General features: G+C 61.0%; 55 protein-coding genes and 2 tRNA genes (1 of these 57 cut by a window edge). 30 read left to right on the forward strand and 27 right to left on the reverse strand.

All coding sequences use genetic code 11. The features are described 5' to 3' along the window. From ABD653_RS11380 to ABD653_RS11390, 3 genes are all read left to right on the forward strand, one after another. Positions 1–217 carry the end of an isopenicillin N synthase family dioxygenase gene (locus tag ABD653_RS11380; protein ID WP_160778788.1) on the forward strand. The gene continues 713 nt to the left of window position 1, outside the view, so the window shows 217 of its 930 coding nt (coding positions 714–930); the start codon falls outside the window, past its left edge; the stop codon is at positions 215–217. Positions 218–477: 260 nt separating this feature from the next. Then, entirely contained in the window at positions 478–3909 is a 3432-nt protein-coding gene (locus ABD653_RS11385) for a TonB-dependent receptor (protein WP_160778789.1), read from the forward strand. 125 nt (positions 3910–4034) lie between these two features. Continuing rightward, positions 4035–4757, forward strand: a complete 723-nt coding sequence (locus tag ABD653_RS11390) for a TonB family protein (RefSeq protein WP_160778790.1) — start codon at positions 4035–4037, stop codon at positions 4755–4757. A gap of 15 nt (positions 4758–4772) precedes the next feature. Here ABD653_RS11390 and ABD653_RS11395 read toward each other — a convergent pair whose 3' ends face one another. The 4 genes from ABD653_RS11395 to ABD653_RS11410 form a co-directional block, all read right to left on the reverse strand. Next, a complete protein-coding gene (locus tag ABD653_RS11395) occupies positions 4773–5075 on the reverse strand; it encodes a polyhydroxyalkanoic acid system family protein (protein WP_160778791.1) in 303 nt (100 codons plus the stop codon). Then, positions 5075–5881 (reverse strand): hypothetical protein, encoded by an 807-nt coding sequence (locus ABD653_RS11400; protein ID WP_160778792.1) that lies wholly within the window; start codon positions 5879–5881, stop codon positions 5075–5077. Before ABD653_RS11400 ends, ABD653_RS11395 begins: the two co-directional genes overlap by 1 nt. Continuing rightward, on the reverse strand, positions 5881–7095 hold the full coding sequence (locus ABD653_RS11405) for a toxic anion resistance protein (protein ID WP_160778793.1): 1215 nt from the start codon (positions 7093–7095) through the stop codon (positions 5881–5883). The genes ABD653_RS11400 and ABD653_RS11405 overlap by 1 nt, the downstream gene beginning before the upstream one ends. Positions 7096–7270: 175 nt before the next feature. After that, the gene (locus ABD653_RS11410; protein ID WP_160778794.1) at positions 7271–9004 is read right to left on the reverse strand and encodes a fatty acyl-AMP ligase; all 1734 of its coding nucleotides are present in this window, start codon (positions 9002–9004) and stop codon (positions 7271–7273) included. 207 nt (positions 9005–9211) lie between these two features. Between ABD653_RS11410 and ABD653_RS11415 the strand changes: the two genes are divergently transcribed. From ABD653_RS11415 to ABD653_RS11430, 4 genes are read left to right on the forward strand one after another with little or no spacing between them, the layout of a single operon-like run. Then, on the forward strand, positions 9212–9718 hold the full coding sequence (locus ABD653_RS11415; RefSeq protein ID WP_234032144.1) for a regulatory protein RecX: 507 nt from the start codon (positions 9212–9214) through the stop codon (positions 9716–9718). Then, positions 9694–10203 (forward strand): DUF192 domain-containing protein, encoded by a 510-nt coding sequence (locus tag ABD653_RS11420; protein ID WP_160778796.1) that lies wholly within the window; start codon positions 9694–9696, stop codon positions 10201–10203. Before ABD653_RS11415 ends, ABD653_RS11420 begins: the two co-directional genes overlap by 25 nt. 49 nt (positions 10204–10252) lie before the next feature. Next, the gene (locus ABD653_RS11425) at positions 10253–10648 is read left to right on the forward strand and encodes an NADH:ubiquinone oxidoreductase subunit NDUFA12 (RefSeq protein ID WP_160778797.1); all 396 of its coding nucleotides are present in this window, start codon (positions 10253–10255) and stop codon (positions 10646–10648) included. Positions 10649–10650: 2 nt separating this feature from the next. Continuing rightward, complete coding sequence (locus tag ABD653_RS11430) at positions 10651–11187, forward strand: DUF2155 domain-containing protein (protein WP_160778798.1); 537 nt, start codon at positions 10651–10653, stop codon at positions 11185–11187. Here ABD653_RS11430 and aat read toward each other — a convergent pair. Then, positions 11097–11813, reverse strand: a complete 717-nt coding sequence (gene aat, locus ABD653_RS11435) for a leucyl/phenylalanyl-tRNA--protein transferase (RefSeq protein WP_160778799.1) — start codon at positions 11811–11813, stop codon at positions 11097–11099. The two genes, ABD653_RS11430 and aat, sit on opposite strands and share 91 nt — an antisense overlap. 102 nt (positions 11814–11915) lie before the next feature. Here aat and ABD653_RS11440 point away from each other — a divergent pair. Further along, a tRNA-Trp gene (locus ABD653_RS11440) sits at positions 11916–11991 on the forward strand. A 131-nt stretch (positions 11992–12122) separates the two neighbouring features. Beyond that, positions 12123–12272, forward strand: a complete 150-nt coding sequence (locus ABD653_RS11445; RefSeq protein ID WP_160778800.1) for a hypothetical protein — start codon at positions 12123–12125, stop codon at positions 12270–12272. Positions 12273–12368: 96 nt separating this feature from the next. Here the strand turns inward: ABD653_RS11445 and ABD653_RS11450 are convergent, their stop codons facing one another. Then, positions 12369–13907: an alanine/glycine:cation symporter family protein gene (locus ABD653_RS11450; RefSeq protein WP_160778801.1), complete on the reverse strand. Its 1539-nt coding sequence runs from the start codon at positions 13905–13907 to the stop codon at positions 12369–12371. 262 nt (positions 13908–14169) lie between these two features. Between ABD653_RS11450 and secE the strand changes: the two genes are divergently transcribed. Both secE and nusG read left to right on the forward strand, forming a co-directional pair. Then, positions 14170–14403, forward strand: a complete 234-nt coding sequence (secE, locus tag ABD653_RS11455; RefSeq protein ID WP_234032145.1) for a preprotein translocase subunit SecE — start codon at positions 14170–14172, stop codon at positions 14401–14403. A gap of 44 nt (positions 14404–14447) precedes the next feature. Further along, positions 14448–14984 (forward strand): transcription termination/antitermination protein NusG, encoded by a 537-nt coding sequence (gene nusG, locus ABD653_RS11460; protein ID WP_160778802.1) that lies wholly within the window; start codon positions 14448–14450, stop codon positions 14982–14984. Between the two features lie 99 nt (positions 14985–15083). On the opposite strand, the gene ABD653_RS11465 is transcribed toward nusG, so the two are convergent. From ABD653_RS11465 to ABD653_RS11475, 3 genes are all read right to left on the reverse strand, one after another. Beyond that, a complete protein-coding gene (locus tag ABD653_RS11465) occupies positions 15084–15785 on the reverse strand; it encodes a hypothetical protein (protein ID WP_160778803.1) in 702 nt (233 codons plus the stop codon). A gap of 104 nt (positions 15786–15889) precedes the next feature. Next, the gene (locus ABD653_RS11470; RefSeq protein WP_160778804.1) at positions 15890–16714 is read right to left on the reverse strand and encodes a hypothetical protein; all 825 of its coding nucleotides are present in this window, start codon (positions 16712–16714) and stop codon (positions 15890–15892) included. Then, positions 16711–17148, reverse strand: coding sequence for an ABA4-like family protein (locus ABD653_RS11475; RefSeq protein WP_160778805.1), 438 nt, complete (start codon positions 17146–17148; stop codon positions 16711–16713). Before ABD653_RS11475 ends, ABD653_RS11470 begins: the two co-directional genes overlap by 4 nt. 907 nt (positions 17149–18055) lie before the next feature. On the opposite strand from ABD653_RS11475, the gene rplK reads away from it, so the two are divergent. Beyond that, complete coding sequence (gene rplK / locus ABD653_RS11480; protein WP_160778806.1) at positions 18056–18487, forward strand: 50S ribosomal protein L11; 432 nt, start codon at positions 18056–18058, stop codon at positions 18485–18487. A 4-nt stretch (positions 18488–18491) separates the two neighbouring features. Continuing rightward, positions 18492–19187 carry a 50S ribosomal protein L1 gene (gene rplA, locus ABD653_RS11485; RefSeq protein WP_160778807.1) on the forward strand — a complete coding sequence of 232 codons (696 nt, stop codon included), beginning with the start codon at positions 18492–18494 and terminating at the stop codon, positions 19185–19187. An 83-nt stretch (positions 19188–19270) separates the two neighbouring features. Here rplA and ABD653_RS11490 read toward each other — a convergent pair whose 3' ends face one another. The 4 genes from ABD653_RS11490 to ABD653_RS11505 form a co-directional block, all read right to left on the reverse strand. Further along, the gene (locus ABD653_RS11490; protein WP_160778808.1) at positions 19271–20194 is read right to left on the reverse strand and encodes a GNAT family N-acetyltransferase; all 924 of its coding nucleotides are present in this window, start codon (positions 20192–20194) and stop codon (positions 19271–19273) included. A gap of 1 nt (position 20195) precedes the next feature. Next, positions 20196–21170, reverse strand: coding sequence for a polysaccharide deacetylase family protein (locus tag ABD653_RS11495; RefSeq protein ID WP_160778809.1), 975 nt, complete (start codon positions 21168–21170; stop codon positions 20196–20198). Positions 21171–21272: 102 nt separating this feature from the next. After that, on the reverse strand, positions 21273–22040 hold the full coding sequence (locus tag ABD653_RS11500; RefSeq protein WP_160778810.1) for a competence/damage-inducible protein A: 768 nt from the start codon (positions 22038–22040) through the stop codon (positions 21273–21275). A gap of 33 nt (positions 22041–22073) precedes the next feature. Next, positions 22074–23594 (reverse strand): flavin-containing monooxygenase, encoded by a 1521-nt coding sequence (locus ABD653_RS11505; RefSeq protein WP_160778811.1) that lies wholly within the window; start codon positions 23592–23594, stop codon positions 22074–22076. Between the two features lie 162 nt (positions 23595–23756). Here ABD653_RS11505 and ABD653_RS11510 point away from each other — a divergent pair, with 162 nt between their 5' ends. Further along, positions 23757–25715 (forward strand): TonB-dependent receptor, encoded by a 1959-nt coding sequence (locus ABD653_RS11510; RefSeq protein ID WP_344705460.1) that lies wholly within the window; start codon positions 23757–23759, stop codon positions 25713–25715. Between the two features lie 98 nt (positions 25716–25813). Next, positions 25814–26587 carry an SDR family NAD(P)-dependent oxidoreductase gene (locus tag ABD653_RS11515; protein ID WP_199801096.1) on the forward strand — a complete coding sequence of 258 codons (774 nt, stop codon included), beginning with the start codon at positions 25814–25816 and terminating at the stop codon, positions 26585–26587. Between the two features lie 79 nt (positions 26588–26666). Here the strand turns inward: ABD653_RS11515 and ABD653_RS11520 are convergent. Continuing rightward, positions 26667–26756: transfer RNA gene (locus ABD653_RS11520), tRNA-Ser, on the reverse strand. A 224-nt stretch (positions 26757–26980) separates the two neighbouring features. On the opposite strand from ABD653_RS11520, the gene ABD653_RS11525 reads away from it, so the two are divergent. The 4 genes from ABD653_RS11525 to ABD653_RS11540 all read left to right on the forward strand — a co-directional run bounded on the left by ABD653_RS11525 (position 26981) and on the right by ABD653_RS11540 (position 30050). Continuing rightward, positions 26981–27805 carry a DUF1134 domain-containing protein gene (locus ABD653_RS11525; RefSeq protein ID WP_160778813.1) on the forward strand — a complete coding sequence of 275 codons (825 nt, stop codon included), beginning with the start codon at positions 26981–26983 and terminating at the stop codon, positions 27803–27805. Between the two features lie 102 nt (positions 27806–27907). Continuing rightward, positions 27908–29086, forward strand: a complete 1179-nt coding sequence (locus ABD653_RS11530) for an amino acid aminotransferase (protein ID WP_160778814.1) — start codon at positions 27908–27910, stop codon at positions 29084–29086. Next, positions 29073–29636 (forward strand): GNAT family N-acetyltransferase, encoded by a 564-nt coding sequence (locus tag ABD653_RS11535; protein WP_160778815.1) that lies wholly within the window; start codon positions 29073–29075, stop codon positions 29634–29636. Before ABD653_RS11530 ends, ABD653_RS11535 begins: the two co-directional genes overlap by 14 nt. Before the next feature lie 249 nt (positions 29637–29885). Next, positions 29886–30050, forward strand: coding sequence for a Flp family type IVb pilin (locus ABD653_RS11540; protein ID WP_160778816.1), 165 nt, complete (start codon positions 29886–29888; stop codon positions 30048–30050). A gap of 33 nt (positions 30051–30083) precedes the next feature. On the opposite strand, the gene ABD653_RS11545 is transcribed toward ABD653_RS11540, so the two are convergent. The 7 genes from ABD653_RS11545 to ABD653_RS11575 all read right to left on the reverse strand — a co-directional run bounded on the left by ABD653_RS11545 (position 30084) and on the right by ABD653_RS11575 (position 34708). Beyond that, positions 30084–30701 (reverse strand): riboflavin synthase, encoded by a 618-nt coding sequence (locus ABD653_RS11545; RefSeq protein WP_160778817.1) that lies wholly within the window; start codon positions 30699–30701, stop codon positions 30084–30086. 34 nt (positions 30702–30735) lie between these two features. Next, a complete protein-coding gene (ribD, locus tag ABD653_RS11550) occupies positions 30736–31713 on the reverse strand; it encodes a bifunctional diaminohydroxyphosphoribosylaminopyrimidine deaminase/5-amino-6-(5-phosphoribosylamino)uracil reductase RibD (RefSeq protein ID WP_160778818.1) in 978 nt (325 codons plus the stop codon). After that, positions 31713–32162, reverse strand: coding sequence for a hypothetical protein (locus tag ABD653_RS11555; RefSeq protein ID WP_160778819.1), 450 nt, complete (start codon positions 32160–32162; stop codon positions 31713–31715). Before ABD653_RS11555 ends, ribD begins: the two co-directional genes overlap by 1 nt. A gap of 74 nt (positions 32163–32236) precedes the next feature. Next, entirely contained in the window at positions 32237–32908 is a 672-nt protein-coding gene (locus ABD653_RS11560; RefSeq protein WP_160778820.1) for a DUF4402 domain-containing protein, read from the reverse strand. A 50-nt stretch (positions 32909–32958) separates the two neighbouring features. Continuing rightward, entirely contained in the window at positions 32959–33681 is a 723-nt protein-coding gene (locus tag ABD653_RS11565; protein ID WP_160778821.1) for a M48 family metallopeptidase, read from the reverse strand. After that, positions 33678–34124 carry a YcgN family cysteine cluster protein gene (locus tag ABD653_RS11570; RefSeq protein WP_160778822.1) on the reverse strand — a complete coding sequence of 149 codons (447 nt, stop codon included), beginning with the start codon at positions 34122–34124 and terminating at the stop codon, positions 33678–33680. The genes ABD653_RS11565 and ABD653_RS11570 overlap by 4 nt, the downstream gene beginning before the upstream one ends. Then, the gene (locus tag ABD653_RS11575; protein WP_160778823.1) at positions 34112–34708 is read right to left on the reverse strand and encodes an SCO family protein; all 597 of its coding nucleotides are present in this window, start codon (positions 34706–34708) and stop codon (positions 34112–34114) included. Before ABD653_RS11575 ends, ABD653_RS11570 begins: the two co-directional genes overlap by 13 nt. Positions 34709–34793: 85 nt before the next feature. Between ABD653_RS11575 and ABD653_RS11580 the strand changes: the two genes are divergently transcribed. The 5 genes from ABD653_RS11580 to ssb all read left to right on the forward strand — a co-directional run bounded on the left by ABD653_RS11580 (position 34794) and on the right by ssb (position 38879). Next, positions 34794–35411: an ankyrin repeat domain-containing protein gene (locus tag ABD653_RS11580; RefSeq protein ID WP_325065380.1), complete on the forward strand. Its 618-nt coding sequence runs from the start codon at positions 34794–34796 to the stop codon at positions 35409–35411. 4 nt (positions 35412–35415) lie between these two features. Further along, positions 35416–36078, forward strand: coding sequence for a COQ9 family protein (locus tag ABD653_RS11585; RefSeq protein ID WP_160778824.1), 663 nt, complete (start codon positions 35416–35418; stop codon positions 36076–36078). A gap of 67 nt (positions 36079–36145) precedes the next feature. Next, the gene (locus tag ABD653_RS11590; RefSeq protein ID WP_160778825.1) at positions 36146–36385 is read left to right on the forward strand and encodes a FeoA family protein; all 240 of its coding nucleotides are present in this window, start codon (positions 36146–36148) and stop codon (positions 36383–36385) included. A gap of 10 nt (positions 36386–36395) precedes the next feature. After that, positions 36396–38240, forward strand: coding sequence for a ferrous iron transporter B (feoB, locus tag ABD653_RS11595; protein ID WP_160778826.1), 1845 nt, complete (start codon positions 36396–36398; stop codon positions 38238–38240). A gap of 102 nt (positions 38241–38342) precedes the next feature. Further along, complete coding sequence (ssb, locus tag ABD653_RS11600) at positions 38343–38879, forward strand: single-stranded DNA-binding protein (protein ID WP_160778827.1); 537 nt, start codon at positions 38343–38345, stop codon at positions 38877–38879. 22 nt (positions 38880–38901) lie between these two features. Here the strand turns inward: ssb and ABD653_RS11605 are convergent, their stop codons facing one another. Together ABD653_RS11605 and ABD653_RS11610 are read right to left on the reverse strand one after the other, a co-directional pair. After that, entirely contained in the window at positions 38902–39429 is a 528-nt protein-coding gene (locus ABD653_RS11605) for a YceD family protein (protein WP_160778828.1), read from the reverse strand. Further along, positions 39426–39944: a ubiquinol-cytochrome C chaperone family protein gene (locus tag ABD653_RS11610; RefSeq protein WP_160778829.1), complete on the reverse strand. Its 519-nt coding sequence runs from the start codon at positions 39942–39944 to the stop codon at positions 39426–39428. The genes ABD653_RS11605 and ABD653_RS11610 overlap by 4 nt, the downstream gene beginning before the upstream one ends. 259 nt (positions 39945–40203) lie before the next feature. Here ABD653_RS11610 and ABD653_RS11615 point away from each other — a divergent pair, with 259 nt between their 5' ends. Genes ABD653_RS11615 through ABD653_RS11630 form a run of 4 tightly spaced genes read left to right on the forward strand, consistent with a single transcriptional unit; the run spans position 40204 to position 43017 of the window. Beyond that, the gene (locus ABD653_RS11615; RefSeq protein ID WP_407672753.1) at positions 40204–40689 is read left to right on the forward strand and encodes an outer membrane protein assembly factor BamE; all 486 of its coding nucleotides are present in this window, start codon (positions 40204–40206) and stop codon (positions 40687–40689) included. A 57-nt stretch (positions 40690–40746) separates the two neighbouring features. Next, the gene (gene hslV, locus ABD653_RS11620; protein WP_160778830.1) at positions 40747–41304 is read left to right on the forward strand and encodes an ATP-dependent protease subunit HslV; all 558 of its coding nucleotides are present in this window, start codon (positions 40747–40749) and stop codon (positions 41302–41304) included. 22 nt (positions 41305–41326) lie between these two features. After that, positions 41327–42628: an ATP-dependent protease ATPase subunit HslU gene (gene hslU, locus ABD653_RS11625; RefSeq protein ID WP_160778831.1), complete on the forward strand. Its 1302-nt coding sequence runs from the start codon at positions 41327–41329 to the stop codon at positions 42626–42628. Beyond that, positions 42625–43017, forward strand: a complete 393-nt coding sequence (locus ABD653_RS11630; protein WP_325065381.1) for an ACT domain-containing protein — start codon at positions 42625–42627, stop codon at positions 43015–43017. The genes hslU and ABD653_RS11630 overlap by 4 nt, the downstream gene beginning before the upstream one ends. Positions 43018–43020: 3 nt before the next feature. Here the strand turns inward: ABD653_RS11630 and ABD653_RS11635 are convergent, their stop codons facing one another. Further along, entirely contained in the window at positions 43021–44526 is a 1506-nt protein-coding gene (locus ABD653_RS11635) for a SulP family inorganic anion transporter (RefSeq protein ID WP_160778832.1), read from the reverse strand. 232 nt (positions 44527–44758) lie between these two features. On the opposite strand from ABD653_RS11635, the gene ABD653_RS11640 reads away from it, so the two are divergent. Further along, positions 44759–47635, forward strand: coding sequence for a M16 family metallopeptidase (locus ABD653_RS11640; RefSeq protein ID WP_160778833.1), 2877 nt, complete (start codon positions 44759–44761; stop codon positions 47633–47635). Positions 47636–47638: 3 nt separating this feature from the next. On the opposite strand, the gene ABD653_RS11645 is transcribed toward ABD653_RS11640, so the two are convergent. Beyond that, the gene (locus ABD653_RS11645) at positions 47639–49459 is read right to left on the reverse strand and encodes an ABCB family ABC transporter ATP-binding protein/permease (RefSeq protein WP_160778834.1); all 1821 of its coding nucleotides are present in this window, start codon (positions 49457–49459) and stop codon (positions 47639–47641) included. A gap of 45 nt (positions 49460–49504) precedes the next feature. Then, on the reverse strand, positions 49505–50476 hold the full coding sequence (locus tag ABD653_RS11650; RefSeq protein ID WP_160778835.1) for an aspartyl protease family protein: 972 nt from the start codon (positions 50474–50476) through the stop codon (positions 49505–49507). A 151-nt stretch (positions 50477–50627) separates the two neighbouring features. On the opposite strand from ABD653_RS11650, the gene ABD653_RS11655 reads away from it, so the two are divergent. Further along, positions 50628–51521, forward strand: a complete 894-nt coding sequence (locus tag ABD653_RS11655; protein WP_160778836.1) for a glycosyltransferase — start codon at positions 50628–50630, stop codon at positions 51519–51521. On the opposite strand, the gene ABD653_RS11660 is transcribed toward ABD653_RS11655, so the two are convergent. Continuing rightward, complete coding sequence (locus tag ABD653_RS11660) at positions 51430–52971, reverse strand: lipopolysaccharide biosynthesis protein (RefSeq protein ID WP_325065382.1); 1542 nt, start codon at positions 52969–52971, stop codon at positions 51430–51432. The two genes, ABD653_RS11655 and ABD653_RS11660, sit on opposite strands and share 92 nt — an antisense overlap. Positions 52972–53259 lie beyond the last annotated feature (288 nt).

A 53259-nucleotide genomic window follows, 5' to 3' on the forward strand; every position in this document is an offset into this window, starting at 1 on the left:
GAAGCTGCGCTCGACCACCCACCGCGTCGTCAATCCGCGCGGGGATGCGGCCAAACGCTCGCGCTATTCGATGCCGTTCTTCCTGCACTTCCGGCCCGATTTCATCATCGATCCGCTGCCGTCCTGTGCCGAGTCCGAGACAGGCAATGTGCCGGAACCGGCGATCTCCTCGCACGACTTCCTGTTGCAGCGCCTGCGCGAGATAAATCTGGCCTGATCGGCGCCGATTCTCGTGACCCGATTCCTGCGCCCGAAGGCAGTTCGGCAAAAATTGAATCTGTGTTGCGTTGCAGCAACACACTTACATTGTTGTAAGTAAAAGATTTTTCCCTGAATCGGTGCGCTCCTGCAACCTTTCCACACGGCTGCCATCGCCCTGTAACAAAACGCCTCTTTGGGCCATAGCGACCGGGCCGGGTGGGTTCCGGCCTTTGAATAGATTCGTCCGTCTCCAGAGCTCTCCAAAAGGGGTTGTCCATGAAGCTCAAATATCTCCTCGCCGCGAGTGTTGCCGGCCTGACCACTGCTGTGGTCCTGCCTGCTCCGGTCGCTGCACAGTCCATCACTTCGGGTGTCGAAGGCACCGTTACCGACGACAGCGGCACACCGCTCGCTGGCGCAACCGTGGTCGTCACCGACACGCGTACCGGCCAGTCGCGCACGCTGACGACCGGCGCCGACGGCGCTTTCCGCGCCGACTCGCTCGTCCCGGGTGGCCCCTACACTGTCACGGCCACTGCCGGCGGTTACGAAGGCCAATCGGTTGAAGACCAGTTCATCAACATTTCGGGCAACACCTCTTACGAATTCCAGCTGACTTCGGGTGCCGCATCGGGCGACAACCTGATCGTTGTGACCGCAGAGCGTGTCAGCGCGACGCAGCTCGCCGTTGGTCCGGGTGCAGCATTCGGCGTTGAAACGCTGGAAAGCTTCCCGTCGATCACGCGTGACGTTCGCGATATCATCCGTCTCGATCCGCGTGTCAGCCTCGAGCGTTCGAACGAAGTCGATCGTATCTCGTGCCTTGGCGGTAACGACCGTTCGAACACCTTCACGGTTGACGGTATCGTCCAGGCCGACGTGTTCGGCCTCAACGGCACGCCGTTTGCAGCGCGTAACTCGCTGCCGCTTCCGTTCGACGTGATCCGCGAAACCTCGGTTGAATTCGCACCATTCGATGTCGAATATTCCGACTTCACCGGCTGTCTCGTCAACGTCGTGACCAAGTCGGGTACGAACAAGTTCAGCGGTTCTGCCTTCATCACCTATTTCGACGAAGGCCTTTACGCCAACAGCATTGACGGTCGTCCGCTCAATGCCGGCAGCGAAAAGCGCTGGGGCGCGACCCTTGGTGGCCCGATCGTTCCTGATCGCCTGTTCTTCTACCTCGGCTACGAAGAGACCGATCTCGGCGACGGCAACAATTTCGGCCCGGCCGGCGGCGGCTTCACCAACGAAGCCGACTTTGTCACCCAGGCCCAGTTCGACCAGTTCGCGAATATCGCCAGCACGGTCTACGGCCAGGACATTGGCGGCTACCCGACCAGCCTTGCTGAATCGGCAGTCCGCTATTTCGGCCGGATCGATGCCTACATCACAGATGGCCAGCGTCTTGAGGCTACCTATCAGCGTCTGGAAGAAACCAACATCGAAGCTGACACGGGTGGCCAGAACCTGACCGGTTTCAACTCGTTCGAAGATGAAGGCACCGTGTCTGACATCTACTCGCTGCGTCTGTATTCGGACTGGAACGATTCGATCAGCACCGAAATCCGCCTCAGCCGTGCTGAAGTGGCTGACGTGCAGGGCCCTGTCGGCTTTGGCGAAGCGCAGTCGGACAATCCGACTATCCGTCTCGCCGTGCTGACCCCGCCGGTTCCGGGCCAGACGACCCAGAACGGCATCCTCAGCACGGGCCCGGGCATCTTCCGCTCGGCCAACGCGCTGAACACGACGACCGACCAGGCCCGGTTCCAGATGAACATTGATGCCGGCTCCGGCCACTTCATCAAGATCGGTGCGGAAGTGAATCGTGCTGACGTGTTCAACCTGTTCGCGATCAACGCAACCGGTACGATCTTCTTCAACAGCCTTGCTGATTTCGCCGAGGGCCTTGTTGCTCCTGGCTTCTTCTCGAGCGTGTTCGCGGGCGCGGATGATCTTGCAGGCGGTGCCCTTGGTGGTGCGACCATCAACGTCACTCCTACCGGTGACATCAACGAAGCATCGGCTACGTTCCGCCGCACGATCTACTCGGTCTATGCGCAGGACGAATGGCAAGCCACGCCGCAGCTGAACGTTTCGGCTGGTCTCCGTGTCCAGTGGTATGATGGCTCGGCTCCGCGTCACAACCCGCAGTTCGAAAGCCGTTATGGCTTCACCAACGCCAACCCGTTCAGCCGTATCGATCCGGTCATCCTGCCGCGTCTTTCGGCTACGTATGATTTCGACAATGAAGGCTTCTTCCGCAACTCGCGTGTTTCGGGCGGCCTGGGCGTGTTCAGTGGTGGCGACCCGATCGTCTACTTCTCGAACGCGTTCTCGAACAACGGTTTCTCGACCGGTGGGGGCGACACTTTCGATTGTGCCGCAGCCCAACTGCCGATCGATCCGGTTACCGGCCAGATCGATGTCGTAACCGGCGGTACCTTCACCGGTATCCCGGCCTGCGCGATCGCTGCCGGTTCGGCTTCGGCTGCTGCGGGTCTTTCCGACACGCAGTCGACCGATCCGAATTTCAAGAACCCGACCGTGATGCGTGCCAACATCAGCTTCAGCACCGAATTCGGCGCTGAAACCGGCTTCTTCAGCAACTGGCGCCTGAACCTCGATTACATCTACTCGCGGTTCAACAACACGATCAACTTCGTCGATCTGTCGCAGATCCCTGACCCAAGCCGTGGCCTCAACGGCTTCACGGTCGACGGTCGTCCGATCTATCGTCCGATCGATCCGAACAATGCCGGTTGTAATGCAACCTTGCAGGGTACGGGTGGTACGCCGCCGACATTCACCAATGTCACACCGGCTTGCTTCGGTACGCGTCGTGATGACGAGATCCAGCTGACCAATGGCCCGGATACGGAAAGCCACATCGCTTCGATCTTGCTCGCCAAGAACTTCAGCAGTGGCCTGATCACCGATGGCGGCAGCGTGAACCTGCGCTTCGGCTATGCCTACACCGATTCGAACGATGCCCGTAACAACGGTTCTTCGACTGCAACCTCGTCGTTCGACGTGACCGCAGCCTTTGACCGTCAGGCACCGGCCGTTTCGACTTCGGGCTTCCAGACGAAGCACAACTTCACTGCAGCTGTGAATTTCCGCGAGGAATTCTTCGGTGACTACGGCACCCAGTTGGGCGTGTTCTTCCGTGCACGTTCGGGCCGTCCGTACAGCCTGACCTTCGACGGCGGCGGCGTGTTCAACGACAGTTCGTCGGGTAATGACAACGCATTGCTGTATGTCCCGACCGGCATTGGGGACGCGAATGTCTCGCCATTGTCCGATCCGGCTGCGGTTCAGGCCGTTGTCGACTATGTCAACGCGTCGGGTTGCTCATTCACTGCTGGCCAGACGATCCGTCGCAACACCTGCGAGAACGACTGGCACTATGATCTCGACCTGCGCATCAGCCAGGAACTGCCGTTCCTCGGTAGCCTGACTGGTCTGGTCAACGATCGTGTCGAGCTGTTCGCGGACTTCGACAACTTCCTGAACTTCGTCGACAGCGGCGCCAACATCCTGCGTTCGCGCGGCGGCTTTGCCGGCCTCGTCGATGTGGCTGACGGCGGTGTCGATGCCCAGGGTCGTTACATCATCTCGGGCTTCAACCCGGATGACCAGAACAACATCAGCATCTCCAGCTCGGCGTGGCGGATCCAGATCGGCGCTCGTTACGAGTTCTGATCCCGCCCGGTTCCGACCGGAGACGAAAAGGCGGCGGCTTCCCATAGCGGGAGGCCGCCGCTTTTCTTTTGGCGCCGCGCGGGACTATGGTGCGAGTCTGGAGATCCGGCACGGGAAGGGCAGGCATGGCCAAGGGACAAAATTTCTCGTCAACGCGGCGCCGCCCGAGCGTGCCCGTAATCGTCCTGATCGCGCTGCTGCATGTGGCCTTGTTCTATGGGCTGATGCGGGCACTGGCGCCGGATATCACGGCGCAGGTGCAAGACAGTGTCGTGTCTGCCTTCACGGTCACCGTCACAACGCCCGAAGAAGATCTGCCCGAAGCGCCGCCCGAACCGGACGAAGGGGCACAGGGTGACCCGGGGCGCGATGCCGTACCCCAGCCGACCACTGCGCCGGTACCTCCCGTGCCCGTCAGGCAGGATCGCCCGATGCCGCGCGCAAGTTCGACCGGCACCGAGACGCAGTCAGGTGCGACCGAAAGCGGTGATGGCACCGGCGCGGCCGGATCCGGTCTGGGAACGGGGGCGGGGCGCGGCGGCGGCGGACAAGGCGGCATTGCCGCGACCAAGCCGGTATTGATCCGTTCCATAACCGATGCCAGCGCGTTTCCGATTCCGCCCGGCGGGCGCGAGGCCCGGATCGGCAAGTCGGTAATTGTGCGGCTGATGGTCTCGGCCCAGGGGCGGGTCAGTGCGTGCAGTATCCACCAGCCCAGCCCGTTTCCGGCTACCGATGCGAAGGTGTGCGAACTGGCGCTGGATCAGGTCCGGTTCGAACCGGCGCGCGATCGCGATGGCAATCCCGTTGCCGCTCCGTTCTATTATCGGCAACGTTTCTTCAATTGACGAGGTGCGAGCGCGCTAGTCTTTCGCCAGCAGTTTCTGGCCCTGTTCCTTCATCGCGCCCGAAATTGTCCCTTCCATAAAGGACAGCATCGGGGGCAGGGTCACTTCGACCAGTAACCGGCTGTCTTCGATATCGACGGTGCCGACCAGATCCTGTCCCATCGCCCGGATGGTCATGTGCATCTGGTCATCACTCGGCCAATCCGTGATGACTTCGGCCATCGGGCCGGGAATATGATCCGCCATTTCATGCGCGCGCTCACGCAGGCGCCGGCGTACTTCTTCCTTGGGCAGCTCGTGCGGAATGGGGACCCGCATCAGCCGGGGGCCTTGGACTTGTCGAGATCGAAATCGGGGAGCGGGACACCGCTGTCCTGGTCGCCGTCAATCGCTTCCCCGTATTTGTAATCGAGGTAACGGTGCGTGATGGCCAGATCGTCAATCGACCCCTGCGCCAATTGGCGAGTGATCGAATCGATCTCGTTGCTGATCTTCTGCAGGCCCTGGGTGATTTGCTCGGCAGGTGATGAATTGCCCCGTTTCTCTGTCCGAATGTGGTCGGGGATTTTCTTGTAGGAATCGACCATTTCCGGGAGCGTTTCGCCAACAAGCTTGCGAATGTCGCGTGCGGTCTCGTGCTCGGCGGGGACTTTGGCGAGTTGCTGGCCGAGTGCGTCGAGGCGCCCGCCCAATTCCTGCAGGATCGGTTGTGCAGCACGTGGCAAAGAGTCGCGCTGATGCTCCAGCCACAATTCGGTACGGGCGACCATCTGCCGCTCGTCGCCCTTCAATAGGTCGGGTCGCTGGGGCACTTTCATCTTCGGATATTTGCCGAAGACATAAACGCCCAATGCCGTTGCCAGCCCGGCTGCCATTACGCCCTCAAATCCAATTCCGTCGAGGATCACGCCCAGCACCGAGGCCGCGAGCCAGATAGCTCCGACAGCCATCGCCATGCGGATGCCTTTCTTTTTCAAATGCTTCCACTTGAGCTTTTTGGAGCCTTTGCCGATCGAGCCCTCGCGGCGATGACGGCCGCCGCCCCGGTTGTCGTCGCGCACGCGCCGCGCGTCTTCCATGATACGGTCGCTATGGCGCGAATAGGATTTGTACTCGTCGCTCATCAGCCTTCCAGCTCAAGCAGCGACGGTTCTGACGAAGCCAGTTTCGACTGCGCCTGGGCCTGACCCTCGGCGCGTGCGATGTAGCCTTTCGACTTCTCGACCTCGTCGGTCAGCACGGTGACGGTTTCCTTCATGCTGGACAGCGCCCGCACTTTGAATTCGTCCACTTCATCCATCGTATCGTAGATATTCTGGAACGCACGTTGCAGCGTTTCGAGCGGGATCGTGCTGCTGGCGGCTTGCTCGTGGATCTTGCCGGTCTGCTCGCGCAACATGGTGCTGGTGCCGTCGATAATACCGGCAGTCGTCTCGTTCAGCGCAGTGATCTGTTGCAGCACCAAGCGCTGGTTGGTCATCGCTTCGCTGACGGTCACCGCCGTCCGCAAAGCGCCGACCGTAGTCGTGCTGGCGCGGTCGACACCTTTTACCAGTTCGACATTGTTCTTTTTGACCAGATCGAGCGCGAGATAGCCCTGAACGCTGACCGCCATCTGTGTCAGCAGGTCTTGTGTGCGCTGGCGGACATAGAACAGTGCTGTTTCGCGCACCGCCTTGGCCTTGGCCGGATCGGTCGCATCGAGCTCGTTGGCTTTCTCTTCCAGCCGCTCGTCCAGCGTCTGCGAGATATGGATCATCTGCTCCAGATTGCCCATCGCTTCCCACAGCTTGGTCCGCTCCACATCGATCGCGGCGTTGTCCATCAACAGCTCGTCCTTGCCGTTGGAGAGCTTGCCAAGGATCTGCTGAATGTGGGTTTGCGCGCTCTGATAGCTGCGGAAATAGCTTTTGATCTTGCTTCCGAAGGGGATGATTCCCAGCAGCTTGCGCGGGCCGGTCAGATTACCGCGCCGGGACGGGTCGAGCTCTTCCACCACGGTGCGCAGTTCCGCCAGGTTCGCGCCCACGCCCTCGTCCTGGTCCATTGCGCGGACCGGTCGATCGAGGAAGCGGTTGGAATGCGACGCCGCAGCCATGATTTCCTTGCGGCCCATATTGGTGATCTGGTCGACCTTCTGGCCGAATTCGGGCGAATTGGCATCGATCGCAATCAGGTCGGTTACAAACCCGTCGACTTTGGTGGCCAGTTTCGACTTCTGCTCGTCGGTGACAGGGACCAAGCCTGCAGCCTTTTCGGGCGCGACCTGCGGCACCGGATCGGGCGGGGTCAGATCGAAATCTGTGGCTGTGGCGGTTTGTGTTTCGTTGCTGGCCATATCGGACCCTGAACTCCCTCGTGAAACGCCCCTATGGCGCATACAACTGTATTAAGGGCCTAAAACACGCTTTTCAAGGATTCCCCGTGTGCGTTGGTCGAAGCATATCGGCCGCTGCCAGATGGCGCGGGACGCAAACCATTGTCTGCAAACGGTCTTGGGCAGTGTCAGGCCGTCAGGCTGCCAGATCGAGCGGCTGGATTTCACCCGCCAGATAGAGCTTTTTCGCCTTCGCGCGGCTCAATTTGCCCGAGCTGGTGCGTGGCAAACTACGCGGGGGAACCAGTTCGACCACGCAGCTCATGCCGGTCACAGCCTGGACTTTTTCCTTGATTGTGCTGTGCAGCTTGGCGCGTTCTTCCGGGTCGGAAACCCGGCAATGGACCAACACCGCCGGTGCCTCCTCGCCGTGATCGTCTTCCAGCGCGAAGGCTGCGATATCGCCATGATTGAATCCGGGAAGCTGTTCCACCGCCCATTCGATATCTTGTGGCCAATGGTTCTTGCCATTGATGATGATCATGTCCTTGGCGCGGCCGACAATGAACAGATATCCGTCGGCCATATAGCCCATATCGCCGGTATCGAGCCAGCCATCGACGAGGCATTCTTCGGTCGCTTCCTGGTTGCGGAAATAGGAATGCATCACGCTGGGGCCGCGGCACCAGACCTTGCCGATCTGGTGGTCGCCCCGGATATCGTCGTTCTCGCCCCGGATTTCGACATCCATATCCGGCAGCGGCTTGCCGCAATTGACGATGGCGCGATAGCGGGCCGGGCGCGACAGGTCGCGGCGGGTGCCGGACAGGCGCTCTTCCTCGACCAGCTCGACCTTGATCCCTTCGCCAGGGGGCATCACCGTGACAGCCAGTGTCGCCTCGGCCAGGCCATAGCTTGGGGTAAAGGCACTGGCCTTGAACCCGGCATCAGCAAAGGCATTGACGAAGTTCTGCATGACATCGGGGCGGATCATATCGGCCCCGTTGCCCGCCAGACGCCAGCGCGACAGGTCGAAACGGTCGGCAACATGGCTCTGGCTGGAAATACGGCGCGCGCAAATGTCGTAACCGAAAGTGGGCGAATAGCTCATCGAATTGCCGTCATTGCGGCTGATCAGATCGAGCCATGCCAGCGGACGACGGGCAAAATGTTCGGTCTTGAGGTAGTCCGCGCTGACCTGGTTGCCGACCATCGACAGGAAGCAGCCGACCAGACCCATATCGTGATAGAAGGGCAGCCAGCTAACCCCGCGGTCACCTTCGCCAATGTTCATGGTCGTGGCATGGCCGTAAAGATTGTGCAGCAGCGCCCTGTGAGTCACCGCGACGCCGGTCGGGAAACGGGTCGATCCGCTCGAATATTGCAAATAGCAAATATCGTCGGGCCCGATTTCAGGCAGCACGCAATCGGGTGCCTCACGCTCGGCAAAACTGGCCCAGTCGCTCCCTTCGCACCCTTGCTTGGCAACGGCGACTTCGGCCATTTCGGCGATCTCGGGCGGATAGAGCAGCATCTTGGGGTCGCTGCTTGAAAGCTGAATTCCCAACTGGTCGATATAGCTGTCCTTACCGCCGAAAGTCGTCGGCAGGGGCAGCGGCACAGGCCACGCGCCAACATAAGTGCAGGCGCAGAACAAGGCGGTGAATTCCGGAACGGTTTCGGCGATCAGGGCAATCCGATCACCTTTCCCGATGCCGGAGGCGACCATCCGGCGTGCCATGGCCAGCGCATCGTCGCGCATCTCGGCATACGTATACGCCCGCTCCAGCGTGCCACGCATATCATGAAAATTCATGCCCTTGGCGCTGCGCGCGGCGTAGTCGATCGCCTCGTTAAAAGTCGAAAAATCCGATCTACGACGCGGCAAGGGGCAATCGTTCGGCGTTGGTGTCAGCGATTGATCTGTCATATTATGCGGCGAAACCCGTTTTATTACGCGCAGTTAGGCGCATCCCGTCCCTGAAAGCAGTGCAATTAACCGTCCCTGCACCGTCACAAATTGCTATTTGGCTTTTCCCATTTGAAAAGGAGTGTGGCACGAATATGGCCGATGCACGAGACTTCCCCATCCAATCGTCGCAGGAAAAGACCGCCTAAGCCGTTAGACGAGACGCGGATGAAGGATCTCGCGCTGTCTTACGTGGCCCGCTTTGCGACCAGTTCTGGCAAGCTCGAAACCTATCTCAAGCGCAAGCTGCGCGAGCGTGGATGGGAAGGAGAAGGGGAACCGGATATCCGCACTCTGGTGAGCCGCTATGTCGAGCTCGGCTATGTCGATGACGAAGCCTATGCCCGGGCCCGGTCGGGGGATTTGATGCGGCGCGGCTATGGCCCGAGGCGGGTTAATCAGGCTTTGACACAGGCCGGTATCGACGAAGCTGTGCGCACGGATGTCGAGGCCGGCGAGGGCGCCGCCCGCGAAGCGGCCCTGCAAATGGCACGCAAACGGCGCTTTGGCCCCTATGCGCCCAATCGCGCGACCGGTCCGGTAGATCGGGCTGTCCGTGAAAAGCAGCTTGCAGCGATGATTCGCGCAGGCCATGGTTTTGGCCACGCGCGTGCCGTGCTGGACGCGCAAAACGAAGAAGAGGCCGAAGAATGGGTACGCGAAGCCTTCGATTGAGACATTGCGCCGCGTTGCTTGGTGCGGGGTTACTGCTGGCCTGTTCGCCGCAGGCCGGTGCAGAAGCAGCAGCACAGGCCGAAAGAGAGACCACGGCGGAACGCCACCCTGTCTCGGGCTTGCGCATTGTGCCGCTGACGGTCGAGAGCGGGGATACAGTGCACCGCTTCAAGGCCGAAGTGGCCAATACGCCAGAAGCCCAGGCGCGCGGCCTGATGTTCCGCACCGAACTGGGGCCGGACGAGGCGATGATCTTTCCGCGCGATGGCACCGAGAGCGCCCGGTTCTGGATGAAGAACACCCCGTTGCCGCTAGATATCATCTTCATCGGCCCGAATGGCCGGATCTCCAACATCGCCGCGATGACGACGCCCTATTCGCTCGACGGGGTGGAATCCGAAGGTGTCGTGACAGGCGTGTTGGAGCTGGTTGGTGGCCGTGCTGCGGAGCTGGGAATTAGCCCCGGTGACAAGGTGGAATGGTAATGAATCAGGCTTGGTTATGGCTGCGCAATCGGCTAACCGGCGCAGCACGATGAGTATTCTCGGAAAGATTTTCACCTGGTGGGACGGCGCGACCATCACCACACACTTGTTCACCGCGCGCAATGGTGAGCATGTCGGCACCGATGTGCAGGGCAACAAGTATTATCGCTCCAAGCCCAAGGAAGGCCAGCGAGAGCGGCGCTGGGTGATCTATGACGGCGCCAATGACTCGAGCCGGGTCCCGGCTGAATGGCATGGCTGGCTGCACGGCTCGTTCGAGGATGTTCCAGAGAGCTTCTTGCCGCCCCCCAGGATCTGGGAAGTCGATTACACTCCCAATGCTACCGGCACCGCACAGGCCTATCGTCCCCAAGGTGCGCTGGAACGCGGCGGCAAACGGGCCGCAGCTCTCGGGGATTACGAGGCGTGGAGCCCGGGCGACTGACGATGCGCAAGGCGCCTTTGTCTTTGCCGGTCGCTGGACTGGCGCTTGCCCTGGCCGCCTGCGGCGCGGAGGCGCCTGCGCCGGAAGCTGTCGAGACCGAAGTCCCTGAAGAATTGCAGAGCGCGCCTGCGGAACCGGCCGAGCCGGTGGAAGCCGGAGAGGGCACGCCGATGGAAGACCGGGTCGCGACGATCGGCCTGCTCAACAAGCGCAACAATATCTCGCAAGACCTCGACATGAAGCCGGGCGAATCGCGGCGCATCGGTGATGTCATAGTGCGGATGTCGGCTTGCGAGCGCACTGCGCCATGGGAAATGCCACAGGAGACCGGTGCCTTTGTCCAAGTGCTGGTGGAAGGCAAAGGCGACAGCGAGGGCGAGTGGGAGAAGGTCTTTTCCGGCTGGCTGTTCAAGCGCGCGCCGAGCCTGAATGTGGTCGAACACCCGGTCTATGATGTCTGGGTCAAGGAATGCGCAATGCGCTTTCCCGGCGAACCGTCCGCGCCCGCCAGTGAAACCTCCTCCGACAGCGAGGCATAGGCTTCCGGCAGGCTGAGCGGTTGCGGTCCCGATGCGGCGGCAACCCTGGCAAGATAATCGGATTGGCTCATGGCGACCGCCCCCAGCGAGGCAAGATGGTCAGTCATGAACTGGCAATCGAACAGCTCGCATCCCGCCCGTTCCAGCAGGGCCAGGAGCCAGGCAAGTGCGACTTTGGAAGCATCGCGTCGCCGGCTGAACATGCTTTCCCCGCAGAACACCTTGTCGAAGGACACGCCATAGACCCCGCCGACCAGATTGTTGCCGTCCCAGCATTCGATGGAATGGGCGTGGCCGGCCTTGTGCAGTGCGGCGTAGCTGGCGGCGATGCGCTGGCTGATCCAGCTTTCGGGATGATCGGGACGAGGCTCGGCGCAGCCTTCCACGACTTCGTCAAACGCCCGATCGCAAGTCACCGAGAAACGGTCTTGGCGGATCGTGCGGGCGAGCGAACGGGACATGCGGAAGCCGCCGATCGGAATGGTCGCACGCTCGCGCGGTTCGACCCAGAAAATCTCCTGGTCCTTGCGGCTGTCGGCCATCGGGAAAATACCGTTGCGATAGGCCAACAACAACAGGTCGGCCGGGATCGTGGCTGACGAGGATTGGGGGCGCGGCGCATGCATGACATCGCCCCTATGCCAAGCATTTGCGGCACACGCCATCTTGATCACGTCAATTGGCGCTTGCGCGAAGCTGCCGCTTTGGCCTAAGCGCGTCGCCGCTGCAGGGGCGTAGCTCAGTTGGTAGAGCGTCGGTCTCCAAAACCGAAGGTCCAGAGTTCGAGTCTCTGTGCCCCTGCCATTCTCCAAAATTTTCGACGGTTTCCCGGCCGAATAATTGCTGCGCGTGCGCTCGCGAATAGCAGGGAACCACCCAGCCAGGCTGTGCATTATGAGCGTTGGATGGAGGGAAAACCGATTTGGAGAAGTGCCATGTCCAGCTTGTCTTTCCGTAGCAGTCGCCCGGACCGCTGGGTCAGCCCACGCGCCCATCGTGACGCTTCCTTGCGATTCCTTAACCACGGCCCGATCCAGCCGATGGAAGAGCCAGGCTTCTGGGCCCGCCTGTTTGGCCGCGGCTGATACCACGCGAAGGTCGAAGATAAGAAAAGGGCCCGGAGCGCGTGATGCGTTCCGGGCCCTTCGTCTTGGTGCCCGAAAGCCCCTAGTGCCGAAGTCTTAATATTCCTCCGGCTCTTCGGGCGTATCGGCGGTGTGCGTCGGGCCGGCTGTCTTGTCACCCTGGGCCAGCTTGAACACCACGCCGGAAAGCAGGGCGAGGGCCAGCAAGTTGGGCAAGGCCATGGCCGCGTTCGAAATGTCGCCGAGGCGCCAGACTAGCGTCAGATCCTGCGACGCCCCGATATAGATCACCACGCACCACAGCACGCGCCAGATCATGTGCAACACCTTCTCACCGCCGCGGGTCGATCCCGGCACGCGGTCATAAATGAAGGTGATCGCGCGTTCGCCGTAATAGCTCCAAGTCAGCAGCGTGGTGAACACGAACAGGATCAGCGCGGTCGAGGCGATCAGCGTGCCGATGGGGATAGTGCCGATGGTGACCGGGAAGGCCGCGGCAAAGGCGCCGCTGGTCATGGCGAAGCCTTCCAGATCGGAATTCCAGGCATGCTCCACTGCGACACCGCCCCCGGTGAAGTCACCTTGCACGGTCAGGATCACCAGCGCCGTCATGGTGCAGATCACGATCGTATCGATGAAGGTGCCCAGCATGGCCATGCGGCCCTGCTGCTCCGGATCGTTGGTCTGTGCCACGGCGTGGGCAATCGGAGTCGAGCCCTGGCCTGCTTCGTTGGAGAACAGACCGCGCGCGACACCGGCCCGGATCGCCAGCATGATCGCGGCCCCCAGGAAACCGCCCGTGGCAGCCTGCGCGTTGAACGCACCATGAAAGATCAGGCCGAACGTGGCGGGAATGTCCGAGATGTTCAGGATCAGTGCGATCACCGCCATCACGATATAGGCAGCCGCCATGAACGGAATGATCTTCTCCGCCACGCCGCCGATCGATTTGATCCCGCCGATGATGACGACAAAGACCAGCACGGCGACGATCAGCCCGCCGAGCCATTCTTCGATGCCGAACAGTTCGTTGAGCCCGTCGGCCACCGCATTGGCCTGGATCGAGTTGCCGGTGACAAGCGCGGAAAATAGCGTGCCGAGGCAGAACAGGATGGCAAGCCAGGTGTATTTCCGGCCCAGGCCCATCATGATGTAGCTCATCGGGCCGCCGCGATAGACACCGTCGGAAGTCTTTTCGCGATAGCGGATCGCCAATGAGCCTTCGGCGAAGGCCAGCGCCATGCCGACCAACGCGGTAATCCACATCCAGAAGATCGCGCCCGGGCCGCCCAGCGCGATGGCAGTGGCCACACCCGCTAGGTTACCGGTGCCGACCTGGCCGGAAAGTGCCGTCGAGAGCGCGGCGAAGGGCGAGATTTCGCCGTCGCCTTCGCTCTTGCGCCCTTTGAACAGGCCGGCAAAAGCGCTGCCCAGCTTGCGGATCGGATAGAATTTCAAACCGACCATGATCCACAGGCCGATGCCCAGCAGGATCAGGGTCATGGGTGGGATCGGTTGCCCGGCAATCGAAAGCCATGGCAGCGGCTCCCCGTTCCAGGTGCCCCCCCAGATGAAATCGGAAATATTGGTTACGCGGTCGATCAAACTTGTCGACTCGGCTTCTGCAGCGGCCATTAAAGGCTCCCCCTCATGCGTCCCGGCCCTCATGCGTCCCGGATAATGGCGCGACGCTAGAGCGCGATGCCAAGGGCCGCAATCCCCCTGTGACCCTTTGGCCCCCTTTGGCCGCGCCTTGGGCCCTGCTGCAATCTGCGATCTTGCTTTTGGTTCGATGCGCCCTTAGATGCGACCGGGTCTTCCGACATCGGAGCCTTATCTGCCCATCCCGAACATCGCTCGGGACGGCGATGAGACCTACCCGGAAGGCAAGAGACTGATGAAAGAAGCGAGAGCGGCTATGGCCGAACAGACACCCAAGAAGAAGACATCCCCCGGCGAATTCGTCCGCCAGGTCCGTACCGAGACTTCGAAAGTTGTCTGGCCGACGCGTCAGGAAACGGTGACGACGGCGATCTTCGTGGGCATCATGGTGATCATCCTCTCGCTCTTCTTCCTCGCCATCGATTCGGCCTTCGGCGCAGTGGTGCGCTGGCTGCTGACGCTGGCCTGACCGAACGACACCGAACCACACGATACTGGGAAACAGGGAACACAATGGCACGCTGGTATATCATCCACGCCTATTCCGGATTCGAGAACAAGGTGAAGGAAGCGATCATTTCCGAGGCCGATCGCCTCGGCCTGTCTGACGGTGTGGAAGAGGTGGAAGTTCCCACCGAGACTGTCACCGAAGTCAAGCGCGGCAAGAAGGTCCAGGTCGAGCGCAAGTTCATGCCCGGCTATGTCCTCGCCAAGCTGAAGATGACCGACGATATCTATCACCTGGTCAAGAACACGCCCAAGGTGACCGGTTTCCTCGGCAACAACAACAAGCCGCAGGCGATCAGCGAGAAAGAAGCTGCACGCTATTTCGGCGGAGTCGAGGAAGCGAAAGCTGCACCCAAGAAAGACATCCATGTCGACTACGAAATCGGCGACCAGGTCAAGGTCCTCGACGGTCCCTTCGCCAGCTTCAACGGCGTGGTGGAAGAGCTCGATTTCGACAAGGCCAAGGTCAAGGTTTCGGTCTCGATCTTCGGTCGCGCCACTCCGGTGGAACTGGATTTCGAACAGGTCGAACTGGTCAAGTAACGCCGCCGTCTTCGGCAATGCGTTTCAAGCAGGGCGCCCCGCTTCGGCCAGGCGCCCTTTTTGGTGCGCGCTTCAGAGCCGCACTGGGTTCATCAGGCCCTAGAACCGCTCCAGGTTCATCAGGCAAGGTGCTTCATAGCCGCCATTGTTGATGCACATGGTGTAAGCGCCCAGCTCGGCCTCATCCACGTCGAAGGATTGCGCCCCACCGACCTGGCCGCAGGGCATCGGCCCACCCGGGCAGCAATCGGTGCAATAGGTGCGCACACGGATGATGTTGTTCGGATTGGCGGGCGCCGGCCCATAGGGGTTGGCGATGAAGCCCGGTTGCAATGCTGCCATCTGCTGGACCGGCTGCTGTGGTTGGACAGGGTCCGGTTGGATTACGGGCGCTTGCGATTGCTGCGGCGCAGGCTCGCTGTCCTCATCGTCGGTAATGTCGGGCAGTTCCGATTGCGGGCCCGAGGCCATCGTTTCGGTGGCCTGCGGTGTCGGATTGGGCTGGGGGCCCTTGTCTTCGGTGTAAAACAGGAAGATCAGTGTCGCGACGAAGAAGGCCGCTCCACCCGTCGCCTGGAAGTTGGCGCCCAGGGGTTTGATCTTCTCCCCGCTAATGGTGAGCGTGTTGGGCAATAGTGCAGCTGCAGTAACGCCGATTCCCAGTGCAGTCAGGGCATAGATCAGGGCCTTTGTGCGTGCACTGGTATCCATACCTGCATCGTCCATCAGCAAGGATAGGCCAAGGACGATGATAAACAGGCCGATAACCAATCCGCCAATCCGCGCCGCTGCACTGTGCATAGTCTTTCCCCGTCAGCCTATGGTCTGACAAGTACTTACCACAGTGTTGCGCGATTCTAAAAACATGCGCATCGAGCAATGGCCTTGTTGTGGTCGGCCTTGGCCTAGACTGGCCACATCGGCTGACCCGCCAGAGCTTGCAGGAACAGCGCGATGGCAATTCCGACCTGCACGATCGCAAGGCCCAGCACCACCGGGATGGCCGGCCAATTCATTCGGTCGGCCAGATATCCTGCCAATGGCAATGTCTGCATCAGGTGCAGACTGACAAAATGCGCCGGACGCAAATCGCCGATTTCGCGTGACCAGCCGAAGAACGGGAGGACTGCACCGACGTAATCGGGATCACCGCCGACGTAGCGGCCATGGGCGGACAGGTAGTTTGCAAAAACCAGGCTGGTGGCGAATCCAAGCGAGAGACCAAGGATAGAGCCCCACCGTAGGCCCGGTCTCGATCGATCACCCTTGCGCCAGATCTGGATTGCCAGGACGAAGGCGACTGCAATCAGCAAGAATGCGCCAAGGCCCATCAGGGCATACATCGATGCTTCCATCGGCGTTTCGAAATTGAAGTGAGAGCGCCGCGCGCGCCCGGCCTGAATGCTGATCCAGACAAATTCGAGCATCAACGAGAGAGCCGCGGCATAAGCGAACCCGACCATGATCCAGCCCGAGCGGGTGGCGCGCGGTACCTGTTGGGCCAGGATCGCCAGCGTAAAAAAGTGCAAAGCGAGTGACACATTGAACTTCTGCGGTTTGGTCCAGACATTCGCGCCGTCAAGGATGCGCGGATCAAGCAGCCATGCCGGGATAAACACGACAAAGCTTGCGACCATGAACAGGCCCAGCGCGAGCAGCAGCCGCGTGACAAGGTCGTCATCCAGTTGTGGCAACAGAGGCATGCGTGGCTGGAACATCGTATCGCTCATGATGCGGCCTCCTGCTTGCGAAAATAGCCAGCGCGCATGGCCAGAAACAGGGCCAGGCCAACCGGTCCGAACATGAAGGTTGCTACCAGGATAGGTGCCTGAATGACCCTGCTGAGCCCGACTTTGTCGGCCTCGACAGCGATCCATCCGCCTACGAACAGGTCGAAAGCGAGATAATGAACCCATCCGGCCAGCAGCATCTCCCGATTGCCGAGCAAGGCCGCAACTTCGTCCAGCGAGCCATAGCCACCGCCCTCGATGGTGAAAAAGTGAGCCATCGCGAGGCCGGCATAAAGAAGGCTCAGGCCAAACGGGATGATGAAGCGCGGCAACCACAGCAGCTGTGGCCAACGCCGTGGCAGGAAGATCAGGATGAGCCACCCGATCATGGCCGCCTGCCCAGCCCAACCGAAAATCTGTTCTGGTGAAGTCATCGCCTGCCCCTCTTCGGCCACTTCAAACTGTGTTGTTTTTCTAATACACCTCCGCCTGCCAAGCAACCCGGTTGGAATGTTGGATTTGCTCGCCAGTATTGGCTTACTCCCGAAGGCGGCGGAATCTCACAGTCTTGGCGACAGTGATGGCTGGATATGGCAATCAGGGGCGATGAAGACCCGCCTCTCGATCTGTAAGAAGAAGACACGCTTCCAATCGCGGGAGGAGGCGGAGGAAGCAGCCCGCCGGGCGCCGTTCACAGCACGGACATATCAATGTGACCGATGCAGCCAGTATCATTTGACCAGCAGGACCAAGGGTAAGCGAACGCCGGCGTATGAAGTCGCGGAAGCCCGGAGAGCGGATTGAGCGCAAACATCGACAAGCGGTTTTCCTACTTGTGGAGCGCCCGCTAATTTGGTGGCCGATCTATGGAGCCGATAGCCATCTTCCCGCTGCGTTACTCGGAAAGTCACACTCTGGCTCCGGTCAGGGCTGTTAAGACTCTGATCTCTTTTATCTTTCCCGGAAAGTCACAGTTTTTGGAACCGCCGTTGGTGTTCCTGTTTTCCGCAAGCGCCTCCGCGCTCGCGATGTCCTCGCATTTTAAGGTGCTGCGGGCGGCCGGTTGGCCTTGCGGCTTGCTAGACGCAAGCCGTGCTCCGCCACCAAGCCAGCTGGCCTGGAATGGTCTGGTCCGCGGTCAGCGGACGCGCTCCGCCCGCAGGGACCCAACGAGAACGACACTCCAAAACGGTTGCAAAACCCCCGTGAAACGCTATGTGCCGCGCTTCCCAATTCAGAATCGGGAACACCATGCGGGAGGAGCGCCCTGGCACTCTGCTCGACCGCTTAACATGAAGCGCCTGTGCCAAAGCGCGCTGACAGTGTGAAAGGAGGCCCCTCGTGGCCAAGAAGATTGAAGGCTATATCAAGCTGCAAGTGCCCGCGGGTACTGCAAACCCGTCCCCGCCGATCGGCCCTGCGCTGGGTCAGCGCGGCGTGAACATCATGGAATTCTGCAAGGCGTTCAACGCCGCCACGCAGGACCTGGAAAAGAACGCCCCGATCCCGACAACGATCACCGTTTACGCGGACCGTTCGTTCACGTTCACCTTCAAGAGCCCGCCGGCCTCTTATATGATCAAGAAAGCGGCCAAGCTGAAGTCGGGCTCGAGCGAGCCGGGCAAGGTTGTCGCTGGTTCGATCAAGCAGAGCCAGGTGAAAGAGATCGCCGAAGCCAAGATGGCCGATCTCAACGCAAATGATGTCGATCAGGCCATGAAGATCATCGAAGGCTCCGTGCGTTCGATGGGCCTCGAAGTGGTGGAGGGCTGAACCGATGGCTATTACCAAGAAGCAGAAGGCAGTGGCCGAGAAGGTCGATCGCGAGAAGCTTTACAGCTTTGACGAGGCCCTGGGTGTGCTGCGCGAATTCGCCAGCGGCAAGTTTGACGAAACCGTCGAACTGGCCATGAACCTGGGCGTCGATCCGCGCCACGCCGACCAGATGGTCCGTGGCATGGTGTCGCTGCCGGCAGGTACCGGCAAGAACGTGAAAGTCGCTGTGTTCGCCAAGGGCGACAATGCCGAGAAGGCTACAGCTGCCGGTGCTGACAAGGTTGGCGCTGAAGACCTGATGGAAGACATGCAGGCCGGCAATCTCGATTATGACCGCGTGATCGCCACGCCGGACATGATGGGTGTTGTGGGTCGTCTCGGTAAAGTGCTGGGTCCGAAGGGCCTGATGCCGAACCCGAAGCTGGGCACTGTTACGCCGAATGTGGAGCAGGCCGTAAAGGACGCCAAGGGCGGCCAGGTCGAATACCGTGTCGAGAAGATGGGTATCATCCATACCGGTATCGGCAAGATGAGCTTCAAGGACGCAGATCTGAAAGCCAACTTCACCAAGATGACCGAAGCTGTCGTCAAGGCGAAGCCTTCGGGTGCCAAGGGCAAATATGTGAAGAAGGTCTCGCTGACCTCTTCCATGGGCCCGGGCCTGAAGATCGATGTCAGCGACATCGAGGGCGCATGATATAGCGCTGTCCTACAGCAAGCAAATTTGAAAGGGCCGGGAGAGCGATCTTCCGGCCCTTTTTCTATGCCGGGAAATGCAGGTCAGGCGCGCAGAAATTTGCGGGTAGAACCAAGCGCTCCGCTTTTTGCGGCCAGCGCCTTCGCCCTGGCAATCGTGCCGTCGAAACCGTCCCGGGCCGACAGGAGCAAGCGATTGGACAAAGTGCGTCGTAGCAGCAGGAAGGAAGCGCATTCGACATTGTCGGTACCGAACATCGCCTTGTGTGCGCCTTCACCCTCGGTGAAATCGAAATAGCGGAAACGCTGCTCGGCAAACAGGCGTTCGAGCGCCTCCATCTGGAGTACGGTCCCGACCGAGAGACTGGCATGGTCCGGGTCATAGCCAAGATAGGCATAGACCAGTGTTTCGCCTTCGATCGGCAGGGTCAGATAGGCAACCGGTGCGCCATCATAATGGAGGAGGAAGCAGCGCAGTTCACCCGCCTCGGCCTGGGCAAGAAACTCGGTGCGACTTACGTCATCGCAGGGCAGGCCGGCATCCAGCAATCGCGTCTGGTAGGTCTTCTCGGACAAGGGCAAGGCGGCATCAAGAAACGCCTCGATCTCGGCTGGACTGCGATGCTCAGTAATGGCCAGCTCGCCGCCGCTCAGCTTGGCAAGCTTGCGTTGCTTGCGACGCAGTGTGGAGCGGGTCTTGCCCGAAAACCGCGCGAGGTAGTCTTCATAGCTGCCGTCCATCGCGATGTAATGGCGTCGATAGGCTTCGTAGCCGCCCTTGATGTGGTCGGGGAAGCGTGCCTCGAGTCGGGCAACGAGCGCTTGCGGCGCTGAAAGGATGCGCAGCCCATCGGATTCGTCAGACGCATGCGCCAGGTCGGGCGTTTCGCCCTTCAAAATGTCTTCAAGCGAGAATCGCAGCGGAGTCAGGGTGCGTGGAACGGACAGCAGCCGGCGCGAGCCGAGGGTGAAGTGGATCGGCGTTGGCTGGAGGGCGGGGTCGCTCATGTCACAGAGCTCCGTACAGCGTGTTCGACAAGACCTGTTCCGCCACCCGCATCCCGCTTCGCACAGGATCGGCCGGCAATGGATTGCTGCCTGCAGGTCTTGCAGCAGGGAGCGGCGGATTGTCGCGATAGGTTCCGGTCTGCGCGCCTTGCATGTTCTGCAGGTCACGGCACAGGCCTTCGAATCGGTGCCGCACAATCCGGTTCACTGCCAACTTCCGGCGATTGATCAATTCGAAGCTGTGCGAGACCATGGTGAAACTGTTGGCGTGCGTGTCCCGCGCGTGCTGCACCGCCGCGGTCAGCTCCCGCAAGGAAAGGGCAGTGATCTGCGCATGGCGCAACCCGCCACCCACGGTGGCTATGCAGCCAACCGGCACTTCGATGATCCCTTCGTAAAGCATCGGATGCTGATCATTCGCTCCCAACGATATGTCGCACTCTCCCCCGACCAGGGCCGGGCAGTGACTGGTATCGTAGCGCAGGCCGATTTCTCTCAAGGCCCGCAGCGTGTCGTCATTGGCGCCGTAATTTCCGGCTCGAAAAGCAACTGGAGCAGGAGCACCCGCTGCTATGAGAGTATCCTTCGCCCATGTCAGCAATTCGCATTGATCCTCGAATGCGAAATCCTTGATGTTGCGCCCGGTCTTCTCGCCGAGAGGATTGGCAGCACCGGCAAGGCCAAGCCATTCGGTGTGGCAGTGCAACTGCACGTCGTGACCAGCATCGAGGACGGGCGCGACGATATCCTCGATCGCTGCGACACCCCATTGCAGGGCCGGCATCGGATCAACGAAGAAGACACCTTTTTGACCAAACCGATTAAGCAGATCGAGCTTGTGCGTTATGCCGGCAGGGCCATCGGGGGTGATGCACGCCACGGACCGCGCGAAGTTTTCCGCGCGATCAACTGCACCCGGCCCGTTCGCTAGGCCGGACGAGTATTCCGTGTCGATAGTGATATACACCGTGGTCATGCGCGCAATTCTGCGGTTGGTACAGCTTTGGCTGCCCACCGAACTCCCGATTCATCCAATCGCGACGCTCTATCAGAACGAAGTTAATGCCGGGTTTGGGGGCTATATTCCGCCAGGAGTAAAGTCGTGGCCAGCGGTCGCCAGTGCATCACACAGCGTGTGGACGCAGCTCGCCAATTCCTCCGCATCGGTGGAGCGGACAACGAAGTTGGCCCCGACCTTGCCATCCCGGAAGAATGGATAGCTGCCGATCTGGCACTGTTCATGGGCCTGCTCGGCCTCGCGCAGGATATCGGCAACTTCGCTTTCGGCAGTCCAGCATCCGACTGTCTCGCTCTTGAGTGGCATCCCGCCTTCGAGCGTCCCAGTCAGAGCGTCGAGCATGCCTGCGGTTATGTGCGGTACGCCCGCCATCAAGTGGACATTTCCGATCCGGATGCCGGGCGCGCCGGACATGCGATTGGGGATCAGTTCAGCGCCATCGGGCACCCTGGCCATACGAAGGCGCGCTTCGGTCAGCCCACCCTTGTCGGTATAGTATTTTTCCAGGATTGCGCGCGCCTTGGGGTGGACGACGACACCCACGCCGAGAGCCTGCGCGACGGCATCGACTGTGATGTCATCATGGGTCGGCCCGATGCCGCCGGTGGTGAACAGATAGTCGTTCTCAGCCCGCAGTGTGTTTACCGCCTCCACGATCTTGTCTTGGACATCCGGCACAACCCTTACCTCAGCCAGGCGGATGCCCTGCACCTGCAACCAGCTGGCGACTTGCGCGATATTCTTGTCATGGGTGCGGCCTGAAAGGATCTCGTCGCCTATGACGACAAGCCCTGCGGTATAGACTCGATCTGGATTGGATGCGCTCATGCGACTGTGCCTAGGGCAAGCGCGCCTGCGTTTCTACTCTGCAGGTTCGAGCGTTTCTTCGCTCCCTCGCGCATTGGCACCGGCGCGTTGGAAATCCAGCAAGCCATCGTCAATCGGTTCGTCGACCATCCGCTTGCGATCCAGAATATACTCCTGGTTGAGACGCCAGGGATACTCGACCGCATTCTTGGGCATGATGTGCTTGCCACGCTGGATGTAACCGCTCGAGAAATCGAAAATATCGTCTTCTTCCAGCGTAACTTCCTCCGCCGGGGTCAAGACCGGCTCTGCTATCTGGGTGCCCGTTGCCTTCATGTGATTGAGGACGCGGCAGACATAATCGGAATTGATGTCCGCCCTCAGGGTCCAGCTGGCATTGAGATAACCGAACACGACGGCAAGATTGGGCAGGTTCGAGAACATGCAGCCCTTGTAATAATAGCGCTGGGCGAAATCGACTTTCTCGCCGCCGACAGAAACATCGATCTTCCCGGCGATGGCGAGCTTGAGCCCGGTCGCGGTGATGATGATATCTGCTTCGAGCAGGTCACCATTGTCGAGCTGGATACCGTTTTCGACGAATCGCGCGATCTTCGCTGTTACGACGCTGGCTTTGCCTGCGCGCATAGCGGCGAAGAGATCATCGTCAGGAACGAGACACAGACGCTGGTCCCACGGATCATAGGGCGGCGTGAAATCAGTCTTGTTGTAGTCTTTCCCGAGCGCTTTCTCGATCCGCTTGTACAGGCTCTTCTTGACCTTCTCGGGCCGATTGCGAGCCATCTTGAAGCTGAAATCCTGCATCTTGATGTTCTTGAACCGGGTGATTTTGTAAGCGAGCTCTTCGGGCAGGATCTTCCTCAGGAAATTCGCCAATCCATCCTTTGCCGGGCGGCTGAACATCCATGTCGGCGTCCGCTGCAGCATCGTGACGTGCTCTGCCTTGTCGGACATTGACGGAACGATCGTCACGGCGGTCGCACCAGAACCGATCACCACAACCTTCTTGCCGCTATAGTCCAGGTCCTGCGGCCAGAACTGCGGATGGATCACCTGACCCTTGAATTCGCCAAGTTCGAAACCGGCATCATAGGGCTCGTCATAATCGTAATAGCCCGAGCCGAGATACACAAAATTCGCCGTCAGCCGCTTCTTCTCGCCGTCTTGCAATTCAACAGTGACAGTCCATCGAGCGGTGGAACGATCGAAATCTGCCGAGATGACCCGGTGGCCATAACGGATATGTTCGCGAATGCCGCGCTCGTCGACGATCGTGTTGAGATAGTCGAGAATGGCCGGGGCATCGGCGATGGATTTCTCGTGCTTCCACGGCTCAAATACAAAGCCCAGCGTGTGCATGTCGCTATCGGACCGGATGCCGGGATAGCGGAACAAATCCCATGTGCCGCCCAAATTGTCGCGCATCTCGACAATCCCATAGCTGTGATCAGGGCAGTGCATTTCCATATGTGCAGCCATGCCGATGCCAGAAATGCCGGCGCCTACAATCAGCACGTCAAAGTCGGTCGGGCTTCCAGCGGTTGTGCCGGTCATATTGGTCCTCTCTTGCAACTTATCTCATAGAAGCACATAAAAACGCCCTTTGCGAGTCCCGCGCACTAAGCTGCTGACGACAGCGGAAAGTGTCGCTAGGGCCGCGCGATGCTTTGCCGTTATCCGTTGCCGCTGATCACTCTTGCCATTGCTATGCCCGCTATGGCCCAGGAAACCGACAATTCCGATAGGGAAGAGATCGTCGTGATCGGGCAGGGCCTGCCTGAAACGCCTGCCGCACCTGCATATTCCGAGCGTAAGCTGGAACGGGAGCAGATTCTGTCTGCTCCCTCGGGCCGGATCGAGGAAGCTTTGGGCGCCGTCGCCGGAGTCCAGCAGTTCCGCCGGTCTGATAGCCGTTCGTCCAATCCGTCTGCGCAAGGGGTCACGCTGCGGGCTCTTGGCGGGAACGCAACCAGCCGTGCCCTTGTCCTGCTCGACGGGGTCCCGATGAGCGATCCGTTCTTCGGCTATATTCCGTTTGCTGCGCTGTTGCCTGAACAGCTCCGCGGTGTCACCGTAACCCGCGGTGGGGGATCTGGCCCATTCGGGGCTGGCGCCCTGGCAGGGACTATCGCCCTGACGTCCGCCGACCTCGCCACGATCGGCAGGATCAGCGGCTCCGTTCTGGTAAATGACCGCGGCGGAACGGAAGCCAGCGCGAGCCTGGGGACAGACCTGGGGCAAGGCTTCGTCGTTGCCAGCGGACGCTGGGACCGCGGCGAGGGTTTCTTTACCACGCCGCGCAGCCAGAGAGTGGCAGCGAGCGCTCCAGCCGCATTTGAAAGCGTGTCAGGCCAGATCAGGGCCGTTGCTCCGTTGACCGAGACGCTTGAAATGCAGGCCCGCCTCCTTGCCTTTGATGATCAACGGACTTTGCGGTTCGAGGGCGCAGACAGCTCTGCAAGCGGGCAGGATGCAAGTATCCGGGTTGTTTCGCGGGGCGCTTGGCAAGTCGATGCCTTGGCCTATGTTCAGGCGCGCAATTTTTCCAATATCGTGATCAGTTCGACCCGGTTTGTGAAAGTGCTCGATCAGAGCAACACGCCGACAACCGGAATAGGTGGCAAGCTTGAGCTCAGGCCCCCGGTTGGCCCTGACCATGTGCTCCGTTTCGGTGTTGATTATCGCCGTTCTGAGGGTGAGTTGCAGGAGCAACCATTCAGTGCCTTCACGGGGAATCTTCGCGCCCGGCGGCGTGCAGGCGGTTCCACCAGTGATTTCGGCGTCTTTCTGGAAGACGACTGGACTCTCGGAGACCTGATCCTGACCGGCGGCATCAGAGCCGATCGCACGACAATCAAGAACGGTTTCTTCCGTGAGGAGAATGCTGCCGGTGCTGTGACCGCCGACAACCAATTTGCTGACCGTTCGGACTGGACGGTGACGTGGCGAGGGGGAGGCTTGTTCCGCCCGACCCGGCAGCTGGCAGTGCGCGCCGCAGCCTATCGCGGATTGCGCTTGCCGACTTTGAACGAGCTTTATCGTCCGTTTGTGGTTTTCCCGGTCGTCACCCAGGCCAACGCCGCGCTCGACGTCGAAAAGCTAAAAGGTTTTGAAGCGGGGATTGATTGGACGCCAATGGATGGCCTCGCATTCTCTGCGACAGCCTTCGGCAACCGGGTCGAGAATGCGATTGCCAATGTCACCTTGACCCCAACTCTGCGCCAGCGCCAAAACTTGCCCGCGATCGACGCCCGCGGCCTGGAATTTGGTGCTCGCGTTAGCCGCGGCCAGATCAGCTTTGACGGCACGCTGGCCTACACCGATGCCAAGGTGGACGGATCGGGCCAGTCTCTGGCACTCGACGGAAACCGGCCACCGCAAACACCGCGTCTGGCCGCTGCTGCAACGCTGGCCTGGAAGCCGATGGAGGAAGGGATGCTGTCGCTATCCTTGCGCCATGTCGGCAAGCAGTTCGAAAGCGATCAGGAAACCGATGTCCTGCCGGCGGCGACAACGCTTGGAGCCTTCGCGCGGATTCCGCTCCGCGACGGCTTTGCGCTCGTCTTGCGCGGGGAGAACCTGCTCGACGAGACGATTGTGACCCGCAATTCGCGCGGCGCAATCGATCTCGGCGTACCGCGCACGGTCTGGGCCGGAGTTCGGTACGGCTTCTGATTACCCGCTAGCTTAACCGCCAGTTTCTCGGCTGCCGGGCCGGTGGCAAGACTTTGTCCAAAGCTGTCCGGACCCGGGCAGGCTTGGGAGGCATAGCGATGGGTATTCTCGAGAAATTCCGGCTTGATGGCGAAGTGGCTGTCGTGACCGGCGCCGGCAAAGGTATTGGCCGCGCCATTGCGTTGGGATTGGCAGAGGCGGGGGCCGATGTCGTGCTGGCCGCACGGACGCAAAGCGATCTCGATGCCGTGGCGCAAGAGGTTCGCGCACTAGGCCAGCGTGCTTTGCCAATTGCCACCGACGCAACCAACCTTGAAGCGCTAGAATCGCTGGCGAGCAAGACGATTGATGCGTTTGGGAAATTGACAATTTGGGTCAACAATGCGGGCGGCATTCCCGACGGCACGCCACGCTATCTGACCCGGACAACAGAAGAGAATTTCGATGCCCAGATCTCGCTCAACCTGAAAGCGGTGTGGATGGGCTCGACAGTCGCGGCCCGGCACATGAAGGAGGGCGGCGGAGCGATCGTGAATATCTCGTCACGCTCGGCTTACGGTCCGCAGGTCAAGAATGGTCCCTATGGTGCATCGAAGGCAGCGGTGAACAGCCTGACCAGGACGCTTGCATTGGAAGTTGCGCCCAATATCCGGGTCAATGCCGTGGCGCCCGGTCCGGTCCCGACCGAGAATTTTGACGATTGCATGGGCACGAACACGCCCGAGAAGCGCGAGAAACTGCTGGAGATGATGGACATGCCCTTGCAACGCTACGGCACCGGAGAGGATATCGCCGCAGCCGTGGTCTACATGGCCTCGCCCGCAGCAAGCTGGGTTACCGGCCAATGCCTGTTCGTCACCGGAGGGAAGTAAGCTGAAGCGCCAAAGCGCAGCGCCGACTAGGACGCGAGGTTAACAGCCTCCAGCGAAAAGTTTCGGTTCGCAAAGAGAATGGCGGAGACGGAGGGATTCGAACCCTCGATACACTTACGCGTATGGTTCCTTAGCAGGGAACTGGTTTCAGCCACTCACCCACGTCTCCGCATGTCGCATTGTCGGGCATACCGTCTGCGAGGAGCGCGCTATAACGGCGGGTCCCCGCGGGGGCAAGGGGCGTTGCACTTTGCCGCAATTCTGAGGGAAATCGCACAATCGGACTCGCTTCGGCGTGTTTTCGATTCGCTTCGTCGTTCGTTCATTGCCGGGCAATCCGCGAGGGATTCTTCTGTCGCGCAAAGGGCATGCCGCCCTGGACAAGGATGGATCATGATCAGCCTGCCAACCAGCATTCGCAATGCACTTGCCGGGATCGCCGCCAGCGCAGCCTTGCTGGCTGCCCCGCTTCACGCGCAAGGCGTCGAGACAATCGATCCCGATACTGCCATCGATGGCGATCTGGCCGAGCAGCCTGGCGATCAGCCGGTTTACGGCGATCCAGCCGATACGACACCGACCGAGCCCAGCCTGGATATTACCGCAACGCCGCCAAGCGACGATGCGCCCGTCGCGCCGAGCTGGTCCAACCCGACTGCGGTCGATGCCTGGTCTCCGGACACTGTCGGTGCACCCGGCGCGCCGCAAGCCGAAGTGGCCGATGCAGCAAGCTCGACCACTTACAAGCAAGACGATCTTATTGGTGCTGCGCAGGGCGTGTTCGGCCAGGGGGCAGAAGGCCTCGCCAAGATGATCCAGGATGTGCTGTCGAAGCAGGGCGAGCCGAACGCCTATATTGTTGGCCGTGAAGCTGGCGGCGCCTTCATCGTCGGGGCCCGCTACGGCTCGGGCACGTTGTATCACAAGGTCGAAGGTGAGCGCCCCGTTTACTGGACCGGCCCTTCGATCGGCTTTGATGCCGGTGCGAATGCGGGCAATACTTTTGTGCTGGTCTACAACCTCTATGACAGCGAAGAGCTGTATGAGCGCTATCCGGCAGGCGAAGGCCAAGCCTATGCCATCGGCGGCCTTACCGCGAGCTATATGCGCAAAGGGGACGTCGTGTTGATCCCGATCCGTGTCGGTGCCGGCCTGCGGCTTGGCATCAATGCGGGCTATATGAAGTTTTCCAAGAAGCAGCGCTGGCTGCCCTTCTAGTCGCGAAAAATCCGGACGGATCCACCTTGAAAACGAAAGCAGGGGGCCGTTCATACGAATTCTCGGTTGCGGCCTGCGCACGGGCACGGCAAAGCATGCGCCATGCTCGACCGTCTTGAACAACAAGCCCCCGATGCGCTGCTGGCGTTGATCAAACTCTATGCCGCCGATGACCGGTCCGACAAGATCGACCTGGGCGTTGGCGTTTATCGCACGGATGATGGCGCAACGCCGGTCTTCGCTGCGATCAAGCAAGCCGAGCAGAAGCTCGTCGACGAGCAGGAATCGAAAGGATATCTTGGCCCGGAAGGCGACATCGGCTTCGTCCATGCGCTGATGCCCTACATTTTTGGCAAGGACGCCACGATGGGCGGCCGGATCGAGGGCATGCAGACCCCGGGCGGAACCGGTGCAGTGCGCCTTGCCACATCGCTGGCCAAGCAAGCGGGCGTTACGCGGGTCCATCTGGGCATCCCCAGCTGGCCCAACCATGCCCAGATCCTGGGCGATGTCGGTCTTGAGACCGTGACATTCGAACACGCACGGCCCGATGGTAGCGCCAATGTCGATGCGGTGCTGGGAGTGATCCGCACCGGACAGGCTGGCGATGCTGTGCTGCTGCATGGCTGCTGCCACAACCCGACCGGAGTGGATTATACGCGCGAGGATTGGGCCGCTATTGCCGGGGCCTTGGCGGATAGCGCCGTCCTGCCGATTATCGACACCGCCTATCAGGGGCTGGGACACGGCCTGGAGGAAGATGTTGCCGGGATGCGCAGCTTGCTGGCGGCGGTGCCCGAGGCGCTGATTGCCTATAGCTGTGACAAGAATTTCGGCCTCTACCGCGACCGTGTCGGTGCGTTTTACGTGAAAGCCCAGTCGGGCGACCAGCTTGATGCGATCCTGTCCAATGCCAATGCCCTGGCCCGTGCCAACTGGTCGATGCCGCCTGATCACGGCGGCGCCGCGGTACGCAAGGTGTTGCGCGACGAGGCCATGACCAAGACATGGCTGGACGAGCTTGCCGGCATGCGGGACCGCTTGCGCTGGGTCCGCGAGCGACTGGCCCAGGCTGACAATGAAGTGCCGGGGCTCGATCTTGCCCCGCTCGGCCGGCAAAATGGCATGTTCGCCATGCTGGCCTTGTCCAAAGACCAGATTGGCACTCTGCGAGACGACCATGCGATTTACATGGCGGGTTCCGGCCGGATCAATGTCGCGGGATTGACCAAGCACAATATCGAGAAGTTCATCGCAGCGTTGGCAGATGTCACCAGCTGAACTCGACCGCCAACCTACATTGGAAGGGCCGACGCTTATCCTACGCCCTTTGCAGCGTGAAGATTGGTCGGGCCTGTTTGCAGTCGCCTCGGATCGCTTGCTGTGGGAGCAGCATCCAGCCCATGACCGCTGGCAAGAGCCCGTCTTCCGCACCTTCTTTGACGACGCCCTGGAACAGAGCGGCGCACTGGCGGTGATCGACAAGGCAACCGGAGCGATCATCGGCTCATCGCGCTATCAAGGGCTCGAGCTCGGCAATGGCGGCTCGGTCGAGATCGGGTGGACCTTTCTGGCCCGGTCCTTTTGGGGCGGCGACGCCAATCGCGAGATGAAACGGCTGATGATTGCGCATGCGCTGGCAAGCGTTGCGGAATGCCGCTTTGCTGTTGGCGAAGACAATTGGCGTTCGCGCAAGGCGATGGAGAAGATCGGCGGAGTGCTGGGCAGCCGGGTCGAAGTGCGCCAGATGGCAGACGGGCCATCCCGCCACGTGCATTATACGATTGGCCAGGCTGAATTCGACGCCGGGCCGCTTGGCTGTTCGGGCTGACCAAGCCAGTCGTTGGAACGCCAACCGCGATTTGCAAAAGTGTGACTTTTGGCGCTGCCACGGCGGTCGGCAGGCCGCCTCGGCTCGACAATGTGTGACTTTCCGTAGAAGCCTTTGCCCGAAGTAGGGGGCCATTGCACATGGCCTGGAACCTAGGCGCGTCTGTTCCCTGTAGGACAGGACGCAGCGCATTTACCTGAAAATAACCGTGATCCCCTAAGTCCCTAGTAACCAAGGGGGAACCAATCCATGTTCAAGAAAATCCTTCAGGACGAGACCGGAAGTCCGGCCACGGAATTCGCGCTGGTCGCATCGATTATTTCGATCGCCGCGCTAGGGGCCTTTATGGCCCTGGGCAACGCATCAACCGCGCAGATGGATGGTGTCGAGCAAGCCTACGCCGACGTAAACTAGGGCGGTCAGGCCCAGCAGCAATGGCGTTCGAGCCTATTTGCGCAGACTCTCCATCCGCTTCAGGTAACGGGCCAGAACGTCTATCTCGAGATTGACGGCGTCGCCCTGTTCCAGCGCGCCCAGCGTGGTGACTTCGCCTGTATGCGGGATGATGTTCAATCCGAACCGAACGTCGCCATTGTCTTCATCGACCACTGAATTCACCGTCAGCGACACGCCGTCGATGGTGATCGAACCTTTCTCTGCGACGTAGGGCGCGATGCTTTGCGGCGCGAGGATCTCGATCCGGATCGATCCGCCCTCTTCGCGCGCGACGGCCACGCGTCCGACAGCATCGACATGGCCGGTCACAAGGTGTCCGCCCAATTCGTCACCCAGCTTCAGGGCCTGCTCAAGATTGAGCTTGCGCCCGGTGGTCCACTGGTCTTGCGCAGTGCAGCTGACCGTTTCGTTCGAGACATCGACTGCGAACCAGGCATCGCCTTCTTCGCCGCCGCGCTCCACAACAGTCAGGCACACACCTGAGCAAGCGATCGATGCGCCAATGGCCATGGTTTCAGGATCATACGGGCACGCGATCCGGATGTGCATGTCGCCCTTATGCTCGATGTTGTCGATGGTGCCGATGGCGGTGACAATCCCGGTGAACATGCGAAATCCTTGCGTGATATTGGTGTGCGACAGATCAGTCGCGGATGCGCTCATAGGCTTCGTAACAATCGCTGCCAAGCTGACGCCGCTCGACAAGGCGCCAGCGGCCATGCGCGCCAGCCAGATCGGTCAGTCCGATATCGCCCAGCGAGGGCATCCCCTTACCGATCACAATCGGGGCGCGATAGATTTCCAGCCGGTCAACCAGATCTTCGGCGAGGAAGGATGCTCCGGTCTGTGCGCCGCCCTCGACATAGAGGTACTGCGTGCGTTCGAGGGTGCATATCTGGGCGGGCGTGTTGATGATCTTGACCCCGTCAATCGGCACACCCCGGGTCAGGACGACCCGCTGCGGGCTGCGTTCTTCGAGGCCGGGCAGGCGCACCGTCAGGCGGGGCAGATCTTTGCGCCAGGTGCCGCCCCCTACCAGGATCGCATCGGCCATGGCCCGCCGGGAATGGACATGAGCGCGCGCTTCTTCACCGGTAATCCATTGGCTCTCGCCATCAGGCAGGGCGATGCACCCGTCGAGCGACATGGCCAGTTTGAGCGTCACATGGGGCCGGTTGAACCGCTGGAGTGTGAGGAAGCCGTCGAGGCTCCGCCGGGCAGCAATGCTGTCGCAATAATCGACTGTGATTCCAGCGCGCTTCAGGCGCTCGATGCCTTCCCCGTCGGTGCGCGGATCGGGGTCGGTCTGGGCCACGACAACACGGGCTGGTGCTGCCTCGACCAGCAGATCAGCGCAGGATGGGCCGCGGTCTGATCGGTGGGCGCAGGGCTCCAGCGTGACATAGGCCACTGCGCCGCGTGCGTCAGGGCCTGCCATTCCCAATGCCTGGGCCTCGGCGTGCGGGCGTCCGCCAGGCTGGGTCCAGCCGCGGCCGACAACGACGCCATCTTTCACGAGTATGCACCCCACTGCGGGGTTTGGGCTGCTGCGCGGGCGTCCGCGTCCGGCCAGCGCAGCGGCCGCGTCAAGCCAGTCGAGATCGGTCGGCTCGCTCTCCATTATGCGCCGGGTTCGATGCCTGCTTCTTCGAGCCTGCGCTGGGTCTGTGCCTCACGCTGGGCATCTTCGCGTGCGCGTTCAGCCTCGGCCTCCCGCTCGATCTCTTCCACATCCATGCCGGTGGCAGCACCCAATGTCCGGTACAGTTCGCGCTTGCGCTCCTCGATCGCTGCGCGCCGGGCAGCCAGCGCTTCCTTGCGTTCCTGATTGGCAAGGTTGGAAGCGACAATTTCCTCATCCGTGCGATCCGGTGCGAAGGTGGTGATGTAGACCACATCGGGCGGTTGCGGGGCGACGCGTTCGCTTTCGGGGATCATGATATAGATGATCGTGGCAGGGATCAGCACAGACGCCAGCAAGATCGGCACGCGATAGGGCTGGGGCCGGGTAAACTCGGTCCAGAAATCCCTGATCCCGGGCGCAGGATTGAAGCGGCTCAAGAAGCTCATGCAGGAAAGATAGGGGGACTTGTCGCACTGCGCCAGTGAAAGCGGGCATATGCGCGTAAATCGGCGAGTGCTGGTTAGTTGTAGTCGACCGTTATCGGGATCGTACCGCGAAGGTCTCCGCCGCGCCCGATCTGGCTATCGGTCACCAACGTGCCGGTGAAGGTGAATTCGAGAACGCCGTCGGCATCAAGTGTGGGCAGGGCGGACAGATTGGTTTCGAAGTCGCGCAGTTCCGCCATGCCGCCGCGCGGATCGCGCATGATGACACGATTGGGGAAGTTGATCTGGACCTGGCGAAACCTCCGGCCGACAATTGTGGCGCGGCCCTGGACCGTGAAGCCGCCAAAATCCTCGAGTTGCCCTGCAACGATTTTCATGCCGGTGGTCGGGTCTAGCAGGACACTGCCTTCGCCAGCACCGATCATGATCAGGCGGCCAAAATCGATGTCGCTTTCGATAAACAGGTCTGGCGCATTGCCGTTACCGTTGCCGTTTCCGACCCCGCCATTGCCGTTGCCATTGCCGTTACCATTATTCCCGTTGCCGTTATTGCCGTTCCCGTTGCCGCCGGCGTTTCCGTTTCCGTTGCCATTTCCTCCAGGGCCGTTCCCTGGCCGGCCGCCGCCTTCGCCCTGGGGCGGAGGGTTGGTGTCACAGAACCTGCATTGCCCCTGCGCCGAAACCGGTTCGGTCGGCAGCATGGCAATCAGGCAGGCACCAAGCATGAGGGCAAGATAGCGAAACATCACCCAATTATCGCCGATCACGGTTACCGAAGTGTGAAGGAACGGCCGAATCAGCCGAACGGCACGAACAGCGTCTTTCCCTCGGTCTTGAGCCACCGGTCAGCGGCGGGCAGATCGCCGTCGAAGATCTGCTCCAGAGCCGCGTAAAAGGCGGGGGAATGATCGAAATGGAGCCGGTGTGCAGTCTCGTGCGCAACAACTGACCGGCGGACATTTTCAGGCGCCATGATCAGCCGCCAGTTGATCCGCACTGCACCCGAAGTTGAACAACTGCCCCAACGCCTGCGCGCGCTGCTGAGCGCCAGCTTTGGTACTTCCAGCCCTGCGCGAACCGAATAATGCGCCAGATCGCCGGCCAGAATATCCCGTGCTTCGGATTGGAGCCAGCTTCGCAGGCGTGGGGCCAGCGTTTCGCGCGGTCCGCCCAGCGCAATGGTTTCGCCGGAAAGTTCGGGCGCGCGGGGATGGGCGCGATCCCAATCGATGCGCACAGGGGTTCCGTGGAGCGGCAAATGTCCACCCGGTTCTGGATCACGCCGGTCGGGTCTTTTGGCGATCTGTTCGCCCAGCCAGTCGGCGCGGCTCTGGGCAAAGGTGAGGGCATCGGCCGTCCGGCCCCAGCGCGGAATGGTCACCCGCACACTTGCTCCGTCATCGGCCAGTCGCAACACCATCCGTTTGGCGGTGGGATGGCGACGGATCTCGACCGGCAATCTTTGCGCGCCGATTGCGACGACCTGGTCGCGCGGATCGTTGCGCAGCCAGTCGATCATTGCGCGTCGCCCCAATCGACAATGTGATGTTCCAGCGGGCCGGCATCGACTTCGTTGATCACCCGCCCGGCCACGCCGGCGCCCGCATGGTGGACAGCCTCGCGGTCACCCGACAGCAAGTAATGCCATTCGGGCAACGGGCGTCCTTCGGCCCGGCGGCGATAGGCACAACTTTCGGGCAGCCACTGGACCTCTTCGACAATCTTCAGGGTCAGACGCAGGCAATCGGGCACGAAGGCCTTGCGATTGGCGTAATTGGTGCAGCGCGCAGTTTCGGTGTCGAGCAGCTTGCACGCGACATTGGTGTCTTCGATATCGCCGGTATCGGCATCCTCGATCTTGTGCAGGCAGCACCGGCCACAGCCATCGCACAAAGCTTCCCATTCCGCAGGGGAGAGGTCGCGCAGCGGGCGCTCCCAGAATTTCTCCCTCAGCGCACCCATTTGGCAATTTCGGTGGCAATCGCGTCCGGGCCCAGATCGGTGGGCAGGGTTGCGATCGGTTCACCATCCGGTCCAAACAGATAGGTGATATTGGAATGGTCCATCAGATATCCGCCGCCTGGCTGGTCCTCTCCGCGCGAATAGAACACTTTGAACGTGTCCGCTGCGGCTTCGATCTGTTCTGCGGTACCCGTCAGGCCAATCAGGCGCGGGTGAAAATTGGCGGTGAATTCCTCCACCACTTCCTGCGTATCCCGTTCCGGATCGATGGTGATGAATAAGGGTTGGATCTGAGCGCCCAACTGCGGCTCGACCTGTTCGAATTGCTTCAGTCCGGCCATCGCCCGCTGGACATCGGTGGGGCAGATATCGGGACAGTAGGCATAGCCGAAATAGACAATCCGGTATTGGCCATTAAAATCGCTCCAGCGGACCGTGTCGCCGGTTTCGCCGGTCAGTTCGAATTCGCCCCCGATGGTTGCACCAGCGAGCGGCGGTTCGCCCACCGGTTCGGGCGTCGCAGCACCGCATGCGGCTAGCGACAGGGCAAGAAGTGCGGCAAACAAGGTCTTATGGGCAGGCATGGCGCAGTCGTTCAGCCTCTGCTAACTGGCGATGGAGAAAGGCGAGTCACTCGCCACAGATAGAATTTTTACAGAAGGTGCAAAGGTGTTGCTGCCTCTTTTTCGCAAATCTCTCGTAATTTCGGGCCTGGCTCTTGCGGCTATCACGGCCCCGGTTTCGGCCCAGAACATGTTCTCGGAAGGCTATTCCTTCCTTGAAGCGGTCAAGGATCGCGATGCCGAGAAGGTCACCACGGCGGTCGACACCCCCGGCAGTACGTTGATCAACACGCGTGATATCGCTTCCGGACGAACCGCTTTGCACATCGTGGCAGAGCGGCGTGACGCGACCTGGATTCGCTTCCTGACGCAAAAGGGCGCCAACCCCAATGTGGTCGACAAAAAGGGCATCAGCCCGCTGATGATCTCCTCCAATCTTGGCCATCTCGACGGGGTGGAGGCGTTTCTTGATGCCGGAGCGCGGGTCGATGACACCAATAGCCTGGGCGAGACACCGCTGATCAGCGCGACCCATCGCCGTGATTTCGAGATGATCCGGCTATTGCTGGCCAATGGCGCCAATCCTGACCGGAGCGACAATTCCGGCCGCACGGCGCGCGACTATGCCGAGATTATCGGCAGCCGCCGCCTGATGGACGAATTCACCGCTGCGGATGAAGCTCGCAAAGGCAAGGAAACCAAAAGCTACGGCCCGAGTTTCTGAGGGCATGATTGAAAACGCCGATACCCTGACGCTCGACGAGTTGCGCCTCGCCCTGGCACCGGCGATTGCCGACAGTGCCATCTTCGATGGATGGGGTGACGAAGCGCTGCTGATGGCAGCGGAAATCGAAGGGATTGATCCCGCCGTGGCCAGGCTCGCCTTCAAGGGCGGGGCGATGGCAATGATCGGCGCGTGGATCGATACTGTCGACCAGGCGATGGCTGCCGAATGGCCGCAGGAAAAGCTGGGCGAGCTCAAGATCCGGGAACGGATCCGCACCTTGGTGCAATTCCGTCTCGATGCCGTGGCCGGTCAGGAAGAGGCTGTCCGCAGCGCGTTGGCGATTATGGCGATGCCGCAACATGCAGCAGAAGCTGTGCGGATCGGGTGGCGCAGCGCAGATATCATGTGGCGGCTGGCCGGTGATACGGCGACCGATTACAACCACTATACCAAGCGCACCATCCTGGCCGGGATCTATGGCGCGACCCTGACCGTCTTCATCAATGACGAGAGCGAGGACAAGGCCGAGACGAAGGCCTTCCTCGAACGGCGGATCGAAGGGGTGATGAAGTTTGAAAAGGTGAAAGCCCGCCTGTTGCGCCCCGACCGCGAGACATTCAGCGTCACTCGGTTTCTTGGCCGGCTGCGCTATCCCGCCCGCTGAAAACCCTCTCGCTTTTCACTATTGATAATCAGTTGCAATTAGGGTCATGCTCTGGCAGCGGAGCGGAATGACCCTCGACCTCCTCGAATCCGGCTGCCATGCCACCATCTCCACTATCAATTGGGAGGGGATCGCCGTCGAAGACGGCAAGCGCTTGCGCGCTTTGGGATTTGACGAGGGGGCCCAAGTATCGATCGCCCATCGTGGTGTGTTTGGCGGGCGCGATCCGCTCGCGATAACGCTGGGCCGGATGACGGTTGCCATCCGCCGCGTCCATGCCGCCGCCGTTTCCGTAACGATTGATTGAGGCTTTTGCGATGAGCGAGATCCGCACAGTTGCATTGGTCGGCAATCCCAATTCGGGCAAGAGCGCGCTGTTCAACAAGCTGACCGGCGCGCGCCAGAAAATTGCCAATTATCCCGGCGTCACGGTCGAGCGGAAGGCAGGACGCATTGCCTTGCCCTCGGGCGCTCAGGTCGAGCTGCTCGATTTGCCCGGCAGCTATGCCTTCGATGCGGCCAGCCCGGACGAGGAAGTCACCCGCAAGGTCGTGTTCGGCGAACAGGAAGGCCAGCGCCAGCCCGATGTCCTGGTGCTGGTGATCGATGCTGCCAATCTCGAACAGCATCTGGTTTTCGCGCAGGAAGTGATCGCATTGGGGCGCCCGACGGTGGTCGCGCTCAACATGATCGATCTGGCCGAACGCGACGGGCTGACGCTCGATCCCGCCGCCCTTTCGAACGCGCTGGGTGTGCCGGTGGTCCCCACCGTTGCCGTGCGTCGGCGCGGGCTGGAGGAACTGGCCAGCGCCATCGATAGTGCCCACGCAAATGAAGACATAATCCAGCCGCGGCCAGCGCTGGACCAGACCGAAAGACGGCTGGAAGCAAGGAACATCGCCAAGGGCGTGATCCTCTCCAAATCCGCACGCCACACCATCGAATCCGGGCTGGACCGGGTGTTTCTCAACCCTTGGTTCGGCCCGGTGATACTGTTCGGTTTGCTGTTCGTCATTTTCCAGGCGGTGTTTGCGTGGGCGACTCCGTTTGCCGATGCTCTGGATGGTGCCGCTGGCGCTGCATCCGATGCGCTCGTGGCCAATATGGCGCCGGGTCTGGTGCGCGACTTCCTGACCGAAGGCGTGATTGCCGGGGTCGGGTCGGTGGTGGTCTTCCTGCCCCAGATTGTGATCCTGTTTGCTTTCATCCTGCTGATGGAGGCGACCGGATACATGGCCCGTGCGGCCTTCCTGATGGATCGCCTGATGGCGCGGGTCGGCCTGTCGGGCCGCAGTTTCATTCCGCTCTTGTCCAGCTTTGCCTGTGCGATTCCCGGAATCATGGCGACACGCAGCATTTCCGATCCGAAAGACAGGCTCACCACGATCCTGATCGCTCCGCTGATGACATGTTCAGCCCGGCTGCCAGTCTATGCCGTGATCATCGCCGCCTTTATTCCCAATACCAGTATCGGCCCGGGTATCGGATTGCAGGGTCTGGTGCTGTTCGTGCTTTATGTCGCCGGGATTGTCGGCGCGATGGTGGTGGCGCTGATCCTGCGACGGTCCGTCACCAAAGGTGATGCGTCGGGCTTCATCATGGAAATGCCGCGCTACCAGCTGCCGCGCTTGCGGGATTTGGCGATTGGCCTGTGGCAGCGGGCGTGGGTGTTCCTGCGCCGCGCCGGTACGATCATCTTTGCGGCCACGGTGGTGTTGTGGCTGTTGCTCAGTTTTCCCAAGGCAGAGCCGGGCGAAAGCCAGCTCGATGCCAGTATTGCCGGAACAGTTGCCGATGGTTTGCACGTCGTGCTCGAACCGATCGGTTTCAATCGCGAGATCAGCCTGGCCATCATCCCGGCCATGGCGGCGCGCGAAGTGGCTGTGGCTTCACTGGCAACCACCTATGCAGTCGATGCGGATGACGAGGAAGCCGAGGCGGAAGGGCTGGCTGCAACGCTCTCCGCCCGGTGGAGCTTGCCGACCGCGCTCGCATTCCTCGCCTGGTTCGTGTTCGCGCCCCAATGCCTTTCCACGATTGCCGTGGCCCGGCGTGAAACCAATGGCTGGAAGTGGCCGATGTTCATGCTCGGCTATTTGTTCGCGCTCGCCTATCTGACGGCTGGGGCAACTTTCTGGATTGCGACCTGGGCCGGGCTTTAGTGGCCTGACGACACCAACCCACAAGTAATCCGGCGCGCAATCTGGCCTGCCCTTTCCCGATTGGGTAACTCGTCCAGCAACAGATTCGCGAAGGACAATGATATGGCGGGTAGTCTCAACAAGGTCATGCTGATCGGCAATCTCGGGGCCGATCCCGAAGTGCGCAGCTTCCAGAATGGCGGCAAGGTCTGCAATCTGCGGATTGCCACCAGCGAAACCTGGAAGGATCGCAACTCGGGCGAACGCCAGGAACGCACCGAATGGCACACCGTGGCCATTTTCTCCGAAGGCCTTGTCAATGTCGCAGAGCGTTTCTTGCGCAAGGGCAGCAAGGTATTCGTCGAGGGCCAGTTGCAAACCCGGAAGTGGCAAGACCAGTCCGGCAATGACCGCTATTCGACAGAAGTGGTGCTGCGCGGCTTCAACGGAACGCTGACGATGCTGGACGGCCCCGGTGGCGGCCAGGGCGGCGGCGGTGGCCAGCGCTCTGGCGGCGACTATGGTGGTGGCGGTGGCCAGGATGGCGGCTGGAACCAGGGCGGCGGTGGCCAGGGCGGTGGCTCTGGAGGCGGCGCATCGGGTGGATCCGGCGGCGGTGGATCGAACTACGACGATCTGGACGACGACATCCCGTTCTGATCACCGCCTGTGCTGAATGGGGCTAGCCCTTCTTCAGCGCCGCAAGTGCTTCGGCGAGCGGGCCGCTGGGGGCGTCGTCGCTGGTGAGGCCGGCCTTCTTCCGCGTGGCATCGGCTTCAGGCCCTTCGGCGTAAGGATCGATTGCCAGGGCAAGGCTTTGCGCCACTGCCTCGCCAAGGTCAAAACTGTCACCTTCATATTCGATTTCGTCGAGTTCTTCGCGCTCGAGCTCGATTTCGATCTCCTCCCCTACGGACGCTATGGCGGGTTTCGCAGGCACGAAGACCAGTTCGATGGTCTCGTCGATCGCAACCGGGAAGTCTTCTCCAGAAATGGCGCAAGTCTGGGTGATCCGCGCATTGAGCGAACCCTTGGCTGCGATCCTTGGACCGTCCGGATCGAGTGCAATCTTGGCGGTGAGGCTGTCGATCGCTGCAACACCGAATCGCTGCGCCAGCGCCAGCCGCTCGCTTGCGTTTGCCTCGATGGTCTCGGCCTCGTTCCGGATCTGCCTGATCTTGATGGTTCGGCTCAATTCGGGCGCGGTCACAGCAGCAGCTCCGTATGCAGCAATTGATCATAGTTGAGCTGGTCCAGCGCCTGTGCGAAACGGCGCAGTTTGGTTGCGACGCAAGCAGGAGACCCGCCCTCGGTAAAGGTGACGTTGCGGGTCACTGCATCGACCAGCGCATTGTCACTGTCTTGCGCCAGGCCATCCCGTAGCGCCCCGATCCGCCCACCTAGGGCGCTCACCAACTTGCCCAATTGTTTGCCCACGGTCGGGTCGCCGACGCCGGATTCGCGCAGCTGGCCGTCCATGTCGGCAACGAACAGCTCGGTCAGCCGGGCCGAGGCCGATACAGTCTCCGCATCGCGTTCCATCCGCAACATCGCGATGGCAAGGATATTGCTGAGCATGTCAAAGCGCCCCTCCAACGTGTCAGCCACGCCGCATTCGCGATACAGGTCGGGCGAGCGGGCGACCTTGACCAGCTGGTGCCACAGCGGGCGCAATTGCTCCTTGGGATCTGGGCTGCGCTGGAACAGGCGGGAAAGAAAGCTCATCGGAATGTCATCCTTGATCGGGCACAGCATCGAACGCCGGGGCGTTCATCGGCAATTCAAGCCTGCAACGACACAGGCAATCCACACAGCTGTATGGCACGCGCCGTTGCAGTGCGACGCGCTTCGCCGTAAGGCTCGACGCCGACTATTGGGCCCAGTACAACTTTGTGCCGGGCCGGGTACAGGACCGGATATAGGTATGGTGGCGTGCCGGTGAAGGGCACGCATTCGCCGAACGGGATTTTAGGAAGGTTTTTCGATGGCATTTGGTAAGCTCCCTGCACGCAAGGGAATGGCCGGAGCGGCCTTGCTTGCTCTCGCGCTTGCCGCAGGTGGTTGCAGCTCGATCCGTGAAAGCCGCGGCTATGTTGTTGACCAGTTGCTGGTCGATCTTGTGCAGCCCGGCATCGACAATCGCCAGTCTGTCGAATCCACTTTGGGCCGTCCGACTTTCACTAGCCAGTATGGCCAGCCCGTCTGGTATTATGTCTCTACAATCACCGGCCGGCGCCCGTTTGTTAGGCCCCGGATCGAAGAGCACCAGGTCTTGGCCGTGCGGTTCGATGCGGCCGGCAATGTGATCGCGACCGATCGCACTGGTGTCGACCAGGTCGTCTACCTCCAGCCTGACGGTGATGAAACGCCGACCCTGGGCCGCGAGCGCGGCTTCTTCGAAGACCTGTTCGGCAATATCGGCACGGTCGGCGCGCCGGGCGCAGGTGGCCCGGGTGGACCCGGCGGCTGACGCTGCTGGACCGGGCTCTCACTTGACCCGGTGCATCCGCGCCCCATATCGCGCGGCATGGATCATTCTTCAAACGCCCACGGCCTGACACAATGGCACGGCACCACTATCATCGGCGTCCGTCGCGGTGACAAGATCGTGATTGCCGGAGACGGCCAGGTCTCGATGGGCAACACCGTGATGAAGCCCAATGCCAAAAAGGTGCGGCGCATCGGCGATGGCAAGGTTGTGGCCGGCTTTGCGGGGGCCACGGCAGATGCCTTCACTTTGTTCGAACGGCTTGAGCGCAAGCTGGACCAGTTCAATGGCCAGCTGATGCGCGCGGCGGTTGAGCTGGCCAAGGATTGGCGGACCGACAAATATCTGCGCAATCTGGAAGCCCTGATGATCGTGGCCGACCAGGAAACCCTGCTGGTGCTGACCGGTAACGGCGATGTGCTGGAACCAGAGGGCGGGATTGCCGCCATCGGATCGGGCGGCAATTACGCGTTATCGGCAGCCCGCGCGCTGTCGGACTACGAAGATGATGCCGAGAAAATCGCGCGCAAGGCGATGGCGGTTGCCGCCGATGTCTGCGTGTTCACCAATGGCAATGTGACCGTCGAAACGGTCTGACCCCTCAGTTTTCGGGACTCTCATGATAGAAGCACTCACGCCCAAGGCGATTGTCGCCGCTCTTGACGAGCACATTATTGGCCAGAAAGAGGCCAAGCGCGCCGTTGCGGTTGCGCTGCGCAATCGCTGGCGCCGCCAACAGCTCGGCGCCGAATTGCGCGACGAGGTTACGCCAAAGAACATCCTGATGATCGGGCCGACCGGCTGCGGCAAGACCGAGATCAGCCGCCGCTTGGCCAAGCTGGCCGAAGCGCCGTTCGTCAAGGTGGAGGCGACCAAGTTTACCGAAGTCGGCTATGTCGGTCGCGATGTCGAACAGATCGCCCGCGACCTGGTGGAGGAGGCAATCCGGCTGGAGAAAGACCGCCGGCGTGATGCCGTGCGTGAGGCTGCCAGCAAGGCCGCGATGGACCGCCTGCTCGATGCGCTGGTGGGCGACAATGCCAGCGAAGCGACGCGGGAGAGCTTCCGGGAACGGATCACGCAGAATGCGATGAACGACGTCGAAGTCGAGATCGAAGTGCGTGACGCGCCGACCGCGCCAATGGATATCCCCGGCTTGGGCGGCAATGTCGGCATGATCGATTTGAGCGACATGATGGGCAAGGCCTTTGGCAAGAACGCCAGCAAGCGCCGCAAGCTCAAGGTTTCCGATGCGTGGGACAAGCTGGTCGACGAAGAAGCCGAGAAGCGGATGGACCAGGACGATGTTGCCCGTGTCGCGCTGGAAAATGCCGAAACCAACGGCATCGTGTTCCTTGACGAGATCGACAAGATTGCCGTCAGCGATGTGCGTGGTGGCTCCGTCAGCCGCGAAGGCGTGCAGCGCGACCTGCTGCCGCTGATCGAAGGGACGACCGTTTCCACCAAATACGGCCCGATGAAGACCGATCACGTCCTCTTCATCGCCAGCGGCGCGTTCCATGTTTCCAAGCCGAGCGATATGCTGCCCGAATTGCAGGGCCGCTTGCCGATCCGGGTCGAATTGCGCGCGCTGGAGATCGAAGACTTCGTGCGCATCCTGGGCGAAACCAGGGCCAATCTGGTGACCCAGTACAAGGCTTTGCTCGGTACGGAAGACGTCACGGTCGACATTACTGAAGACGCCATCCGCGAAGTCGCGACCATCGCTGCACAGGTAAACGAGAGCGTCGAGAATATCGGCGCGCGGCGTTTGCAGACCGTGATGGAAAAGCTGCTGGAAGAGCTCAGCTTTGAGGCTGAAGAACACAAGGGCGAGACGATTGCCGTCGACGCGGCCTATGTGAAAGACAAGCTGACCGACCTCGCCGAAGACACTGATCTGAGCAAATATATCCTGTGACCGGAGTGATCCGCGAGAAGAGCGAAATGATCCGCAGCATGGATCCCGTTCTGGATAATCAGCGTTACATATTTACCCGCGTGCGCGAAAACGCCGTCGGCGCGCTGGCGCCATCTGCCTTCGCCCTGATCCATGAAGCGGAAGGTTGGACAGCCATCTTGCCTGCCACTGGCGAGGAAGACGAACCGCAGTATGCCCGCATCACGCTTATGGTCAGCTCCGCATTGGACGGGGTCGGTCTGACGGCAGCGGTCGCCTCTGTGCTGGCTGCGAACGACATCGCCTGCAACGTGGTCGCCGCGCTGGAGCATGACCATATCTTTGTGCCGGTCGCGCAGGGCGAAGGAGCGGTGACAGCGCTGAAGGAGCTTCAGGCCGCAGCGGACTAAGTCCTAGGGATGCGGGGCGAGACCGATCTCGACCCCGGTCTTGTCGGTCAGGGCGAATTTGTCGACCAGGTCGGCACTGGCTTCATTGAGCCCAACGACTTGCACGCTGCGCCCATTCAGGCGCATCCGCTCCACAATCTTGTCGAGCATATCGACGCCGGTGATGTCCCAGAAGTGCGCCCGGGTTACATCGATAATGACGTGATCTGCGGGATCGGGACGCTCGCTCTCGCGGCCGAAGGCCTGGCTGAAGCGATCGCTGCTGGCGAAGAAGATCTGGCCCCTGATGAAGTACGTCGCGGTCTGCTGGTCGCGCACGCGCTCCACAGCAAACAGCTTCGACACCATGCCGGCAAAGAAGAAGGCCGACAGCAACACACCGACCATCACGCCGAGCGCGAGGTTATGCGTCGCGACCACGACAATTACTGTCGACAGCATCACAACGCTGCTCTGCCACGGATGATTGCGCAGATTCGGGATGGAATTCCAGCTGAACGTCCCGATGCTGACCATGATCATCACGGCGACAAGGGCGGGCATGGGGACCTGCCCGACGATCGGGCCCAGCAGCCACAGCAGAATAAGCAGGGTGAAACCGGCAGTGAAGCTGGACAAACGCCCGCGACCGCCGCTGGTCACGTTGATGACCGACTGCCCAATCATCGCGCAGCCGCCCATGCCGCCGAAGAAGGCTGTCACGACATTGGCAACACCCTGGCCCCAGCTTTCGCGGCGCTTGTTGCTTCCGGTGTGGGTCATGTCGTCGACGATTTGCGCGGTCAGCAGGGATTCGAGCAAGCCGACGGCGGCCATGGTCAGCGAATAGGGCAGAATGATCTGCAGAGTCTCCAGCGTGAACGGCACATCAGGGATGATGAAATAGGGCAGGCCTTCGGGCAGCTCGCCCATGTCGGAAACCTTGTTGACCGGGGCATCGAGCCAGATGGTCAGCGCCGTCAGAACAATGATCGCGACCAGCGGGCTGGGAACGGCGGTTGTCAGCTTTGGCAGCAGGTAGATTATCAACAGCGCGCCGGCGACCATCGCATAGGTCAGCATTCCCACGCCTTCGTTTCCGGGCAGCAGCTGGGGGAGCTGGGCCATGAAAATCAGGATTGCGAGCGCATTGACGAAGCCGGTGATGACGCTGCGGCTGACAAATTGCATCAGCAGGTCGAGCCTGAGCAAGGCTGCGATACCCTGGATAATACCCATCAGGATAGTTGCGGCGAACAGGTATTCGACCCCGTGTTCGGCAACCAGCGGCACGACCACAACGGCCACAGCGGCAGTTGCGGCAGAGATCATGCCCGGTCGCCCGCCGGTAAAGGCGATCACCATTGCGATCGTGATCGACGCATAGAGGCCTACCCGTGGATCGACACCGGCAATGATCGAGAAGCCGATAGCTTCCGGGATCAGCGCCAGCGAGACGACGATTCCGGCAAGGATGTCGGCACGGATATTCGAAAGCCAGTCGCGTTTGAACGCGGCGGTTGAAAACATGAAACCAGTCCTGTGAGCTGACCGGCGGAGCCAAAAGGCAGTGCGGCCGGTGAATGTGAGGGATCACCTAGGGTTTGCTGCACTGCAACACAACCCTTGAGAAACCGTATGCATGCCAGTGCTGGCAGAACGAGGTCAGCCATTCGTCGATTGCGGTGCGCTACCGGTTGTCAGCCCGGTGCATCGCTGATTTAACGACAGACCTTGAATTCCAACAGGGGCCTGTCACATCATGAAAACCGCGATCCTCGCTGTCGGCGCAGCTCTATTTGCTCTCGCAACAGCCACTCCAGCCCTTGCCGACGGGCATGGATCGGACGCTCCGACCCTGACCGCGCCCGAGATCGAGTTCACCGAATGGACGCTGGATAATGGCCTGCGCGTGATCGCGATCCAGGATGACACGACAGCCACTGTCACCACTTCGCTGTGGTACGAAATCGGGTCCAAGCTCGACCCTGAAGGACGCAGCGGCTTCGCGCATCTGTTCGAGCATATCCTCAGCCGCAAGACGCTGAACATGCCTTACAACATGATTTACGGGCTGACCGCTGATGTCGGCGGGACGCGCAATGCCTCCAACGGCACCGATCGCACCAACTATTACGAGCAGGTCCCGGCGGAATATCTTGAAGCGATGCTGTGGACCCACCGGGAGCGGATGGCGTTTCCGGTGGTCGATGATGAAGTGTTCGACCGGGAACGCAATGTGGTGAAGGAAGAGCTGCGCCAGCGCGTGCTTGCGCCGCCTTACGGCCGGTTCAGCCGCTTCGTCCTGCCGGAAAACGCCTATGATGTCCTGCCCCATCGCCGCCCCGGCATTGGCAGCATCGAAGAGCTCGACAGTGCCACAATCGATGATGCGCGAGCCTTTCACCAGGCCTATTACGGCCCTGATACCGCGACCCTGATTGTCGCCGGCAATTTCGAGATGGGCAATCTGCGCGGGCTGGTTGACCAGTATTTTGCCGATATTCCGCGCCGGGCCAATCCGGTCGATGTGACGATCACGACACGGGAGCCGGAGCGGACTGCGCCGCGCAGCGTCAAATCCTATGCCCCCAATGTGCCGCTGCCGCTGGTCGGTGCGCTATGGAAAGGCCCCGAAGCGCTGCACCCCGATATGCCGGCGCTCGAGGTGATGGATGCGATCCTGGGCCGCGGTAACAACAGTCGCCTGCACAAGGCCCTGGTTCTCAGCGGCAAGGCCGTGCAATCCGCCCAGTTCGTCAATGCGACCGAGGAAGGCGGCTATATTGCCCAGTTCGGGGTCATCAATCCGACCGCGAATATGGAAGAAGTCGCCGCCATCCTGAAGGCAGAGCGGGAGAAGATCCGCACCCAGCCGGTGACCGAAGCCGAACTGACCGAAGCAAAGAACGAATTGATTGCCTCCTCGCTGCGTCGCCGCGAGACAGCGCGGGGCCGGGCCTTTGCTCTGGGAGAAGCGCTTGTCTCCACCGGCAATCCGAAAGCAGCCGATCTGCGGCTGGAGGCGATTGCCAATGTGACTGCGCAGGATGTGATGCGCGTGGCGGCGAAATGGCTTGACCCCAACAAGCGGACCGACCTGACCTATGAACGGGGCGAGGACGATCCCAGCGCCTACGCCAATCCGGCGCCTTTCCCGACCTTCCGCACTTTGCCGCCCGCAACGGGCGAGCCCTTGGCGGTGCGCCCTGAAGGGGAGCGCGAGCCTGTCCCGGGCCCGGGCGCATCCCCTGATGTCGTCGCTCCGACATTGGGCGAAGCCACGTTGGCCAATGGGATCAAGGTCGTGGCCGCCCAGACGGGCAATGTGCCGATTGCCACGATGACCGTCTTGGTGCCCGGTGGCAGCAAGAGCGATCCGCGCGCCAAGGCCGGGATTGCCCAGCTGGCAGCGAGCCTTGCCAATCAGGGCACCGGCACGATGAGCGCGGAAGACATTGCGGCGCGGCTGGAAAGCCTGGGCGCAAGCTTTGGCGCCACGGCCGGCAGCGATGGCACCTTTATGAGCCTCACCGCTCCGGTCGCGAATATGGAAGCAGCCGGACGGGTGCTGGCAGAGATTATCCGCGATGCGGCCTATCCCGAGGAAGCGTTCCAGCGCGAGCGCAAGCGCGCAATCGATGGTTTGCAGGTTTCGATGAAAGAGCCGGGATCGCTGGCCAGCCAGGTCCTTCGCGCGACCATGTATGGTGATGCCCCGTATGGCACGCTGCCCAATGGCACACCCGAGACGCTCGGCACTATCACCCGCGAAGATCTTGCCGCCCATCGCACCCAATGGTGGCACCCGGGCGCCACCCAGATCATCGTCAGCGGGGGTATCGCTCCCGATGAATCCATCGCGCTGGCAAGATCCCTGTTCGAAGGCTGGACAGTGGCCGGCGATGCACCTGCGCCGGTGGCCAATCCGGCAGGCGCCGCGCAGCCGCCTCGCACGCTTGTTGTCGATATGCCGGATGCCGGACAAGCCGCAGTCTATGTCGCTGCCCGCGCCATCTCGCGCAAGGATGATGAGTACTATCCGTTGATCCTGGCCAACAGCGTTCTGGGTGGCGGGTCAAGTGGCCGCCTGTTCGAGGAAGTGCGGACCAAGCGCTCGCTCAGCTATGGCGCGTATAGCTCGCTCCCGTCGCGGGCAGACGATTCCTATCTCTTCGCCAGTTCGCAGACCAAGAACGATACCGCTGATGAGGTTGCGGCCGTCATCCTCGGTGAATTCGAAAGGCTGGGCAAAGAGCCTCTGGACGAGACCTTGCTGGCCAAACGCCGGCTTTATCTCTCGGGCAGTTATGCGCGGGCGCTGGAAACCTCGGGTGGATTCAACAGCATCGTTGCCGGCCTGCTGCAACAGGGCATCGACGCTGATGAAGCGGCGCAATATGCGGCCAAATTATCAGGTGTCTCTGCCGAAGCTGCCTCTGCCGCAGCGGCCAAATATGCCGATCCGGAAAACACTACGCTCGTAATTGTGGGTGATGCCAAGCAGTTCATCGATGACCTGAAAGAGCTGCGCTCCGACGTGCAAGTGGTAAAGGCAGAGCAGTTGAACCTGCTCGATGTGGATGAGCCCATCCTCCCTTCGGTTGAACCAACATCGCCAGCCCCCGCCGAAGACTAGGGTTTATTCGGCAGCTTCTCTTGGAGCGCCGCTTTCGGCCTGTTGGCGGTCCCACATTTCGGCGTAAAGGCCGCCGCGCTGGAGCAATTCGGTGTGGCGGCCTTGCTCTTCCAGGCGTCCCTCATTGAGCACCAGGATCTCGTCCGCATCGGCGATGGTGGAAAGCCGGTGCGCGATGGCGAGCGTCGTCCGGTCACGCGAAACGCGCTGCATGGTCGAGAGAATGTCTTGCTCGGTGCGGGAATCCAGCGCGCTGGTCGCCTCGTCAAACAACAGGATCGGCGGGTTCTTCAAAAGCGTGCGGGCGATGGCAACGCGCTGTTTTTCGCCGCCCGAAAGTTTCAACCCGCGTTCGCCCACTTCGGTGTCAAAGCCATCGGGCAGTTTCCGGATAAAGGGCAGGATCGCTGCATCCTCGGCGGCCTGCAACACATCCTCGTCGCTGGCGCCGTCGCGGCCATAGGCGATGTTGTAGCCCAGCGTATCGTTGAACAGGACACTGTCTTGGGGAACGATGCCGATCTGTTCGCGCAGGCTGTCTTGCCGGACCCTGGCGATATCCTGTCCGGCGATCAGGATGCGGCCACCCTGTGGATCGTAAAACCGGAACAGCAAGCGGCCGATCGTGCTCTTGCCCGCACCCGACGGCCCGACAATCGCAACCCGGGATCCTGCCGCGACTTCGAAGCTGAGGCCGTGCAGGATCGTCCGCTCCGGCTCGTAGCCAAAGACGACATTGTCAAACTGGACGGTTGGCGGCTGGGCAAGCAGGGCAGGTGCGCCCGGTACGTCTTCCACTTCGACATCGGTATCCATCAGGCGGAACATCTCGGCCATATCGACCAGGCCCTGGCGGATCGTACGATAGACCCAGCCCAGTAGATCGAGCGGACGGAACAGCTGCATCAGGTACATATTGACCGCAGTCAGGTCGCCCACTGTCAGCGCGCCCTGGCTCCAGCGCCACACCACGAATGCCATCGCAAACGCCATCAGCGTATTGGTGATCAGCGATTGCACCATATTGAGCAGGCCAAGCGAGTTCTCGCTCTTGATGGCGGCATCGGCATAGGCGCGGGTCGCGCTGCTATAGCGTTCTTCCTCGCGCTGTTCGGCGCCGAAATATTTGACCGTCTCGTAATTCAGCAGGGCATCGACCGCGCGCGAGAGGGCTTTGCCATCCAGGTCGTTCATTTCAGCACGCAGCTTCACGCGCCATTCGGTGATCCAGCGCGTCACCGCAATATAGAGCACCACGGTCACTGCGGTCGCGGCAACCAGTTCCCAACCAAACAGGGTATAGAAAATGATCGCCACGGCCGTAAGCTCGATAATGGTCGGCGCAATATTGAAGAGGATGAAATAGAGCATCGAATCGATGCTCTTGGTCCCGCGCTCGATAATCTTGGTCACCTCGCCGGTGCGGCGCGACAAATGGAACCGCAGCGACAAGCGATGGAGGCGGTGGAAGACATCCTCTGCCAGGGCCTGGGTGGCTTTCTGCCCGACCCGTTCGAACACGATATTGCGAACCTGGTCGAAAGCGAGGCTGAGGAAGCGTGCACCGGCATAGGCAATAACGAAACTGAGCGCGACCATGGTCATCGGATCGCCGGTGGCGGCCATCGTATCGACGGCGCGCTTCATGGCCAGCGGGGTCGCCAGGATGATCGCTTTGGCCACCAGCACCAGCAGCAAGGCGCCGACAATGCGGGCCTTCAGGTCTGGCTGACCTTTGGGCCAAAGGTAGGGAAGAAACCGGCGGATCGTACCCCAGCTATCGAAATCGCGGGGCGGTTTTGAGGTAGGGAGAGGATGCGCCATCGCGCACCCAGATGGGCGCGAAGGGGGTTCAGCGCAATGGGTGCGCTAGTTGGCGGGGCCGCGCGAGGGGAAGAACACACGGTTATACGGGTTCACATTATACTTGCCGCCCGGAAGGTCGAACAGGATTCTGCGGCTGGCAAAATCGATCGCCACCCGGTCAAAATTGCGCAGATTGCGCATGCCCAGGATTACGGTTGGCTGCTTCTCCAATCCCAGCGCTTCGAAAGCGGGGCTTTCGGCGTAGGAGATCGGCACATTGCTCAGTTCGAGCCCGTCGATCTGCATCTTGCGGGCAATAGCCAGATTGCCGGTCACCAGCACGCCGTTGACGTCGGTCGACTGCACTTGCGCCCCGGTCCGGGCGCGCAATCGATTGCGCAGGGCCTGGTTGCCGACCGTGTTTTGCGCGCCGGTATCAATGATAACTGCGGTTTTGACACCGTCGACGCGAGCATTGGTGATGATCATCTGGCCCAGCTTGCGCCGCGCCCTGACGACAATTTCGTAACCGCGATTGCCACCCAGAGAGCCGGCATCGGCAACCGTCATCCGCTCTTCCCTGAAGTCGATCAGCACCCGCAAATCCTGCAGACTGTCGAGGCCAAGGATGCCGTCGGCTCCGATATTGCCGGCATCAAGAAGAGGTGCCTCCAGATTGTCGAACAGTCGCCCGGCAAATTCGAGGCCGTTGAGTTGGACCATCTCAACCTCGCGCCGGCTGCCCATCGCCACCAATGTCGCCCGGCCGAGCGAAGGCATATGCACCACGTCGGAAATGCGCCTTGTCACAACAGTTGCCTGCGATCCGGTGTCGATCATGAAGCGATAGGGACCTTCACCATCAATGGTGACCGGCACAGTCAGCCGTTCATACCTGTCCTGGCGGGCCTGGATGACATCTGCGTCCTCTTGCGCATCGGGCGCTGGCGTCGCCTGCGGTGTAATTGCGGCTTCATCGGCCTGCAGCGGGGCGGCGACCAGAAATGCTCCGGCAAGGAGCAACTTCTTTAGCATGCGATCTCTCCACCGGGCCTTGTCGGGGGATGGCCCGTGCCATGACAATACCATGCCCGTCCGGAACGGCCAAATGGCCCGGCAACTCCTGCAATTCGCAAATAAGGTAAATCCGCTGTTAGCGTCAGCCTGTGGCGGCTAAGAGTCTGGAATGACATCCGCTGCGCAAACCCCCGGCGCTTTCACAGCCGAAGATGGCACCATCGCCGTTATCGTGCTTGCGCATAATGAAGAAGATCGCATTGCGACCTGCCTCGCCAGCCTGCCGCGCGGCACCGAAGGGATCGCGATCCATGTGGTAGTCAATGGATCGAGTGACAGCACAGCCCAGATTGCCCGCAACCAGGCCGGTGTTACCGTGCATGAGTATGTCGAGGGCGGCAAGGCGCGCAGCTGGAACCGGATCATGCTCGATACACCAGGCGTCGATGCCGATGCCTATGTCTTTGTTGATGGCGATGCCCAGCTGCTGCCTGGTTCGGTTGTGGCGTTGGCGCGGACACTGCGGGAGACCGGGGCCAATGGTGCCGCAGGCTTGCCGGTCAACGGACGCAAAGCAGCGACTTATCGGCGCGAAATCCTCGAAGGTGATGGCCTGTTCGGCGATCTCTATGCCCTGAGCGGATCGTTTGTGGCGCGCTTGCGGGCCAGCGGCATCAGGATGCCGGAAGATCTAATCGGGGATGACAGCCTGATCGGCGCCTTGGCCAAGACCGATCTGGGCCCCGATGCAAACTGGCGCGATGAACGGGTGGCGCCATGTGCCGGGGCGGAATTCCTGTGTGAACCGATCCGCCTGCGTCCGTCTGATCTGAAAGCCCAGGCCGGACGATTGCGCAATTATAGCCTGCGCCATTTCCAGAACCGGATCATCACGTCTCTGATGCAAGGAGATGGGCCCACGGCGTTGCCCCGCCAGATGGCGTCGCTTTACCCTGAATATTTGCCGCGCTTCAGGCCCCGGCTGGACCCGCTGGCGTGGTGGTTTGACCGGCAGGCGCTGCGGACGATGCATCAACGGATGGATCGCGCTTCCGCAGCATAGCGATGGTTTCGCGCACGAGCCTGGGCCAGAACAGCCACAGCGCCGCGAGATAGACTGCAGCCCCGGCCAGGCCTTCCAGCGCCAGCTCCACAATCGGCGGATAGTTTTCAAGCAGCCCGGAAACACCCACCACGGCGAGAGTCATCAACCCGCAGGCCAGCATGACTGGCGCCAGTTCCACCAGCAGCGCGCGCCATGCCAGGCCGACGACCGGCAAGGTCAACGCGAGCGTTACTAATAACAAGAGCGGGGCAGCCGCCCACCAGGCGTGGACCAGCCCCATCGGGCCGTAGGCAATCCCGAACAGGAAGCCGATCGGGAAAAGCACCGCTCCGAATCCGTTCGACATCAGATAGACGCGCGGAAGGCCCATCGCATTGGTCACCGGGCTACAGACAATCTGCAAGGCCATGGCCGGCATCGCGAGCGCAAGCCCTGCCACGAGAGGTGCCATCTCTACCCATTTGGGGCCGAACAGCGTGAGCACTGCGGGCTCTGCTGTCAGGGCCAGTCCGAAATAGATCGGCGCTGTTACCAGCAGGACGGTGCGCAAGGTCTTGCTGAAGAATGCGTCCAGCGGCTTTCCGGCCTTGTGCAATTCAGCATAGGCGGGGAGGGCGACTTCGTTGATCGGGGGCAGGAACCGGCCGGTTACGATCAGGGTCAGGAACAGGGCCTCTGCATAAAGGCCGAGATCATGCGTATCGAAGCTGCGGCCGGCGATGAAGATGTCGCTTTGGCTCTGGATGATCCAGAACAACTGGCAAATTGTCAGCGCGCCGCCAAAACGGACGAGGTCGCCTGCACCGCGGAAATCGAACACCGGGGGAACCAGGGACTTTGCGGCAATCGTCAGGGCGATCGCCCGGAAGACGAAACCGGCGATCGGAGCATAGACAAGCGCCCACACACCAAAATCATACCAGGCAAGGCCCAGGGCAACCGCGGCGGAGATCACTGCCGCGATCATACTGATCTTGCCCTGGATGCGGAACTCCAACCGCTTGGCGAGGAGCTGGGAAGGCAATGCGGTGAATGGGACAGTCAGGAAGATCACGGCCTGGATCCGCAACATATCGGCGACCAATGGTTCCCTGTAATAGGCCGCCATTGCATCAGCACCGAGAAACTGGATCGCCGCAAGGCTGCCGTTGAACAGCAACAGCAACCCGAACACCTGCCCGACCCGCCGCCGGTTGACATGGCTGGTCTGGATCAGCGACGTCGCAAAGCTGTAGCCATTGAGAAAGGCGAGAGCGGTGAAGACCACCTGCGTCATTGCAAACAGACCGTAATCGCTTGGGTCGAGCAAGCGCACGACGATCAGAGTCGAGCCCCAGGCAATGGTCTGCGCCAGCAATTGCGAGCCCCAGCGCCATGCAACAGCACTGCGCACGCGGCTGGCGAATCCTGCATCGCCAGAATCAGAAGGAAGAGTCGCTTCGGTCACACTCGTGCGCCTACGCGTGAAAGGTGAAGATTTCCGTGACTTCAAAAGGGTGATTCACGGGCCAGACCCACCGCGATTCCCGGAATCTGAGCGGCCAGCGCTTGAAATCCCGCCCTTTAACCCCATCTCAACCGGGACAGGAGGGCTCTCTAACCCGCAGAAATCTGCGATTTGCAAAGTTCTTTGAAATAAAATTGCAAAAAGGGCTTGCCCGAATCTGGGGTCGCCCATATATGCCCTCTCACCGCAGCGGAGACGACGGTTTCTACCGGAGCCTGCAGCGGTCGC

The sequence above is a fragment of the Parerythrobacter jejuensis genome, from assembly GCF_039536765.1.
Lineage (GTDB): Bacteria > Pseudomonadota > Alphaproteobacteria > Sphingomonadales > Sphingomonadaceae > Parerythrobacter > Parerythrobacter jejuensis.

What these genes read in the sequence shown, in the direction of transcription:
- ABD653_RS11385 (WP_160778789.1), top strand. Translation starts at nt 478, where the DNA reads ATGAAGCTCAAATATCTCCTCGCCGCGAGTGTTGCCGGCCTGACCACT.
- ABD653_RS11390 (WP_160778790.1), top strand. Translation starts at nt 4,035, where the DNA reads ATGGCCAAGGGACAAAATTTCTCGTCAACGCGGCGCCGCCCGAGCGTG.
- ABD653_RS11395 (WP_160778791.1), bottom strand. Translation starts at nt 5,075, where the DNA reads ATGCGGGTCCCCATTCCGCACGAGCTGCCCAAGGAAGAAGTACGCCGG.
- ABD653_RS11400 (WP_160778792.1), bottom strand. Translation starts at nt 5,881, where the DNA reads ATGAGCGACGAGTACAAATCCTATTCGCGCCATAGCGACCGTATCATG.
- ABD653_RS11405 (WP_160778793.1), bottom strand. Translation starts at nt 7,095, where the DNA reads ATGGCCAGCAACGAAACACAAACCGCCACAGCCACAGATTTCGATCTG.
- ABD653_RS11410 (WP_160778794.1), bottom strand. Translation starts at nt 9,004, where the DNA reads ATGACAGATCAATCGCTGACACCAACGCCGAACGATTGCCCCTTGCCG.
- ABD653_RS11415 (WP_234032144.1), top strand. Translation starts at nt 9,212, where the DNA reads ATGAAGGATCTCGCGCTGTCTTACGTGGCCCGCTTTGCGACCAGTTCT.
- ABD653_RS11420 (WP_160778796.1), top strand. Translation starts at nt 9,694, where the DNA reads ATGGGTACGCGAAGCCTTCGATTGAGACATTGCGCCGCGTTGCTTGGT.
- ABD653_RS11425 (WP_160778797.1), top strand. Translation starts at nt 10,253, where the DNA reads ATGAGTATTCTCGGAAAGATTTTCACCTGGTGGGACGGCGCGACCATC.
- ABD653_RS11430 (WP_160778798.1), top strand. Translation starts at nt 10,651, where the DNA reads ATGCGCAAGGCGCCTTTGTCTTTGCCGGTCGCTGGACTGGCGCTTGCC.
- aat (WP_160778799.1), bottom strand. Translation starts at nt 11,813, where the DNA reads ATGCATGCGCCGCGCCCCCAATCCTCGTCAGCCACGATCCCGGCCGAC.
- ABD653_RS11445 (WP_160778800.1), top strand. Translation starts at nt 12,123, where the DNA reads ATGTCCAGCTTGTCTTTCCGTAGCAGTCGCCCGGACCGCTGGGTCAGC.
- ABD653_RS11450 (WP_160778801.1), bottom strand. Translation starts at nt 13,907, where the DNA reads ATGGCCGCTGCAGAAGCCGAGTCGACAAGTTTGATCGACCGCGTAACC.
- secE (WP_234032145.1), top strand. Translation starts at nt 14,170, where the DNA reads ATGAAAGAAGCGAGAGCGGCTATGGCCGAACAGACACCCAAGAAGAAG.
- nusG (WP_160778802.1), top strand. Translation starts at nt 14,448, where the DNA reads ATGGCACGCTGGTATATCATCCACGCCTATTCCGGATTCGAGAACAAG.
- ABD653_RS11465 (WP_160778803.1), bottom strand. Translation starts at nt 15,785, where the DNA reads ATGCACAGTGCAGCGGCGCGGATTGGCGGATTGGTTATCGGCCTGTTT.
- ABD653_RS11470 (WP_160778804.1), bottom strand. Translation starts at nt 16,714, where the DNA reads ATGAGCGATACGATGTTCCAGCCACGCATGCCTCTGTTGCCACAACTG.
- ABD653_RS11475 (WP_160778805.1), bottom strand. Translation starts at nt 17,148, where the DNA reads ATGACTTCACCAGAACAGATTTTCGGTTGGGCTGGGCAGGCGGCCATG.
- rplA (WP_160778807.1), top strand. Translation starts at nt 18,492, where the DNA reads ATGGCTATTACCAAGAAGCAGAAGGCAGTGGCCGAGAAGGTCGATCGC.
- ABD653_RS11490 (WP_160778808.1), bottom strand. Translation starts at nt 20,194, where the DNA reads ATGAGCGACCCCGCCCTCCAGCCAACGCCGATCCACTTCACCCTCGGC.
- ABD653_RS11495 (WP_160778809.1), bottom strand. Translation starts at nt 21,170, where the DNA reads ATGACCACGGTGTATATCACTATCGACACGGAATACTCGTCCGGCCTA.
- ABD653_RS11500 (WP_160778810.1), bottom strand. Translation starts at nt 22,040, where the DNA reads ATGAGCGCATCCAATCCAGATCGAGTCTATACCGCAGGGCTTGTCGTC.
- ABD653_RS11505 (WP_160778811.1), bottom strand. Translation starts at nt 23,594, where the DNA reads ATGACCGGCACAACCGCTGGAAGCCCGACCGACTTTGACGTGCTGATT.
- ABD653_RS11510 (WP_344705460.1), top strand. Translation starts at nt 23,757, where the DNA reads ATGGCCCAGGAAACCGACAATTCCGATAGGGAAGAGATCGTCGTGATC.
- ABD653_RS11515 (WP_199801096.1), top strand. Translation starts at nt 25,814, where the DNA reads ATGGGTATTCTCGAGAAATTCCGGCTTGATGGCGAAGTGGCTGTCGTG.
- ABD653_RS11525 (WP_160778813.1), top strand. Translation starts at nt 26,981, where the DNA reads ATGATCAGCCTGCCAACCAGCATTCGCAATGCACTTGCCGGGATCGCC.
- ABD653_RS11530 (WP_160778814.1), top strand. Translation starts at nt 27,908, where the DNA reads ATGCTCGACCGTCTTGAACAACAAGCCCCCGATGCGCTGCTGGCGTTG.
- ABD653_RS11535 (WP_160778815.1), top strand. Translation starts at nt 29,073, where the DNA reads ATGTCACCAGCTGAACTCGACCGCCAACCTACATTGGAAGGGCCGACG.
- ABD653_RS11540 (WP_160778816.1), top strand. Translation starts at nt 29,886, where the DNA reads ATGTTCAAGAAAATCCTTCAGGACGAGACCGGAAGTCCGGCCACGGAA.
- ABD653_RS11545 (WP_160778817.1), bottom strand. Translation starts at nt 30,701, where the DNA reads ATGTTCACCGGGATTGTCACCGCCATCGGCACCATCGACAACATCGAG.
- ribD (WP_160778818.1), bottom strand. Translation starts at nt 31,713, where the DNA reads ATGGAGAGCGAGCCGACCGATCTCGACTGGCTTGACGCGGCCGCTGCG.
- ABD653_RS11555 (WP_160778819.1), bottom strand. Translation starts at nt 32,162, where the DNA reads ATGAGCTTCTTGAGCCGCTTCAATCCTGCGCCCGGGATCAGGGATTTC.
- ABD653_RS11560 (WP_160778820.1), bottom strand. Translation starts at nt 32,908, where the DNA reads ATGTTTCGCTATCTTGCCCTCATGCTTGGTGCCTGCCTGATTGCCATG.
- ABD653_RS11565 (WP_160778821.1), bottom strand. Translation starts at nt 33,681, where the DNA reads ATGATCGACTGGCTGCGCAACGATCCGCGCGACCAGGTCGTCGCAATC.
- ABD653_RS11570 (WP_160778822.1), bottom strand. Translation starts at nt 34,124, where the DNA reads ATGGGTGCGCTGAGGGAGAAATTCTGGGAGCGCCCGCTGCGCGACCTC.
- ABD653_RS11575 (WP_160778823.1), bottom strand. Translation starts at nt 34,708, where the DNA reads ATGCCTGCCCATAAGACCTTGTTTGCCGCACTTCTTGCCCTGTCGCTA.
- ABD653_RS11585 (WP_160778824.1), top strand. Translation starts at nt 35,416, where the DNA reads ATGATTGAAAACGCCGATACCCTGACGCTCGACGAGTTGCGCCTCGCC.
- ABD653_RS11590 (WP_160778825.1), top strand. Translation starts at nt 36,146, where the DNA reads ATGACCCTCGACCTCCTCGAATCCGGCTGCCATGCCACCATCTCCACT.
- feoB (WP_160778826.1), top strand. Translation starts at nt 36,396, where the DNA reads ATGAGCGAGATCCGCACAGTTGCATTGGTCGGCAATCCCAATTCGGGC.
- ssb (WP_160778827.1), top strand. Translation starts at nt 38,343, where the DNA reads ATGGCGGGTAGTCTCAACAAGGTCATGCTGATCGGCAATCTCGGGGCC.
- ABD653_RS11610 (WP_160778829.1), bottom strand. Translation starts at nt 39,944, where the DNA reads ATGAGCTTTCTTTCCCGCCTGTTCCAGCGCAGCCCAGATCCCAAGGAG.
- ABD653_RS11615 (WP_407672753.1), top strand. Translation starts at nt 40,204, where the DNA reads ATGGCATTTGGTAAGCTCCCTGCACGCAAGGGAATGGCCGGAGCGGCC.
- hslV (WP_160778830.1), top strand. Translation starts at nt 40,747, where the DNA reads ATGGATCATTCTTCAAACGCCCACGGCCTGACACAATGGCACGGCACC.
- hslU (WP_160778831.1), top strand. Translation starts at nt 41,327, where the DNA reads ATGATAGAAGCACTCACGCCCAAGGCGATTGTCGCCGCTCTTGACGAG.
- ABD653_RS11635 (WP_160778832.1), bottom strand. Translation starts at nt 44,526, where the DNA reads ATGTTTTCAACCGCCGCGTTCAAACGCGACTGGCTTTCGAATATCCGT.
- ABD653_RS11640 (WP_160778833.1), top strand. Translation starts at nt 44,759, where the DNA reads ATGAAAACCGCGATCCTCGCTGTCGGCGCAGCTCTATTTGCTCTCGCA.
- ABD653_RS11645 (WP_160778834.1), bottom strand. Translation starts at nt 49,459, where the DNA reads ATGGCGCATCCTCTCCCTACCTCAAAACCGCCCCGCGATTTCGATAGC.
- ABD653_RS11650 (WP_160778835.1), bottom strand. Translation starts at nt 50,476, where the DNA reads ATGCTAAAGAAGTTGCTCCTTGCCGGAGCATTTCTGGTCGCCGCCCCG.
- ABD653_RS11655 (WP_160778836.1), top strand. Translation starts at nt 50,628, where the DNA reads ATGACATCCGCTGCGCAAACCCCCGGCGCTTTCACAGCCGAAGATGGC.